The following is a 57,146-nucleotide window of genomic DNA, read 5'->3' as shown; positions in this document are numbered from 1 at the left end:
ACGCCGCCGCCGCGCGCGGCCGGAAGCTGGACGCCTTCGTCGTCCGCAAGGCGGGCAAGGCCCACGGCCTCCAGCGCCGGATCGAGGGACCGGACGTGGCGGGCCGCCGGGTGCTGGCGGTCGAGGACACCTCCACCACGGGCGGCTCGGTGCTCACGGCGGTCGAGGCGCTGCGGGAGGCCGGCGCGGAGGTCGTGGGCGTGGCGGTCATCGTCGAGCGCGGCGCGGCCCCGGCGATCGAGAAGGCCGGACTGCCGTACTACCAGGCGTACGGCCTGGAGGACCTGGGCCTGTCCTGATCCGGGCCCCGCGCAAACACCGGGGGCGACCGGGGAGGTCCGAGAGGGTCACTGTTTCACGTGAAACGGTGACCCTCCGTGGTCCGGTCGGCGGCGGGGGACACCCGGTCGCCCCGGTGTTCACGCGGCCCCGGGACGCGGGGGCGGAGCATCCGCGCACGTCTGGGAGGATGGGGGCGACGATGACGTCGTTCCGTTGACCCACACCAGAGCCGCAGAGCTTTCGCACACCATCAAGGAGCGGACAGATGCCCATCGCAACCCCCGAGGTCTACAACGAGATGCTCGACAGGGCGAAGGCAGGCAGGTTCGCCTACCCCGCCATCAACGTGACCTCGACGCAGACGCTGCACGCCGCGCTGCGCGGTTTCGCCGAGGCGGAGAGCGACGGCATCATCCAGATCTCCACCGGTGGCGCCGAGTTCCTGGGCGGTCAGTACAACAAGGACATGGTGACCGGTGCGGTCGCGCTGGCCGAGTTCGCGCACATCGTCGCCGACAAGTACCCGGTCAACGTCGCCCTGCACACCGACCACTGCCCCAAGGACAAGCTGGACGGCTACGTCCGCCCGCTGCTGGAGCTCTCCCGCAAGCGCGTCGAGGCGGGCCTGAACCCGCTCTTCCAGTCCCACATGTGGGACGGCTCGGCCGAGACCCTGGCCGACAACCTGGAGATCGCCCGGGAGCTGCTGGCCGTCGCCGCCGCCGCGAAGATCATCCTCGAGGTCGAGATCACCCCGACCGGTGGCGAGGAGGACGGCGTCAGCCACGAGATCAACGACGAGCTGTACACCACCGTCGACGACGCCATCCGCACCGCCGAGGCCCTGGGCCTGGGCGAGAAGGGCCGCTACCTGCTGGCCGCCTCCTTCGGCAACGTCCACGGCGTCTACAAGCCGGGCAACGTCGTGCTCCGCCCCGAGCTGCTGAAGGACCTCCAGGAGGGCGTGGCCGCCAAGTTCGGCAAGCAGAACCCGTTCGACTTCGTCTTCCACGGTGGTTCCGGCTCCACCGAGCAGGAGATCGCCACCGCGCTGGACAACGGCGTCGTGAAGATGAACCTCGACACCGACACCCAGTACGCGTTCACCCGCCCGGTCGCGGACCACATGTTCCGCAACTACGACGGCGTGCTGAAGGTGGACGGCGAGGTCGGCAACAAGAAGACCTACGACCCGCGCAGCTGGGGCAAGCTCGCCGAGAAGGGCATGTCCGAGCGTGTCGCCAAGGCGTGCGCCGACCTGCGCTCCACCGGTACCCGCCTGAAGTGACCCCGGTCCCCGCGCGGTTCCGGCCGGCGGGACGGAGGACGAGCGCGAGCCCGGCACCCGGTGATGGGTGCCGGGCTCGCCGCGCACCGGGGGCGACCGTGCAGACTGGGGCCATGGCCATTCACGAGAACCTGCTCGGGGGACCGCCCCCGACCCACCTTCCCGACGACCCCGAGCCGCGCGAGATGCTCGCCGCGGGCACCTCGCCCGCCGAGGTCGCCGCGAAGCACCCGACCTCCTCCCTGGCCTGGGCCCAGCTCGCGGACGACGCCTTCGCGGCCGGGCGCACGGTCGAGTCGTACGCGTACGCCCGCACCGGCTACCACCGCGGTCTGGACGCCCTGCGCCGCAACGGCTGGAAGGGGCACGGCCCGGTCCCGTTCGAGCACGAGCCGAACCGGGGCTTCCTGCGCGCCCTCCACGCCCTCGCCCGTGCCGCCAAGGCCATCGGCGAGCAGGAGGAGTACGAGCGCTGCACCACCTTCCTGAGGGAGAGCTCGCCCACCGCGGCGGCCACGCTCTCCTGACGCGGAGGATCCCTTCGACCAGCCCTTGCCGTCGCCGGGTCCCGAACCGATGATCTGCGGAGAAGGCCCGGCGACCCCGGGCGAGCGCGCAAGGAGAACAGACCATGGCCTCAGAGCCGTCAGGGCCGTCGCAGCCGGCCGAAGCACAGTCCGCGGCAGTCCCCGGGCAGGAGTCCGGGGACGGGAGCGGTCCGGAGAACCCGAACCTCGACTTCGCGGGCACCACGCCCTACGAGGACTACGTGAAGGCGGACGTCCTCACACACCTCCAGCACCCCCTCTCCGACGACCCCGGGGAGATGTCCTTCCTGGTGACCACTCAGGTCATGGAGCTGTGGTTCACCGTCATCGTCCACGAGTGGACGGTGGCCTCCCGGGCGCTGCGCGCGGACGACCCGCGCACCGCGCTGGAGGCCCTCAAGCGCTCGGTGTACGAGATGCTCTCGCTCAACGCCTCCTGGGAGCCGCTGGCCCACCTCACCCCGGCGCAGTTCAACGCCTACCGCGGCGCTTTGGGCGAGGGGTCCGGCTTCCAGTCCGCGATGTACCGGCGCATGGAGTTCATGCTCGGTGAGAAGTCCGCGTCCATGCTCGTCCCGCACCGCGGCGCGCCGCGCGTCCACGACGAGCTGGAGAAGGCGCTGCACGAGCCGAGCCTGTACGACGAGGTACTGCGCTACCTCGCCCGCCGCGGCGAGGACATCCCCGAGGAGGTCCTGAACCGGGACGTCTCCCAGCGGTACGAGCCCCACCCGGCGGTGGAGCGGGTCTGGGCGGGGATCTACTCCGGCGACCCCGGCGGCGACCTGCTGCGCCTGGGCGAGGCGCTCACCGAGGTCGCCGAACAGGTCTGGAGATGGCGCAACGACCACCTCGTGGCCACCCGCCGCGCGATGGGCTCCAAGCAGGGCACCGGCGGTTCCGCGGGTGTGGCCTGGCTGGAGAAGCGCGCCGGCAAGAACGTCTTCCCCGAGCTCTGGACGGCCCGCAGCCATGTCTGACACCACCGATACGCCCGGTGCCGCCGGGAACGCCGGTCTGCGCGAGGAGGCGGCGAAGCTCGACGCCGCCGACGGGCTGGCCGACCGGCGCGACGCCTTCGTCCTCGACGACGAGCGGGGCGAGCCCGTCGTCTACCTCGACGGCAACTCCCTCGGCGCGCTGCCCCGCTCCGTGCCCGCCCGCGTCGCGGACGTGGTGGAGCGCGAGTGGGGACGGCTGCGCATCCGCTCCTGGAGCGAGTCCGGCTGGTGGACCGCGCCCGAGCGGGTCGGCGACCTGATCGCCCCGCTGGTGGGCGCCGCGCCCGGCCAGATCGTGGCGGGCGACTCCACCAGCGTCAACGTCCTCAAGGCGGTGGTCGCCGCGATCCGGATGGCCCGCGAGGACAACCCGGCCCGCACCGACCTGCTGGTCGACGCCACCACCTTCCCCACCGACGGCTACATCGCCTCCTCCGCCGCCCGGCTGACCGGCGCCGCGGTCCGCGCGATCCCCGCCGAGGGCATCCCCGGCTCGGTGGGCCCGCGCACCGCCGCCGTGCTGGTCAACCACGTCGACTACCGCACCGGCGAACTGCACGACCTGCCCGGCATCACCGCCGCCGCCCACGACGCGGGGGCGTACGCGGTGTGGGACCTGTGCCACAGCGCGGGCGCCCTCCCGGTCGGGCTGGACGAGCACCGCGTGGACCTGGCGGTCGGCTGCACGTACAAGTACCTCAACGGCGGCCCCGGCGCCCCCGCGTACCTCTACGTCCGCCGCGACCTCCAGCCGCGCTTCGACTCGCCGCTGCCCGGCTGGAACTCGCACGCCGACCCGTTCGGCATGAGCCACGCGTACGAGCCGGCCGACGGCGCGCAGCGCGGCCGGGTCGGCACGCCGGACATCCTCTCGATGCTGGCGCTGGAGGAGGCGCTGAAGGTCTGGGACGGCGTGGACGTCGGGGCCGTGCGCGCCAAGAGCCTGGCCCTGACGGACTTCTTCCTGCGCTGCGTGGAGGCGTACGCGCCCGAGGGGCGCGTGGAGTCCGTGACCCCGGCCGAGCACGCCCGGCGCGGCAGCCAGGTCGCGCTGCGCTGCGCGGACGCCGGGGAGGTGATGGAGGAGCTGGTCGCACGCGGTGTGGTGGGCGACTTCCGCCGCCCGGACGTGCTGCGCTTCGGCTTCACCCCGCTGTACACGTCCTTCGCCGACGCCGAGCACGCCGCCCGCGTCCTCGGCGAGGTGCTGGCGGAACGCGCCTGACGGAGGTGTCCGCCGACGTGCCCGCCGACGAGCCCGCCGACCTGTCCGTCAACGACGCGGAGGAGGCGGCGCTGCTGGGCCTGGCCCCGGTGGCGCCGTCCGCCCGCGAGCGGTACGGTCCCCACCCCTCGCAGGTGATCGACCTGTACGGCCCGGACGGCGGGCCCCTGGTGGCCGTCCTGCACGGCGGCTTCTGGCGCGAGGCGTACGACCGCGTCCACCTCTCCCCGCTCGCCGCCGCGCTGGCGGACGGGTACGGGCTGCGGGTGGCGCTGGTGGAGTACCGGCGCGTCGGCGGGGGCGGCGGCTGGCCGGGCACCTTCGAGGACGTCGGGCTGGCCCTGGAACACCTCCGCGCGGCGGGGGAGCCCCGGGCGCTGGCCGGGCACTCGGCGGGCGGCCACCTCGCCCTGTGGGCGGCGTCCCGCGCCCTGGCGCGGTGCCCGGTGGCCGCCGTCTCGCCGGTCGCCGACCTCGCCCGCGCCCACGGGCTGGGGCTGAGCCGCGGCGCGGTGGCCGAGCTGCTGGGCGGCCCGGAGCACGTCGCGGCCCGGCTGCCGGAGGCCGACCCGATGCGGCTGCCGCCGCCGGACCCGGACACCGCCCCCGTGGTGCTCCTGCACGGCACCGAGGACGCCGACGTCCCCGTCGAGCTGTCCCGCCGCTACGCCGCCGCCACCGGCGCCCGGCTGACCGAGCTGCCGGGCACCGGCCACTACGCGCCCGTCACCCCGGGCACGGCGGCCTTCGCGCGGCTGGCGGAGGAGCTGGCGCGGGGCGCGTAGTACCTGAGGCGGACCCCGGAGGATGCGACCGCGGGCGGACGACCCGGACGCCCGCGGTCCCTAGGGTCGTCACCGTGACCGACACGACGAAGACCGCCGCGCCGGGCCTCCAGCAGCGCACCGAGCTGCGGATCGCCCGCGACGCCCTGCGCGGCCTGCGCGACGACCTGCTGACCGATGCCTTCCGGTTCCGCCCGCTGCCTCCCCTGCCGGAGGACCACCCCCGGCTGGCGAGGCTGCCCGAGGCCGTGCGAGGCCCCCTCCGGTGGCTGCCGCACGCGGTCCTCGTCGGTCTGACGCTCCTGCTGATGTCCGTCGAGGTGTCCACCATCCGCTACGACGGGGGGAGCGTCCTCGTACGGGCGCTGTTCCTCGGTCTGCCCCTGGTCATGGCGCTCTTCCGGCCGATCGGCGCCTTCTGGATGTCGATCGCGGGCTTCCTCCTGTCGGCCGTGTTCGTCGACTTCTCCTGGAACCCCTGGCCCTGGACGCCGGCGTCGTTCGTCGCGCACATCGTGCTGATGCTGGTCGTCGCCGCCCGCACCCGGCCCTGGACGGCTGCCCGCATGTGGCTGGTGACCGCCGTGGCCGGCATCGGCGTCACCCTGCTGAACCCCTCCGGAGGCGGGCCGAACGCCTTCGTCATGGCGGTGATCTCCGGGGCCGCCCTCGCCGTGCTGCTCTGCGTGCGCGGCTGGCGCGAGACGCGGCGGCAGGTCGTCGAGCAGGTGGCGGTGGTGGAGGAGGAGCGCTCCCGGCGCACCCTGCTGGAGGAGCGCACCACCATCGCCCGCGAACTGCACGACGTGGTCGCCCATCACATGTCGGTGGTCGCCATCCAGGCCGAGGCGGCCCCCTACCGGGTGGAGGACCCTCCCGAGGAGCTGGTGGCGGCCCTGGCCACCATCCGGGAGAACGCGGTGACGGCCCTGACCGAACTGCGCCGCGTCCTGGGCGTCGTCCGCGCCGACCTGCCCGGCGACCTGGACGACTGGGGCCCGGAGGCCCCGCAGCCCACCCTCGCCGACCTCGACGACCTGCTGGCCAACGTGCGCCGCGCCGGACTGGAGGTGGAGTCGGTGACCACCGGGAGCGTACGGCCGCTGCCGCAGGGCGTGGAGCTGTCCGCGTACCGCATCGTGCAGGAGGCGCTGAGCAACGCCCTGCGGTACGCGCCCGGGGCGAGCGCCCGTGTGGAGCTGGGCCACGTCCCGGTCGGGCTCGGCCTGCGGATCGTCAACGGCCCGCCGAAGGGCCCGGTGAAGGCGGGCCAGGGCGCCGGGCACGGGGTGCTGGGGATGCGGGAGCGCGCGGCGATGCTCGGCGGGGAGCTGACGGCGGAGGAGACCGGGGAGGGCGGCTTCGTGGTGGAGGCGTTCCTGCCGGTGGAGCCGGTCGCGCGGGACGCGGCGCAGGACGCGCCGTGATCCGGGTCGTGATCACCGACGACCAGATGATGGTCCGCGAGGGCTTCTCCGTCCTGCTGAACGCCCAGCCGGGGATGGAGGTCGTCGGCGAGGCGGTGAACGGGCGCGAGGCCGTGGAGAAGGTGGCCGGACTGGCCCCGGACGTGGTCCTGATGGACATCCGGATGCCCGTGCTCAACGGTCTGGAGGCCACCCGCGAGATCTGCGCGTCCGGCTCGGCCGCCAAGGTGCTGATCCTGACCACCTACGACCTGGACGAGTACGTCTACCAGGCGCTGCGCGCCGGGGCGAGCGGCTTCCTGCTCAAGGACGCCTCCGCCCGCCAACTGGCCGACGGGGTGCGGACGGTGGCGGCCGGCGAGGCGCTGCTCGCGCCGACGGTCACCCGGCGGCTGATCGCGGAGTTCTCCCGGCTCGCCTCGGCCGCCGGCCCCCGCGCCCCGCTCAGGGAGCGCGTCGCGGATCTGACCGAGCGTGAGACGCAGGTCCTCGCGCTCGTCGCCCAGGGCCTGTCCAACGGCGAGATCGCCGGACGGCTCGTCGTCGCCGAGTCCACCGTGAAGACCCACGTCAGCCGCGTGCTGGTCAAGTTGGGGCTGCGCGACCGCACCCAGGCGGCCGTCTTCGCGTACGAGTCGGGGCTCGTCACGCCCGGCGGCTGAGGCCGGGCGGGGTGGTGGGAAAAGCCGGGCGGGGGGCGGGAGGAATCGGGTGAGGTGGTGGGAAAGGGAGAGGGGAACCGGTCACGGATCGGTTGCCGTCGTCACCACCGTGCGTCCGCACCTCTATTCTCAACGCACGAGGTGAACGGGGAGGAGCCGCGCGCGATGGAGCCACTGGGGGACGGGGACCCGCGCTGGGTGGGCGCGTACAGACTGCTGGGCAGACTGGGCGCCGGGGGGATGGGCCGGGTCTACCTGGCCCGCTCCGAGCGGGGCCGCACGGTCGCGGTGAAGGTCGTCCAGGAGGAGCTGGCCCGCCAGCCGTCCTTCCGGGAGCGCTTCGCCAAGGAGGTCACCGCCGCACGGCGGGTCGGCGGGGAGTGGACGGCTCCGGTGCTGGACGCCGACACCGGCGCCGCGACCCCCTGGGTGGCCACCGGCTACATCGCCGGGCCGTCCCTCCAGGCGGTGGTGGACGAGGACTACGGCCCGCTGCCCGAGCACTCGGTGTACGCGCTGGCCGCCGGACTGGTCGAGGCGCTGCGCGCCATCCACGGAGCCGGGCTGGTGCACCGCGATCTGAAGCCGTCGAACGTGCTGGTCACCATCGACGGGCCGAAGGTGATCGACTTCGGCATCGCCCGCGCCCTGGACTCGGTCACCGAGAGCGGGCTGACCCAGACCGGCGCGGTCATCGGCTCGCCCGGCTTCATGTCGCCCGAGCAGGTCCGCGGCGAGCGGGTCACCCCGGCCAGCGACATCTTCTGCCTCGGCTCGGTGCTCGCCTACGCCGCGACCGGGCGGATGCCGTTCGGCACGGCCGACAGCGGTTTCCACGCGCTGCTGTTCCGCATCGCCGAGGAGGCGCCCGACCTGAGCGGGCTGTCCGGGCCGCTGCGCGGACTGGTGGAGGACTGCCTGGCCAAGGCCGCCGCCGAGCGGCCCACGCTCGACGACCTCGCCGCCCGCGTCGGGGCGCACGCGCCGGCGGGCGGCACCTGGCTGCCCGGCGAGGTGCTGGCCCAGCTCGGCCGCCACGCCGTGCAGCTCCTCGACAGCGAGGACCCGGACGCGGTGGCGGGCGCCCTCGCCCGGCCCTCGCTCGCGACGGGCCCCGGAGCGGGACCGGCCACGCCGCCGCCCCTGCCGCACACCGCCCCGAACACGCCCCACGGGAGCCCCGTGGGGGCCGTTCCGGGGTACGCGCCGACCGTCCCGCCCCAGCCCTCGTACCCGTCGGGGCCGGTCACCGGGCCGTACGCGCCGCAGACGCACCAGCAGGCCCCCCGGCCGTGGCACTCCACGCCCCCGCCCCCGGCCACCGCCCCCTATCCGGCGGTGAACGGCGTCGCGCGCCCCGGAGCCGCGCGGTCGGCGCGCACGCTGTCCCTCGCGCTGTGCGCCGGACTGAGCGCGCTGCTGCTGTGCACGCTGGTGCAGCTCGTGCTCGACTTCCGCCTCTACGACGAACTGGACGGGCTGCCGGACGGCACCCTGGTCCACGCGGACTTCGCCTACGACTCGCTGCGGACGACCACCGATGTGATGGCGGTCCTCAACCTGCTGTTCTCGCTGCCGGTGGTCGTGCTGTGGCTGGTGTGGTTCTGGCGGGTCCGGATGAACGCCGAGGCGTTCGCGCCCGGACAGATCCGGTACGCCCCGGGGTGGGCGATCGGCGCCTGGTTCGTGCCGGTGGCCTGGTTCTTCATGCCCAAGCAGATCATGAACGACATCTGCGACCACAGCGATCCCACCTCGACCCGGACCACCTGGTACGGCCCCCGCCAGAGCAGCAACCGCGGGCTGCTCAACGGCTGGTGGACGATGTGGCTGATCGGCATGGTCGGCGGTTTCCTCAACTTCGAGTACTGGTACGACGCCGGCACCGTCGAGGAGGCGGGGGGCACCGCGGCCCTCTCGGTCTTCCTCGACCTCCTGGCCGTCCCGTCGGCCGTGCTGGCGATCCTGGTCGTCCTGCGGCTGACCTCGCTCCAGGAGGACCGGGTCAAGGCCGGTCGCTGACCCGGCGGCGGCGGAGCCCGCCTCCTCCGCGGCGGCGCAGGAACACCGCGCCGACCGCCAGGCCGGCCAGGCCCGCCAGGGCGGCGGCGCCGCCGGCGGTCGGCGCGGCGGAGGACGGGCCGTCGCCGGGTCCCGCGGTGACGCCGGTGTGGACGAAGGACGCGGAGAGCAGCTCCCCGGTGCCGCAGACGGCGACCACGGGATAGCTGCCGCCGACGGCCAGCCCCGGCCGCAGGGCGGCGGTGGCGCGCCTCTCCGGCGAGGGGCGGTCGCCGCCGGCGCGCTCGAGCGCCACGGTCCGTTCGAAGGCGGGCGAGGAGACGACGCCGCCCGCGCCGCTGGCCTCGCACACGGCGCGTACGCCCACGGCGGCGCCCCCGCCGTCCCCGCCGTCCGCGGGGGTGAGGGTGAGTTCGCGGCCGGGGTCCCGCCCGGTGCCGTGGCCGCCCTCCGAGGCGGAGGCGGGGGCGGGGGTGGGGGCGGCCAGCGCCAGGGCGGCGGCCGTACCGGCGGCCAGGCGGCGGGCGCGGCGGGAGCGGCCGTGCCGGGGATGCGGAGACTGCATGGGAGGCGACCTCCTCGACGTTCGCGTGTACGCCGCCCCCATGCGAGCAGCGTCCCCGCCGCCCCGCATCCCCGAGTGCTGCGGCCGGACGACACGGCTGCCCCGTACGGCGGAACGGACCCGGGGGGCGCACCCGCGCCGCCCACCCGTCCCGTCCCGTCCGTCAGGCCCGCGCCCGCCCGTCCCGTCCCGGCTTGCCCGCCCGTCCCGTCCCGCTCAGCCGATGTCGCGGCGGCGGAACGCGGCGAGTCCGGCCGCCGTCAGCCCCGCCGCGGCCAGCAGCAGCCACAGGTACGGCGCCGCGGCCGGATCGCCGCCCGGCAGCTTGGGCAGGTGCGTGAACGGCGTGAGGTTCATCACCTGCTGCGGCAGGTCGAGCGCCGGGCCGATCCAGCCGATGACGAGCGCGCCGCCGACCAGCCCCCACGCCGCGGCGCTCGCCCCGGGCACGGCGCCCAGGAGCAGCACCGCCACCGCGGCGAGCGTCCACACCGCGGGCGCCTGCGCGAGGGCCGCGCCGGTCACCCGCCACACGGCGCCCGGCTCGCCGGCGGCCAGGCCGTAGCCCACCCCCATGGCGAGGCCGCAGGCGGCGAGCAGGACGGCCGACCCGGCGAAGGCGAAGAGCAGGTGGCCGGCCGCCCAGCGCAGCCGGGGCACCGCGCCGGCCAGGATCGGCTCGGCGCGCTCGGAGGTCTCCTCGCCGCGCATCCGCAGCACCGCGCTCGCCGCGTAGACCGCCGTGATCATGCCGAACAGCCCGGCCATGGCGGCGAGGAAGGCGTCGGTGATGCCCGCCGTGCCGCCCATCCGCTCGATCACCTCGCGGCTCTGCTCGTTGTCGCCGAGCAGGTCGCCCGCGCCCTCGGCCATCGCGCCGAAGACCAGGCCCGCCAGGGCCAGCCCGGTGCCCCAGCCCAGCAGCGAGCCGCGCTGGAGCCGCCAGGCCAGCCCGTAGGGGCCGTTGATCCGGCCGGTCGCCGGGCCGGGCCGGGTGGCCAGGAAGCTGGCGCCGATGTCGCGCCGCCCGGCCAGCTCGTACGCGGCGGCCGTCACCGCCGCCGCCAGGCCCAGCGTCAGCAGCAGGACCCACGGCCGCTCGTCGGCGAACGGCCGTACGTTGCGCGCCCAGCCCAGCGGGGAGAGCCAGGCCAGGACGGAGGAGCCGTCGGCCGTGCCGGAGTCCCCGGCGGCGCGCAGGACGAAGGCCGCGCCGAGCGCGGCGCCGGTCAGCCCCTTGGCGAGCCGGGCGCTCTCGGTGAGCTGCGCGGTCAGGGCGGCGACTGCGGCGAAGACCAGGCCGGTGCCGCCCAGGGCGAGCCCGGCGGCCAGCGAGCCGCCGGCGGGCAGCCCGACGCCCATGAGGCCGAGGGCGACGAGGGCGGCGACGGCCGCGTCGGCGATGCCCGCGGCCAGCAGCGCGGAGGTGAGCGGGGCGCGGCGGCCGACCATCGCGGCGGAGAGCAGCTCCTGGCGGCCGGTCTCCTCCTCCTCGCGGGTGTGCCGCACCACGATGACCATGCTCATGATGGCGGCCAGCACGCTGCCGAGGGTGAGCATCTCCCAGACGGCCAGGCCGCCGAGAGAACTGCTGAAGGCCGGGCCGTACACCGCGCGCATCGAGCCGTTGGCGTTCATCGACGCGACCAGCTCGGCGCGTTCGGCGGCGGTGGGGTAGAACTGCTCGACGGCGACGGCGTTCTGCACGGCGAGCGCGGTCAGCAGCAGCACCCACACCGGGATCAGCACGCGGTCGCGGCGCAGCGCGAGCCGCAGCAGCGTGCCGGTGCCCGCCAGGTCGCGGCGGGAGCCCCCGCGGCGGGCGGCGGCCGTCGGCTGGGCCACGGCGGTCATGACGCCACGACCTTTCCGCCCTCACCGGAGCCGTCCCCGGAGGCGCCCCCGGAGCCGTCCCCGGAGAAAGCCGGTGAGGCGTCCGCGGAGACGGCCGCCGCGGGGCCGGTCCCGTCCTGGTAGTGCCGCAGGAACAGCTCCTCCAGGGTGGGCGGGGTGCAGGTCAGGCTCCTCACCCCGGACTCGGCGAGCCGCCGCAGCACGCCGTCCAGCCTGTCGGTGTCCACCTGGAGCCGCACGCGGCGGCCCCGGACGGACAGGTCGTGGACGCCGGGCAGGCCGGAGAGCCCGTTCGGCTCGCTCGCCAGCTCGGCGCTGACGGAGGTGCGGGTCAGGTGCCGCAGGTCGGCGAGCGAGCCGCTCTCGACGGTGACGCCCCGGCGGATGATGCTGACCCGGTCGCACAGCGCCTCGACCTCGCTGAGGATGTGGCTGGACAGCAGCACCGTCCGGCCCCGGTCGCGCTCCTCGGCGACGCAGTCCCGGAAGACGCCCTCCATCAGCGGGTCGAGTCCGGAGGTCGGCTCGTCCAGGATCAGCAGCTCCACGTCGGAGGCGAAGGCGGCGACCAGGGCGACCTTCTGCCGGTTGCCCTTGGAGTACGTCCGCCCCTTCTTGGTCGGGTCGAGCTCGAAGCGCTCCAGCAGCTCGTCGCGGCGCCGTGCGTCGAGCCCGCCGCGCAGCCGCCCGTAGAGGTCGATGACCTCGCCGCCGGAGAGGTTGCGCCACAGGGTCACGTCGCCGGGCACGTAGGCGACGCGCCGGTGGAGCTCGACGGCGTCCCGCCAGGGGTCGCCGTCCAGCAGCCGGGCGGTGCCGGCGTCGGCGCGCAGCAGTCCCAGCAGGACGCGGATGGTGGTGGACTTCCCCGATCCGTTGGGCCCCAGGAAGCCGTGGACCTCGCCGGTCTCGACGCGCAGGTCGAGTCCGTCGAGCGCGTGGGTGCGGCCGAAGGTCTTCACGAGACCGGAGACCGAGATGGCGGTGGTTGCCTTGGTCATGATGATGAAGTTACGCTAATTTCAGAAATTTGTGAAGGCTCGGAATGCCGAGATGGTCCAAGCCCTCACGACCTGGAAGGATGGGGATCGTGGTGGTGAACGGACACTCGAACGAGTCGAACGAACCGGCCGACGGGCCACGGGCCCGGCCCTACGGCCCCGAGGTCGCCGAGTTCGTCGAGCGCTTCGCCGCGGAGCTGACCGAGGCGGGCATGCAGCGCATGGCCTCGCGGGTCTTCGCCTGCCTGCTGGCGGAGGACTCCGGCGTGCTCAGCTCCGCCGAGCTCTCCGAGCGCCTGCGGATCAGCCCGGCCGCCGTCTCCGGCGCCATCCGCTACCTCTCCCAGGTGCACCTGGTCACCCGCGAGCGCGAGCCGGGCTCGCGCCGGGAGCGCTACCGGGTGCACGCGGACGCCTGGTACGAGGCGATGACCGACCGCGACGCGCTGCTCGGACGCTGGAGCACCACCTTCGACCGGGGCATCGAGGCCGTCGGCCCCGACACCCCGGCGGGGCGCCGCATAGCCGAGACGGCGGAGTTCTTCGACTTCATGCGGCGGGAGCTGGCCATGATGATGGACCGCTGGCGGGCCCACCGCGAGATGGCCGCACACGGCGGGGCGGTCGCGTCCTCCACGCCTTCCTCACCCTCCGCGTCCTCCCCGGTCTCCCCGGCCTCCGCGTCTCACCACCCGTCCCGCCCGTCCTCCTCCTGACGCCCCGCCGGGCGGGGTCAGGCGGGGGAGGGCCGCTGGGGCGGAACGGCTGGCGAGGCGGCCGGCGGCACGGCCGGCGGTACGGTCAGGCGCAGCGCCGAGGGGTGCGCCGTCCAGGTGCGGGTGAGGACCGGGCCGGAGACCACCGCGTCGGCGCGGTAGCGGAAGTGCGGCCCGGAGACGGTGACCGTGCGCGCCCGCGCCCGCACCGGACCGTCCTCCGACCGCCGCCGCACCACCACGTCCACCAGGCCGCCGTTCGGTGTGAGCGAGACCCGCTCCACCAGGTGGTCGAGGTCGGTCAGCAGCACCCCGTCGGCCTCCACGCGCAGCCGCGCCGCCTCGGGGCCGGGCGAGGAGCGGGCCAGGGTGCGGACCAGGGAGCGGCAGCGGCCCAGCGCCCCGCGGGCCGGGCCGTCCCCGGCGCCGCGTCCGCCCGGGCCGTCCCGCTCACCGCGGAGCGGCGGAATGCGCAGGTCTCCCAGCACCACTCCGCCGCTGTCGTCTATCAGCAGGTCGAAGCGTCTCTCCGCGCCCTCCAGCACGGCCCGCGCCGCCCGCACCGCGTCCAGCGGCACCCCCAGCGTCCCGGCCAGCGACACCGATCCCGGCCGCCCCACCGGGACCACCGCCAGCGCGCACCGCGCCAGCTCGCGCTCCAGGTGCAGCAGCCGTACCGCCCGCAGCAGCGCCCGGTCGTCGCCGATCACCACCGGGCGGCGGCGGCCCCGGCGGGCCAGGGCCCGCGCCGCCTCCTCCGGGCCGTCGGGCAGGCACACCTTCACCCCGGGCGAACCCGCGGTCAGCACGTCCCTGGCGATCCGTACGGACTCCCCGTCCGTACGGCGGGCGTGGGGGTCGACGAGCACGAGGAGTGGATGCGGAACCGGCACCTCGGTCCTTCCTGTGGTGGCCTGTGGTCGCCGATGGGGGACGGCTGGTCCGGGCTGCTGCGGGCGGGGTTCGGCGGTGGTCGGCGCGGACGGCGGGAACGGCGGCGATGCGGCGGGGGACCGCCGCGTTCGCCTCCCGTCGGAGGAGTCCGGTAATCTCTCGGTGCAAGAGCCCCTGTCGCTGTTGCGGTCAGGGGCTTCGTCGATTCGGGGCACCGGTCCGACGGTTCTTGTCAGCGCGGCCGACACGCCGCCGACACGCACGTTGGACATGCCCCGACCGGAAGGGGTGTACGCCTGTGCCCGCACTCGTGCTGCTCGGCGCTCAGTGGGGTGATGAAGGCAAGGGAAAGGCCACCGATCTGCTCGGTGGCTCGGTGGACTACGTGGTGCGCTACCAGGGCGGCAACAACGCCGGCCACACGGTCGTCGTCGGCGACCAGAAGTACGCGCTGCACCTCCTCCCCTCCGGCATCCTCTCCCCGGGCTGTGTCCCGGTGATCGGTAACGGCGTCGTGGTGGACCCGGCGGTCCTGCTCTCCGAGCTGAGCGGGCTCCAGGAGCGCGGCGTCGACACGTCCAAGCTGCTGATCAGCGGCAACGCCCACCTGATCACGCCGTACCACACCACCATGGACAAGGTGACCGAGCGCTTCCTGGGCAAGCGCAAGATCGGCACCACCGGCCGCGGCATCGGCCCGACCTACGCCGACAAGATCAACCGCGTGGGCATCCGCGTCCAGGACCTGTTCGACGAGTCGATCCTGACGCAGAAGGCCGAGGCGGCGCTCGACCAGAAGAACCAGATCCTCGCCAAGCTCTACAACCGCCGCGCCATCGCCGTGGAGCAGGTGGTCGAGGAGCTGCTCGGCTACGCGGACGCGCTGCGCGGCTACGTCTGCGACACCACCCTGCTGCTCAACGACGCGCTCGACGAGGGCAAGGTCGTCCTCTTCGAGGGCGGCCAGGGCACGCTGCTGGACGTGGACCACGGCACGTACCCCTTCGTGACCTCCTCCAACCCGACCGCCGGCGGCGCCTGCACCGGCGCGGGGGTGGGCCCGACCAGGATCAACCGGGTCATCGGCATCCTCAAGGCGTACACCACGCGCGTGGGCGCCGGGCCGTTCCCCACCGAGCTGTTCGACGAGGACGGCGACAAGCTGCGCACCATCGGCGGCGAGCGCGGCGTCACCACCGGCCGCGACCGGCGCTGCGGCTGGTTCGACGCGGTGATCGCCCGGTACGCCACCCGCGTCAACGGGCTCACCGACTTCTTCCTCACCAAGCTCGACGTGCTCACCGGCTGGGAGCGCATCCCGGTCTGCACGGCGTACGAGATCGACGGCCGCAGGGTGGAGGAGCTGCCCTACAGCCAGACCGACTTCCACCACGCCAAGCCGGTCTACGAGATGCTGCCGGGCTGGTCCGAGGACATTTCGGGGGCCAAGGAGTTCTCCGACCTGCCGAAGAACGCGCAGGCCTACGTGAAGGCGCTGGAGGAGATGTCCGGCGCGCCGATCTCGGCCATCGGCGTCGGCCCGGGCCGCGACGAGACGATCCAGATCAACTCGTTCCTCTGAGCCGCGCCCGGCCGCACGCGATCGCACGCGGCCGACGCACCGGGGGGCCGCGCCGTCGTGTACGGAGCGGCCCCCCGGCGCACGCGCTCACACCCCCGGAGCGCCCGGCGTCCCCGGCGCCCCCAGGGTCTCCAGCGCCTTCGACAGCCGCTCCAGCGCGTCGCGCACCTCGGCGAAGCCCGCCTCGCCGCCCAGGGCCCCGCCCAGCCGCGCGGCGAACTCCGCGTGCCCCGGGGTGATCCGGTCCACCGCCGCGCGGCCCTCCTCGGTGGGGGTGAGCAGCTTGGCGCGGCGGTGCGCGGGGTTGGGCGCGTACGCCGCCAGGCCGCGCTCGACCAGCAGGTCGGCCACCCGCTGCACGCTCTGCCGGGTGACGCCCATGGTCCGGGCTATCCCGGCCACCGGCAGCGGCTCGCGCAGCACCGCGCCGAGCACCTGCCACCAGGCGGCGGTCAGCCCGGCGGGCCGGGCCAGCCGCTCGGCGACGGACAGGAACTGCCCGTTCAGCCGGAAGACGGCCAGCGCCGTGTCCGACAGCAGGCCGGGGGTGCTCACGCCGCCCCGCCCGCGCCCTCGTGGGCCGCCAGCACCTCGTACGCGCTCGCGTCCGAGTGCCGGAACAGCCGGAACCAGGCGTCCACCACCCGGGGCGGGTACGCCTCCAGCCTGGCGAGGATCTCGCGGGCGAACGCCACCGGCTCGGTGGGACCGGCGGTGATGAGGTCCCCGTCGGTGTACGCGTCGGCCTCGCGGTAGTGGTCGCCGCCCCGGTAGCCGGTGGCGGCCAGCACCTCGGCCGCGGCGCCGGTGTGGGGGCGGTCGTCGAGCAGCCCCTCCTTCGCCAGCCCGGTCACGGCCCCGCAGATGGCCGCGACCGGCACCCCCGCGCGGAGGAAGGAGCGGGCCGCGGTGGCGAAGGGCGGGACGACCTTCTCCCACGCGTCCGCCCCCGGCAGGATCAGCAGCGCGCTGTCGTCGGGCCGCAGGTCGGCGATCGACAGGTTGGGCACCACCTGCATGCCCCCCATGGTGATCACCGGTTCGCCGCTCTCCCCCACGTACGCCACGTGGTGGCCGGCGCCGGCCAGGGCGGTGGTCGCGTAGGGGATCTCCCAGTCGGCGAAGGTGTCGTAGACGGCGACGTGCACGGTCTTGCGTTCCATGGCTCCTCCTCGGAGCTGATCGCCCGGTCGGCTATGACAACATGCTGTCACTTGGACAGGATGCTGTCAAAGGGCGGGCGCTAGGCTGACCCCTGAGAAAAAGGGGCGCGGACGGGGAACGGCGTCGGCGCCCCGACGTTGCGAGCCGCGAGGAGGCGCCCGTGATCCAGCGCAGCACGCTGCGCGCGCAGATCGCGGACGCGCTGCGCGACGAGGTGCTCGCCGGGCGGCTCCCGGCGGGCCAGGGCTTCACGGTCAAGGAGATAGCCGAGCAGTACGGCGTCTCGGCCACCCCGGTGCGCGAGGCGCTCGTCGACCTGTCCGCGCAGGGCCTGCTCGACGTGGAGCAGCACCGCGGCTTCCGCGTCCACGTCTTCACGCCCGCCGACTACCGGGCCATGGTCGAGGCGCGCGCCCTGGTCGCCGAGGGCGTCTTCCGCAGACCCCCCGGCCTCTCCCCGTCGGCCCACGCCCCCGGCGGGGAGCGGCTGGCCTCCGTGCGCCGCCGCGCCGAGGCCGCCGAACGGGCCGCGCTCGCCGGGGACCTGGACGTGCTCATCGGCTACGACCTGCGCTTCTGGCGGGAGCTGGGCGATCTGGTGGGCAACCCCTACATAGCGGAGTTCCTGGACCGGCTGCGCGTGCAGTGCTGGGTCTTCGCCGTGCCGCACCTGCGCGAGCAGCCCGGTCTGCGGGGCTCGCTGTGGACGGACTACTGCGAGCTGGTCGCCGCGGTCGAGCGCGGCGACGACGCGGCGGCCGGACGCATCGTGGCGGCCTCCGACGAGCGCGCCCTCGCACTCGTGGAGAAGCTCGGGTGAACGACTACGCTGTTCCGGCCGAACTCCGTACCGCCTGCCGTATTGGAGCACCCGTTGGCCTGTGACCTCTGGCTGGTGCCGCTCGTCGACGTGCTGTGCCACAGCCCCGACAACCCCTTCGCCGAGGAGCTCGCGACCTACGACCGGGCCCTGAGCGCCGCCGGGCTGCCGCCGGTCCCCGTCCACGGGTACATGCCCGGACTGTCGGGCGACGTGGCGCCGGTCGCCGGCTTCGACTACGACGCGCTGCACTTCCTGCGCCGCGCCCACCTGCTCCAGCTCTGCGGCCTGGAGGTCACCCCGGTCGACGCGCTCGGCGGCGACTACGAGCAGCTGCTGGAGATGTTCGCCCCGACGGCGCAGCAGTCGCACCTGGTCTGGCACTACGACCACGCCGGCGCGTACGTCCCGGTGGACTTCGCCCACCCGCTCTCCGACGACGAACTCCTCGCGGGTGGCGGCCCGCTGGGCTCCAGCCACGGACTGCTGCGCGAGCTGGAGGCGGTGGCCCCGTACCTGGGCATCGACCCCGCCAACCCGCCCCCCGCCCCGGCGCCCCCGGCCCGGCCCACGGAGCTGGAGGAGCCCGCGGCCCCGGCCGTGTACGACGGCGGGCCCTTCGCGCGGGAGCGCCACGTCTGGCTGGGCCTGCACGCCGCGGCCACCCGGAGCCTGGCGCAGGGCTCCATGATCCTCTTCGGCTAGGGAACCGGAGCCGGAGCCGCCGTCAGCGCGGCCCCTCCGGGGGCCGCTGCCGCGGCATGCTCGGACGCACGCCCGGCGGCAGCGAGAAGCGGGCGGGCTGCGCCGCGGCGGCGGCCGCGGTGCGCGCGCTCCAGGCGGACGAGGTCAGCGACTGGGTGTGCAGCGGCGCCGGACCGGACCGGAACTCCACCATCCAGGCGGCGGTCTCGCCCCGCACCAGCTCGGTCACGTCCTCGGAGAACCGCCGCAGCACCCCCAGGCACCGCTCGGCGGCCTCGCTCGCCGTGCCCTCGGTGGGCCCGAGCACCTCCCGCACGCTCTCCGACGCCCAGTCGTACTGCAGCATCTCCAGCCGCCGCTGCACGGCCTGCGCCGTGGCGACGCTCCGCATCCAGCCCGAGGTCAGCCCGAACCAGCGGTCGCACCCGGCGCACACGGCGGCCAGCAGCAGCGCCGGGAACGCCCACAGGGCCGCGCCCCGGGCCCCGCCGGCCAGCTCCAGCAGGGGCAGCGCGCCCCCGGCGGCCAGTCCCGCGGCCGTCCCCGCCCGCAGGATCCTGGCCCACCGGCGCTTCCGCGCCCGGTCGGCCAGGTACCACTCCACGGTGCGCAGCGCCCCGGTCTCCACCCACCGGTACAGCTCGTCCAGCCGCTCGGCGGGCTCGCCCCAGTCCCCCAGCGGGAACGGCCGCCCGAGCAGGTCCCTGCGCTCGCTCCGGCCAGTGCCGCCGCCCGTTCCGGGGCGCATCTCCGGCTGACTCACCCGCCACTCCCAACAAAGCCCTCGCTCGGATCCACTCGCGGACGGACCTCCCGCGGACCGCTCGGTGCCCCTTCCTACCCCCAAAAGTGGGAGGCCTCTCGGCCTTCGCGGTATTTCCGCCCATACGTGGATCCCGATTGGGTATACAGGCCCCGCTTTCCTCACCTGATGGGGTGAGAACCGCGTTTCGGCTGCCGCCTCGTGCCCCTGACCACCCACGACGGCCCGCGGGCCCCCCGTCCGCTCCACCATCCGTCTCCCGCTCGTCCCACCGTCCACCTCCCGGGCGGACCCGCCGGGGCCGCGGGGAGGGCGGATAGGGTGCAGGGCGTGAAGGTCCTCGTCATCGGCGGCGGCGCCCGCGAACACGCCCTGTGCCGCTCCCTGTCCCTCGATCCCGACGTCACCTCGCTGCACTGCGCGCCCGGCAACGCCGGGATCGCCCAGGTGGCGACCCTGCACTCCGTCGACGCGCTCGACGGCCCGGCCGTCGCCGCACTGGCCGCGGAGCTGGGGGCCGACCTCGTCGTGGTCGGGCCGGAGGCCCCGCTCGTCGCCGGGGTGGCCGACGCCGTGCGCGAGCGCGGCATCGCCGTCTTCGGCCCGTCGGCCGAGGCCGCCCGGCTGGAGGGCTCCAAGGCGTTCGCCAAGGAGGTCATGGCCGCGGCCGGGGTGCCCACGGCGCGCTCCTACGTGTGCACCACCCCCGAGGAGGCCGACAGCGCGCTGGACGCCTTCGGCCCCCCGTACGTCGTCAAGGACGACGGGCTGGCGGCGGGCAAGGGCGTCGTCGTCACCCCCGACCTGGAGGCCGCCCGCGCGCACGCGCTCGCGTGCGACCGGGTGGTGATCGAGGAGTTCCTCGACGGCCCCGAGGTCTCCCTGTTCGCCGTGACCGACGGCGAGTGCGTCGTGCCGCTGCGGCCCGCCCAGGACTTCAAGCGCGCCCACGACGGCGACGAGGGCCCCAACACCGGCGGCATGGGCGCGTACTCGCCGCTGCCGTGGGCCGATCCCAAGCTGGCCGACGAGGTGCTCGCCACCGTCCTGCAGCCGACGGTGGACGAGATGCGCCGCCGCGGCACCCCCTTCTCCGGGCTGCTCTACGCGGGCCTCGCCATCACCTCGCGCGGCGTGCGCGTGGTCGAGTTCAACGCGCGCTTCGGCGACCCGGAGACCCAGGTCGTCCTGGCCCGGCTGAGGACCCCGCTGTCGGGCCTGCTGCACGCGGCGGCCACCGGGGGCCTGGCCGAGTTCCCGCCGCTGCGCTGGAGCGACGACGCGGCCGTCACCGTCGTCATCGCCTCCGAGGGCTACCCCGCCTCCCCCCGTACGGGGGATCCGATCGAGGGGCTGGACGAGGTGGCGGAGAAGGACGCCCCCACCGCGTACGTCCTCCACGCCGGCACCCGGCTGGACGAGGAGGGGCGGGTGGTCAGCGCGGGCGGCCGGGTCCTGTCCGTCACGGCCACCGGCGCCGACCTCGCCGAGGCCCGCGAGCACGCCTACCGCGCGGTGTCCCGCGTCCGGCTGGCCGGTTCGCACCACCGGAGCGACATCGCCGCCGGGGCCGCCGGGGAGGCGTGACCGGGCACCACCGGCGGGCGCCGTTCCGCACCCAGCTTTACCCAAAGCCATTCCATCGAGTGACCGCTTCCTCATCCGGCTGACGGTCCCGCGGGCGCCGACTAGGGTTCCCGCGGACGGCTCCGGCAAGTGGCCCACCGCACATTGCGGTGTCGGTTGCCGGTGCCACAGTGGGGAGTGACAGGCGCGGGGGGTCGGCAAGGGGGTGAGCGAACCCGTGGCAGTACCGGAGACGGGCACACGTTCGGCACGCGACCACGCGCTGGCCGTCCTGCGGGTGCGCGGCACCGCGCTGGGCGCCGCGCTGCTGCCCGCCGCCGCGGCCGCCGTCCTGCTCGCCGGAGGGGCCGCCGGCCACCTCCGCGGCGACGGCTGGGACGCACTGCGCTGGGCGGCCGTCGCCGTCGCCCTGCCGGTGCTCGCCGTGGCGGCTGGAGTGGCCGCCGTGATCGCCCGGGCGCGCCCGGCGGTCAGTCCCACCGTGCAGGTCGAGGAGCGGGCCGCCCCCGACCTGTACCGGCTGATACGCGACCTCGCCGACCGGCTGGACGTCCCCGCGCCCTCGGCCATAGCCCTGACGCCGGACTGCGACAGCTGGCTGGAGGACCGGGCGCACGCCACCCGCGGCCGGCGCCTCCCGCGCCTCGGCGGCGCGCGCGGGGCGGGCGCCCCCGTGCTCGTCATCGGCTCCCCCTTCATGTGGTGGATGCGGGTCGCCGAGCTGCGGGCGCTGCTCGCCCCGGTCGTCGCCGGGACCGGCCCGTCCGCGCACCCGGACATCGCCGCCGCGCGGCGCTTCGTGCGCGGTCTGGACGCCGCCGCCGCGGTCGCCGCCGCGGCCGGCGGACCGGCGCCGAGGCGGCTCGCGTACGCCTTCGTCGGCCGGGTCTCCCGGCTGCTGCTGCGCGCCGGGGCCTCCCACGCCGCCGAGATGGAGCGCATGGTCGCCGCCGCGGCCGCCGTACGGGCGCAGGCGGTCGACTACGGCCTGCGGGTCGTCGCCCAGGAGCAGGTGGGCCTGGCGTACGCCGGCTGGGACCGGCTGCTGACCCGGGTCGCGCTGCCGGCCTGGCGCACGGGGCGCTGGCCCGCGCGGCTGGACGCCGGCGTGGTCTCCGCCCTCACCGAGCTGTCCCGGCGCGACCGGCTGGCCGAGGGCTTCGCCACCCGGCTGGGCGAGCGTCCCGCCTGCGACCTGCTGGAGGAGCCCGGCGAGGTGGACCGCCAGGTCTCCCTGCTGGCCGCGCGCCTCTTCCACGGCGGCCCGGCCGAGCCCGGCCCCGACTGGGCCCCGGTGGACTGGCAGGAGTACCCGGAGGAGGTCGTGGACCGCATCTGGCGCTCCGAGGCCGCCCGCCTCTTCGCGGCGCTGCGGGCCGCCGAGAACCCGACGCTGGCCGAGCTGCTCGACCGGCTGGCCGGCCCGGCCGCCGGCCCCGGCGGCGGCACCGACGCGCTCGCCGCCCGGATCGGCGCCGACCTCGCCCGCGAGGACGCGGCCCGGCAGGAGGCCGCCCGCGAGGCCGGCGGGACACCCCTGCCCGTCCCCGGCGGGGACGGGGCGCTCCTCCCGCCCGGCGGAGGCTTCCCCCTCCAGCCGCCGCGCTCCGGCCGCGACCTGCTGGCCGAGCACATCACGGCCGCCGTGTGCTGCGCGGCCGTGGACACGGCCGGGGCGGCCCCCGGGCTCGACTGGCTGGACGGCCCCGCCCTGTTCGTCGACGGCGAGCGCCGCGCGGACCTGGCCCGCCCCGTCCTCGCCCTCGCCGAGGAGGCCGACCCCGGGCCGCTGCGCGACTGGCTGGCGGCCGTGGGGGTGCGGTCCGACAAGCCCATACGCCTGGTCTGAGCCGCGGGCCGCGACCGGCGCGGAGCCCCGCGACGGCGTCCCACCGCGTCTCACCGTGTCCCACCGTGTCCCACCGCTTTCCCGCACGTTCCGGCGCGTCACCGGCATCGGCACCGTCACAGGCCCGGCCCCGGCACGGCCCGCGCACCTCGCCCCCTCCCGGCCCGGCCCCGCGTTCGAAACGGTTCCGGCCTTTTCACGACAAGGGGTGACCGGGCGTTCGCTTTATGTGATGTGCTGGTGTCTGACAGCGCGGGAGCGGCGGACGCGGGAACGACGCGGGAACGACACGGGAACAGGGAGGGGAGAGCCAGGTGGGCACGGAGCAGATCCGGCGCTGGGAGTCGGGAGCTCTCGCGCACGCGGTCACCGATCCGTTCGGCCAGGGACCCCTGCCCTGGCTGCGGTGCAGCGAGCACTACTTCGACGACACCGGCCACGTCGTCCCCTGGTACCTCGACCACAGCAGCCTGGACGGCGACCGCGGCCCGTCCGGCGCCGGCGGCGGCCCGTGGGGGGTCGACGACGTGCGCTGCCAGATCAAGGGATTCACCTCGGAGAGCGCGGTCTCCCCCGGCCAGTCCATCGACTTCCGGATCACGGTCAACCCGCCCCAGCCCTTCGGCGTGGACGTCTACCGCATCGGCCACTACGGCGGCGAGGGCGCCACCAAGATCACCACCAGCCCGCGGCTGTCCGGCATCGTCCAGCCCGTGCCGCTCACCGCCGACCGCACCGTCTCCTGCCACCACTGGTGGCTGTCCTGGCGGCTCCAGATCCCGGACTACTGGAGCACCGGCGCCCACGTCGCCGTGCTGACCACCGCCGACGGCCACCGCTCCCACATCCCCTTCACCGTCCGCGACGAGCGCCCCGGCGACCTGCTGCTGGTCCTCCCCGACGTCACCTGGCAGGCGTACAACCTCTTCCCCGAGGACGGCCGCACCGGCGCCAGCCTCTACCACGCCTGGGACGAGGAGGGGCGGCTGCTGGGCGAGGAGGACGCGGCCGTCACCGTCTCCTTCGACCGGCCGTACGCGGGCGCGGGCCTGCCCCTGCACGTGGGCCACGCCTACGACTTCATCCGCTGGGCCGAGCGCTACGGCTACGACCTCGCCTACGCCGACACCCGCGATCTCCACGCGGGCCGCGTCGACCCCTCCCGCTACCGGGGGCTGGTCTTCGCCGGCCACGACGAGTACTGGTCGGTGCCGATGCGCCGGGCGGTGGAGAAGGCCCGCGACGGCGGCACCTCGCTGGTCTTCCTCTCCGCCAACACCATGTACTGGCAGGTGGAACTGGGCCCCTCGCCCTCAGGCGCCCCCGACCGGTTGCTGACCTGCCGCAAGCGGCGCGGTCCGGGCCGCTCGCTGCGCTGGCGCGACCAGGGCGAGGCCGAGCAGCAGGTGCTGGGCGTCCAGTACGCGGGCCAGGTCCCCCGGCCGCACCCGCTGGTCGTGCGGAACGCCGACCACTGGCTGTGGGAGGCCACCGGCGCGGCCGAGGGCGACGAACTGCCCGGCCTGGTGGCGGGCGAGGCCGACCGCTACTTCCCGCGCACCGCCCTGCCCCTGCACACCGACCGCGTCCTGCTCGCCCACTCGCCCTACGAGGACGCCTCCGGCGCCCGCCGCCACCAGGAGACCTCCCTGTACCGGACCCCGAGCGGCGCCCTGGTCTTCGCCTCCGGCACGTTCGCCTGGTCGCCGGCCCTGGACCGCCCCGGCCACACCGACCCGCGCGTCCAGCGCGCCACGGCCAACCTCCTGGACCGCATCTGCAAGCACCCCTAGCCGCCCCCGGCGGGCCCGGGCCGCCGCCCGGGCACGGCTCCGTCCGCGGGTCCGGCCCCACCCGTCCGCCCGACCCCGGCCGGTGGGGAGGGGAACCGTACGGGAGAATCGGAACTCCTGGACCAAGCCACAGGAGGAGCCGTGACCGGATTCGTCGAGAAGCCCGAACCCGTGCAGGTGCCGGGTCTGGTGCACGTGCACACGGGCAAGGTGCGGGACCTGTACCGGAACGACGCCGGCGACCTGGTGATGGTCGCCAGCGACCGGGTGTCCGCCTACGACTGGGTGCTGCCGACCGAGATCCCCGACAAGGGCCGCGTCCTCACCCAGCTCTCCCTGTGGTGGTTCGACCAGCTCGCCGACCTGGTGCCGGGCCACGTGCTCTCCACCGAACTGCCGCCCGGCGCCCCGGCCGACTGGGAGGGCCGCACGGTGGTCTGCCGCTCCCTGCGCATGGTCCCGGTCGAGTGCGTGGCCCGCGGCTACCTCACCGGCTCGGGCCTGGCCGAGTACCGGGAGACCCGCACGGTCTGCGGCCTCGCCCTGCCCGAGGGCCTGGAGGACGGCTCCGAGCTGCCCGCCCCGATCTTCACCCCGGCCACCAAGGCGGAGGTCGGCGAGCACGACGAGAACGTCCCCTACGAGGAGGTCGCCCGCCGGACCGGCGCCGACACCGCCGCCGAGCTGCGCCAGCTCACCCTGGCCGTCTACTCCCGGGGCCGCGACATCGCCCGGGAACGCGGCATCATCCTGGCCGACACCAAGTTCGAGTTCGGGTGGGGCCCCACCGAAAGCACGGAAGGCGCGGCGGGCTCGGCGGGCTCGGCGGAGGGTGGAGAGCGGCTGTTCCTCGCCGACGAGGTGCTCACCCCCGACTCCTCGCGCTTCTGGCCCCTCGACCAGTGGCAGCCGGGCCGCTCCCAGCCCTCGTTCGACAAGCAGATCGTCCGCGACTGGCTGACCTCCCCGGCCGCTGGCTGGGACCGCAACGGCGAGGTGCCGCCGCCCGAGCTGCCCTCCGAGATCGTCGAGCGCACCCGGGCCCGCTACGTCGAGGCGTACGAGCTGCTGACGGGCACCCGCTGGAGCTGACGGCACGGGCGGGCCGCGCGCACGGGCAGGCGCGGGGACGCGCGGCCCGCCGGCCCCGCGATCCCGCCGGCCCCGCGGCCCGCGTACGCGGAAGGCCCCGGTCCTGGGGACCGGGGCCTTCTCCCTGAGCGGACGACGAGGCTCGAACTCGCGACCTCAACCTTGGCAAGGTTGCGCTCTACCAACTGAGCTACGTCCGCGTGCTCCGTTCGGTGCGCTCCTACTATAGCCAACCCCGCTCGCGTGCGATGCGCACGGCCGCGTGGCGGTTCTCCGCCGACAGCTTCGCGGCGGCCGACGAGAGGTAGTTGCGGACCGTGCCCGGAGCCAGCGCGGCCCGCTCGGCGATCTCCGCGATCGGCGCGCCGTCGGCCGCCAGCTCCAGCAGCTCGGCCTCGCGGGCGGTCAGCGGGGAGTCCCCGGCGCTGATCGCGTCGGCCGCCAACTCCGGGTCGACGTAGCGGTTCCCGGCGTGCACCGTGCGGATGATCTCGGCCAGCCGCTGCGCCGAGACCGTCTTGGGCACGAAGCCGCGCACCCCCGCCGCCAGGGCCCGCTTCAGATGTCCGGGACGGCCGTGCCCGGTCACGATCATGGTGTTGCAGGCGGGGAGCTCGGCCCGCAGTTCCGTGGCGACCGTCACACCGTCCTTGCCCGGCATCTGGAGGTCCAGCACCGCCACGTCGGGCCGGTGCGCCCGGGCCATCGCCAGCGCCTCGGGGCCGGACGCGGCCTCGGCCACCACCAGCAGGTCGTCCTCCAGCGCCAGCAGCGCGGCCAGCGCGCCCCGGATCAGGTGCTCGTCGTCGGCCAGCAGCACCCGTACGGGACGCCTGCCGCCGCCGGTCCGCTCGTGGCCGGTCACCGCTTCCCCTCCCCGCGCTCCCCGCGGTTCCCACGACTCCCGTGGTCCCCGCGCTCCCCGCCGCCCGGCCGGGACGGCACCCGGGCCGTCAGCCGGAAGGCGCCGTCCGCGCCGCGTTCGGCGGCCAGCGTGCCGCCGAGCGCGGCCAGGCGCTCGCGGAGCCCGGCCAGCCCGGAACCGCTCCCCGCGGCGGCGGAACGCGGCGCTCCGTCGTTCTCCATCACCAGTTCGGCGACCGGTCCGCCGCCCCGCCCGGCCGTGCCGTCCCCCGGCACCACGCGCAGCCGCACCGTGCACCGCCGGGCGTCGGCGTGCCGCAGCACGTTGGTGGTGCCCTCGCGCACCACCCAGCCCAGGGCCGACTGGAGCGGCTCGGCCAGGGCGGCGCTGCCGCTGTCCTCGATCCGGCAGTCGATCCCGGCGGCCCTCAGCACCCCGCGCGCGCCGACCAGTTCGGTGTGCAGGTCGGCCTCCCGGTAACCGCGCACGACCTCCCGCATCTCCCGCTGCGACTCCCGCGCGATCCGCTGCACCTCGGTCATCTGGTCCACGGCCGAGGGCGAGCCGCGCTGCGCGAGCTGCACGGCCAGCTCGCTCTTGAGCGCGATGACCGACAGGTTGCGGCCCAGGACGTCGTGCAGGTCCCGGCCGAACCGCAGCCGCTCCTCGGCCACCGCCAGCCGGGCCTGGGTCTCCCGCGCGGCCTCCAGTTCGCTGACGACCCGCATCGTCCAGGCCGAGCAGCGGTACGAGACACCGAAGATGACGGCGCCGAAGACCGTGCCGACGACCGTCGCCACCGCCGCGTGGCCGGGCGCGCCCAGCATCCGCACCGTCAGCACCGAGACCGCCAGCAGCGCCGCCACCAGCGCGGCGCTCCGCCCGGCGGACAGCACCAGCGGCAGCGGACCTGCCAGGAACATCAGCAGCCAGGCGACGGGCGGCAGCGCCACGGACGGCTCCGGCTCGCCGCCACCGCCGCCGTACAGGGCCAGCACGACGGCGATCCCCGCGACGGTGAGGCCGGCGTACGCCCCGGCCTGCCGGACGGGCCGCGGCGCCGTACCCAGGTAGTACCGCAGCCCGGCCCGGGACAGCAGCAGATGGCAGACGGTGTGGGCGGTGAACAGCACGCCGAGCACGGCCATCGCCCACGCGGGCGGCCCGTCCGTCTGGGCGACCGTCCAGCCGAGCAGCGCCAGTCCCTCGAAGAGCGAGAAGCTGTAGATCGTGTACCGGGTGTACTGGTGGAAGCGCACCGGTCCGCTGGACCGCCGTATGCGCTCCACCCAGCCCAGCGCGCTCCCCTCGACCGCCACCGTCACACCCGTTCCCCGTTCCCGGTTCTCTGTTTCCTGCTCTCCGCCCCGCGCCCCCGCGGCCTCGCGGCCCTCAGCGACGCGGTTCCCAGCGGAACCACCGGCGTACAGCAAACACCGAGGCCGCCGCCCATGCCACCGCGACCACCACCGCGCGCAGCACGTCGCCGGACTCCCCGCCGCCGAGCCAGCCGTACCGCACCAGGTCGACCACCGGGGTCATCGGCAGCACCCGCAGGACGTCGGCCACCCCGTCCGGCATGGCCTCCAGCGGGACGAACATCCCGGAGCCGATGAACGAGACCATCACCAGTGGCAGCGCGGTGATCTGCGCGCTCTCCGCGGTCCGGGTGAACACGGCCGTCGCGGCGGCCGTCAGGACCATCAGGACGACGCCCAGCAGCACGCCCAGGACCAGCAGGTCGGGCCGGTCCGGCGGCGTCATCTCCAGCAGGGCCGCCCCCGCCGCGACCAGCACCGCGCACTGCGCCACCGCCACGGCGACCACCGGCAGCGCGGCGCCGGCCAGGATCTCGCCGTCCCGCAGCTCCCCGGTCCGCAGCCGCTTGAGGACCAATTCCTCGCGGCGGGAGACGTAGGTGGGGATGAGGTTGCTGTAGACGACGAAGATCAGCACCATCGGGAGGCCGCTGGTCATCACCAGGTCGGTGGTGCTCAGACCGGTTTCCTCCAGCGGCATCTGCTCGACCGTGGAGCGCATGAACAGCACCATGGCGAGCGGCATCAGCAGGGCGGTGAACATCGCGGTGCGGTTGCGGACGAGCAGTGTCAGCTCGGCCCGCGCCAGCGCCCGCATCCTCCCCAAGGAGGCCGTGGTCCCCCCGGCCGCCGGGGTCCCGGTGTCCGCCCCGGTGCCGGCCCCGGTGCCCGCCCTGGTGTCCGTCGCGCTCATCGTGCTCCCGCCTTTGCCAGTCGTGCCGTGCCGTCGTCCGCCGTGCCGTCCTCGGCCGTGTCCCCGCCGCTGTGGGCGATCTCCAGGAAGGCCTCCTCCAGGGAGGCCGAGCGGGCGTCCAGTCCTTCCAGCGCCACGTCCTCCCGCCGCGCCCACAGCAGGAGTTCGGTCAGCGCCTCCTGCAACCGCTCGGTGCGGATCTCCACCCGCCGCTCGTCCTCCGGCCTCCGGCAGGGGGAGTCCCAGGCGGCCTTCAGCGACAGCGGGAGCCGCGCCGCCGGCACCCCCTCGGGCAGCGTGAAGCGGATCCGGGACGGGCGCGAGGCGGTGACCTCGGCGGGCGTGCCGGAGACGACGATCCGCCCCGCCCGCATGATCGCGAGCCGGTCGGCCAGCTCCTCGGCCTCCTCCAGGTAGTGCGTGGTCAGCACCACGGTCGTACCGCCCTCCCGCAACTCCCGCACCAGCCGCCAGGTCTCCCGCCGCCCCTCGGCGTCCAGCCCGGTCGTCGGCTCGTCCAGGAAGAGCACCTCGGGCCGGCCGAGCAGCGCCATCGCCAGGTCCAGCCGCCGCCGTTCGCCGCCGGAGAGCTGCTTGACGCGGACGTCCGCGCGGGGGGCCAGGCCCACCATCTCCAGCGCCTCGGCCGTCGGCCGGGCCCCGCTGGTGCAACCGGCCCACATCCGCGCGGTCTCGGCGACGGTCAGGTCGGACGGGAAGCCGCCCTCCTGGAGCATCATCCCGATCCGCGACCGCACCCGGTCCCGTTCGCGGTACGGGTCGTGCCCGAGTACGCGCACCTCGCCGCCGCTGGGCTCGGCCAGCCCCTCCAGCAGTTCGACCGTGGAGGTCTTGCCCGCCCCGTTCGTCCCCAGCAGCGCGAACAGTTCGCCGCGCGCCACGGAGAACGAGACCCCCCGCACGGCCTCGAACCCGCCGTCCCCCTTCGCCGGGCCGTAGCGCCGCCGCAGCCCGCTCACTTCGATGACCTGCTCCCCGATGTCCATGGCACCAGGGTCGCGCGGGACCGGGGGCGCGGGCAGTGCGGGCTGTCATGACCGTGCATGACAAATGTCAACGGGCCGTCCGCGTACGGGCGTACGGGGGGAGGTGCGGCGGGAACGTGACGGATCGCACACGAGGAAGGCCCCGGTCCTGGAGGACCGGGGCCTTTTCCCTGAGCGGACGACGAGGCTCGAACTCGCGACCTCAACCTTGGCAAGGTTGCGCTCTACCAACTGAGCTACGTCCGCGTGCAACCTCCCGGCTCTCACCGAGCGGCGCGCCTTCACTCTACCCGATCCCTGAGGTCCGGTGGAGCGAATCGAGCGGGTGACAGGAATCGCACACTGCGCCTCCCTCTTGGAAAGAGGGCGCTCTACTACTGAGCTACACCCGCACGACCACCCGGGCCCCGGCCGTTTCCGGCCGCCCCCGGCGGTGTGCTCCAGACTCTAGCCGATCAACCGGGGTGGCTGGCAAGTCGGGCCAACGGGGGGCTCAGAGCGACTCGTTGGAAGCCGTGTCATGGGTGTCGTGGGTGTCATGGGCCTCGCCGAACGCCTCGTAGACCTTCTTGGGGATGCGCCCGCGCGGCGGCACCTCGAAGCCGTGCGACCGGGCCCACGCCCGCACCGCGGACGGGTCCGGCGCCACGGCGGTGTGCTGGAAGGTCTTCCCCGACCTGGCCCGCTTGCGGCCGGCCCGCACATAGGGGGCGAGGCTCATGCGCAGTTTCTTTGCGTTCTCACGGCTGAGATCGATCTCGTACGACTTGCCGTCGAGGCCGAAGGTGACCGTTTCCGATGCTTCCCCGCCGTCGATGTCGTCGGAGAGTGTGACCACTACACGCTGTGCCACGGATATCGGTCCTTTCGGGAGGATCGCGCTCGGGAACACCGTGGAATCACTGCCTGACATGCGGTGATGCCGGGGTCCCGGGCGATCGGGGTCAATGCCTTTTCCTTTGTACAGCGGCAGGCATTGTCTGGCGAAGGGGTTGAATTCCCGTCCGCGTGTCATGCTGCGGCTCGGACTTTACTTTTCCGCCCCCGAATCGTGCAGTACTTTTCGGTGTTTTTCGGGGCGCTGATACCCGACCGTGACCGAACCCGCCCTTATCTACGCGAGTAGAATCTTCCGCCGGGTACGCTGAAGCGGCAGCCTCCAGCACCAACACCCACCGGGAGTACCAGTGGCTCGCGTCGTAGTCGACGTCATGCTCAAGCCGGAGATCCTCGACCCCCAGGGCCAGGCGGTTCAGCGTGCGCTGCCCCGACTGGGCTACGAGGGCATCTCGGACGTCCGCCAGGGCAAGCGCTTCGAGCTCGAGGTGGAGGGGCCCGTCGACGACGACGCGCTCGCCCGCATCCACCAGCTCGCCGAGACCTTCCTCGCCAACACCGTGATCGAGGACTTCACCGTCAGCGTCGAGACGGCCCAGACGGCCCAGACGGCCCGGGAGCACGAAGAGGTGACCCCGGCATGACGACCCGGATCGGAGTCGTCACCTTCCCCGGCTCCCTCGACGACGTGGACGCCCAGCGCGCCATCCGCCTCGCGGGCGCCGAGCCGGTGGCCCTGTGGCACCGCGACAAGGACCTCCACCAGGTGGACGCCGTCGTCCTGCCCGGCGGCTTCTCCTACGGCGACTACCTGCGCTGCGGCGCCATCGCCCGCTTCTCGCCCGTGATGGACACGATCATCGACCAGGCCCGGGCGGGCCTGCCGGTGCTCGGCATCTGCAACGGCTTCCAGGTGCTGTGCGAGTCGCACCTGCTGCCCGGCGCGCTCACCCGCAACGACCACCTGCACTTCGTCTGCCGCGACCAGCGGCTGCGGGTGGAGAACGCCGGCACCGCCTGGACCTCCGACTACGCCGAGGGCCAGGAGATCACCGTCCCGCTCAAGAACGGCGAGGGCGGCTACGTCGCCGACGAGCGCACCCTGGACGAGCTGGAGGCGACCGGCCGGGTGGTCTTCCGCTACCTGGACGTCAACCCCAACGGCTCCCGCCGCGACATCGCGGGCATCTGCAACGAGGCCGGCAACGTCGTCGGCCTCATGCCCCACCCCGAGCACGCCGTCGAGGCCCTGACCGGCCCGACCACCGACGGGCTGGGATTCTTCACCTCGGTACTGAAGAAGCTGGTCACCGCATGAGCGACGCACGCACGACCCCCCGGCCCCAGAAGGCCCCGACGCCCGCGCCTCTGCGCCGAGCGGGCGGAGAAGCGCACGAGAGGGACGCGGCATGACTCTCGACACCGTCAAGCACGCGAACGACACCCCGGACGTCGAGCAGCCCTGGGCCGAGCTCGGCCTCAAGCGCGACGAGTACGACCGCATCCGCGAGATCCTCGGCCGCCGCCCGACCGGCGCCGAGCTGGCCATGTACTCCGTGATGTGGTCCGAGCACTGCTCCTACAAGTCCAGCAAGGTCCACCTGAAGCAGTTCGGCGAGAAGGCCCCCGAGTCCGACGCCCTGCTGGTGGGCATCGGCGAGAACGCCGGCGTCGTGGACGTCGGCCAGGGCTACGCCGTCACCTTCAAGGTCGAGTCGCACAACCACCCGTCGTACATCGAGCCCTACCAGGGCGCGGCCACCGGCATCGGCGGCATCGTCCGCGACATCCTCGCCATGGGCGCCCGCCCGGTCGCCGTCATGGACCCGCTGCGCTTCGGCGCCGCCGACCACCCCGACACCCGCCGCGTCCTGCCCGGCGTCGTCGCCGGCATCGGCGGCTACGGCAACTGCCTGGGCCTGCCCAACATCGGCGGCGAGGTCGTCTTCGACCCCTGCTACCAGGGCAACCCGCTGGTCAACGCCCTGTGCGTGGGCGTGATGCGGCACGAGGACATCCATCTGGCCAAGGCGTCGGGCACCGGCAACAAGGTCATCCTCTACGGCGCCCGCACCGGCGGCGACGGCATCGGCGGCGTCTCGGTGCTCGCCTCCGAGACCTTCGACGAGACCGGCCCGGCCAAGCGCCCGGCCGTCCAGGTCGGCGACCCCTTCCAGGAGAAGCTCCTCATCGAGTGCACCCTGGAGGTCTTCAAGGAGGACCTGGTCGTCGGCATCCAGGACCTCGGCGGCGCGGGCCTGTCCTGCGCCACCTCCGAGCTGGCCAGCGCCGGCTCGGGCGGCATGCGCGTCGAGCTGGACGCCGTCCCGCTGCGCGACTCCACGCTCTCGCCCGAGGAGATCCTCATGAGCGAGTCGCAGGAGCGCATGTGCGCCATCGTCGAGCCCGGCAAGGTCGACCGCTTCCTCGAGATCTGCGAGAAGTGGGACGTCATCGCCACCGTCATCGGCGAGGTCACCGACGGCGACCGGCTGGAGATCTACTGGCACGGCGAGCAGATCGTGGACGTGCCGCCGCGCACGGTCGCCCACGAGGGCCCGGTCTACCACCGCCCCTACGCCCGCCCCGAGTGGCAGGACGCCCTCCAGGCCGACGACGCGAACGCCCTGCCCCGCCCGGCCGGCGGCGAGGAGCTGCGCGAGCAGGTCCTGAAGCTGGTCGGCTCCCCGAACCAGGCGTCCAAGGAGTGGATCACCGCCCAGTACGACCGCTACGTGCTCGGCAACACCGTCCTGGCCCAGCCCGAGGACAGCGGCATGATCCGCATCGACGAGGAGACGGGCCTGGGCGTCGCCGTCGCCACCGACGGCAACGGCCGCTACGCCAAGCTCGACCCGTACACCGGCGCGCAGCTCGCGCTGGCCGAGTCGTACCGCAACGTCGCCGCCACCGGCGCGAAGCCGCTGGCCGTCACCGACTGCCTCAACTTCGGCTCGCCGGAGGACCCGGGCGCGATGTGGCAGTTCGCCGAGGCGTGCCGCGGGCTCGCCGACGCCTGCCAGGCGCTGGGCACCCCGGTGACCGGCGGCAACGTCTCGCTGTACAACCAGACCGGCGACACCGCCATCCACCCGACCCCGGTGGTCGGCGTGCTCGGCGTGATCGACGACGTCGAGCGCCGCACCCCGATGGCGTTCTCCGAGGAGGGCCAGCTCGTCTACCTCCTCGGCGACACCCGCGAGGAGCTGGGCGGCTCGGCCTGGTCCCAGGTGATCCACGGGCACCTGGGCGGTATGCCGCCGAAGGTGGACCTGGAGCGGGAGCGGCTGCTCGCCGAGATCCTGGTCTCCGCCTCGCGCGACGGCATGATCGACGCCGCGCACGACCTGAGCGACGGCGGTCTGGTCCAGGCGCTGGTCGAGTCCTGCCTCAAGGGCGGCAGGGGCGCCCGGCTGATCGTCCCCGACGGTCTGGACCCGTTCGTCTTCCTCTTCTCGGAGTCGGCCGGGCGCGCGATCGTCTCGGTCCCGCGGAGCGAGGAGCTGCGCTTCACCGACATGTGCGGCGTGCGGGGCCTGCCCGCCACCCGCATCGGCGTGGTGGACGGGGACGCCGTCGAGGTCCAGGGCCAGTTCTCGGTCTCCCTGGCCGAGCTGCGCGAGGTCCACGAGGCCACGATCCCGGCGCTGCTCGCCTGACGCCGTACGGCGGGCACCCGGCGGACATCCGGCGGACCCGTCACGACGGCGCTGGTAGGTTCGCCGTCGGACGGACGGGGGAGCCGTACGGATCGGGGGAGCCGGGATGGACCGCGAGCGGCGGCGGACGGCGTTCAACCGGCTGATGTGCGCCGTGGCGGTCCTCGCCATCGGCTTCAGCGGCTGGACGCTGTGGGAGTGGTGGGACCGGCGGCACACCGTGGACGAGGCGTGCGGCGGCCTGGTCCCGGTCGGCGAGGTGCTGGCCCTGTCCGGGAGCGGCGGGGAGATCACCCCCGCCCGGAACCTCGCGGACGGGATCCGGCTGGACGACGGCGCCCCGCTGCCGCAGAGCTGCGTCCTGCGCAGCGAGCAGACCGGCCGGCTGCGGGGACTCGGGGAGCCGGGCGCGTTCTTCAGCGCCCAGGTCGCCACCGAGCCCACCGGGTGGACGTACGAACCGGTCGACGACGGCTTCGAGGACGCGCTCGACCCCACCAACCCCTACGTCGACGTCCCCCGCGTGCACCAGCCGGTCGGCGGGGGCGTACCCGGGCACGTCACCGACAGGGGCGTCTCCGTCCGGCTCCCCTGCCCGGGGGTGGAGCACGGGGGCGAGGGGATCACCGCGGTACGGGCGTCCGCCGCGCTGGAGGCGGCCGGGCGGCCGGAGTTCTCCGACGGCGGCCAGCTCACCCAGGAGGACCGCGACCGGCTGGCCCGCATCGCGGTCTCCACCGCCAACGGACTCGCCGCGGAACTGGGCTGCCCCGACCGCCTCCCCGAGCCGCCGGACGGCATACCGGCGCTGAACACCGAGCCCGTCGCCCCGCGGGAGGCGGAGGGCACCTGCGCCTGGTACGCCCGCGCCGTGGCGGGCGACTCCTCCGGCTGGCTGCCGGACCGGGTGCTGGAGGCCCGCACCGGCGACCGGATGTGGGAGGAGCGCTGCCTGCTGGCCGTCAGCCCGCGGGCCCGGGGCGAGGCGTACGAGCGGTACGCGGACGACCCGGCGTACCGGCGGTTCGGGCGGAGCTCCTCCATGGACGACAAGACCTGGTGGATGAGCGCCGAGAGCTTCTTCGGGGACGCCGCCGAACGCGTCTCGACCGATCCCGTCGGCGACGACCGGACGGCCGTGGCCGGCCGGGGCGGCTACGACCCCGACGGGAAGGTCCTGTGGGCCACCTCCGTGTGCGGCGGGGAGCCGGCCGTGCACACCCTCACCGTCGCCTGGCCGTACGTCCAGGGGGCCGGCCGCCACCTGGAGCCGGTCTTCAGGGCCTACGTGGAGGACGTGGCCGAGCGGCGCGGCTGCACCGGCGCCGCCCTGCCCGCGGAGGACGACTACCGGTCGGCGAGCTGATCCCCGCCGCCACCCGACCGGCGGGTAACCGTCTTTTCCGGCCACCCGGCGTTCTACGCTGACGCCATGCCTCCCGCGAAGCGCAAGCCCAGGACGTACGACCCGGCCCTGGTGCGGGCCGGGCTCATCGGGCAGGTGGAGGCCGTGCGCAACGCCGTGCACGGCCTCACGCCCGACCAGCTGGCCCGGCCCTCCGGGCTGCCCGGCTGGGACGTGCACCACCTGGTGGTCCACATCGCCGGGCAGATCGAGGCGGTGCCCCGGCTGCTCGCCGAGCCCCCGCCCCGGGCCACCGCGCCGGAGACGGACCTGAACACCTGGGCGGTGTCCAACGCGGGGCTGGCCGACCGGATCGACGAGGCGACCCGCAAGCACGCGGAGGCCCACCGGAGCGCGGCACAGGCGGTCGACGACGCCGTCGAGGAGCTGGAGCCGGTCCTGGAGCAGGCCGTGCGCCCCGACGTGCTGCTGCCGCACGCCTTCGGCGCCATGCGCGCCCTGGACTTCACCGTGACCCGCCTGGTCGAGCTGGTGGTGCACAGCGACGACCTCGCCCGGGCCACCGGCGTCCGCGTCCCGCCGGCCCGCCAGGCCCTGGCGACGGCCGTGCGGCTGCTGGCGGACGCGCTGGCCGCCAAGGCGCCCGGCGGATCGGTGGAGGTGCGGATCCCGCCCTTCGCGGTCGTCCAGTGCGTCGAGGGCCCGCGGCACACCCGCGGCACCCCGCCCAACGTCGTGGAGACCGACCCGCTGACCTGGATCCGCCTCGCCACCGGCCGCACCGGCTGGGACGAGGAGCTGGATGCGGCGCATCTCACAGCGAGCGGCGAACGCGCCGATCTGCGCGACCACCTCCCTGTACTGGGATGACGCCCCGGTGAGCGCGGGCCGGGGGACCCCGTCCCGCTGCGGTCCCGGGTACTGACCACCGCGGGACCTGTCCTAGACTCGATGGCGTGCCACGTGGTGACGGACGACTCAACCACGACCTGCTCCCCGGTGAGAAGGGCCCCCAGGACGCTTGCGGCGTCTTCGGAGTCTGGGCCCCGGGGGAAGAGGTCGCCAAGCTCACCTATTTCGGGCTGTACGCGCTACAGCACCGGGGACAGGAGTCCGCGGGCATCGCGGTGAGCAACGGCTCCCAGATCCTCGTCTTCAAGGACATGGGCCTGGTCTCCCAGGTCTTCGACGAAACCTCCCTCGGCTCCCTCAGGGGCCACATCGCGGTCGGCCACGCGCGCTACTCGACGACCGGCGCCTCGGTGTGGGAGAACGCCCAGCCCACCTTCCGGGCGACCGCGCGGGGCTCGATCGCGCTCGGCCACAACGGCAACCTCGTCAACACCGCCGAGCTGGCGGAGATGGTCGCCGCGCTGCCCAGCACGGGCGGCCGGGCCACCCAGGTCGCCGCCACCAACGACACCGACCTGGTCACCGCCCTGCTGGCGGGCCAGGTGGACGAGGAGGGCCGGCCGCTCACCGTGGAGCAGGCCGCCTCCGAGGTCCTGCCGAAGGTCCAGGGCGCGTTCAGCCTGGTCTTCATGGACGAGCACACCCTCTACGCCGCCCGCGACCCGCAGGGCATACGCCCGCTGGTGCTCGGCCGGCTGGAGCGCGGCTGGGTGGTGGCCTCCGAGACCGCGGCCCTGGACATCGTCGGCGCCTCCTTCATCCGGGAGATCGAGCCCGGCGAGATGATCGCCGTGGACGAGAACGGACTGCGCACCCAGCGCTTCGCGGAAGCGAAGCCGAAGGGCTGTGTCTTCGAGTACGTCTACCTCGCGCGCCCCGACACCGACATCGCGGGCCGCAACGTCTACCTCTCCCGCGTGGAGATGGGCCGCCGGCTGGCCGCCGAGGCCCCGGCCGAGGCGGACCTGGTCATAGCGACGCCGGAGTCCGGCACCCCGGCCGCGATCGGCTACGCCGAGGCCAGCGGCATCCCGTACGGCAGCGGCCTGGTCAAGAACTCCTACGTGGGCCGGACGTTCATCCAGCCCTCGCAGACCATCCGCCAGCTCGGCATCCGCCTCAAGCTCAACCCGCTCAAGGAGGTCATCCGCGGCAAGCGCCTGGTGGTCGTCGACGACTCCATCGTCCGCGGCAACACCCAGCGCGCCCTGGTGCGGATGCTGCGCGAGGCGGGCGCGGCCGAGGTGCACGTGCGGATCAGCTCGCCGCCCATCAAGTGGCCGTGCTTCTTCGGCATCGACTTCGCCACCCGCGCCGAGCTGATCGCCAACGGCCTGTCGGTCGAGGAGATCGGCACCTCGCTGGGGGCGGACTCCCTGGCGTACATCTCGCTGGAGGGCATGGTCGAGGCGACCACCATCGCCAAGCCGAACCTGTGCCGGGCCTGCTTCGACGGCGAGTACCCGATGGAGCTGCCGGACCCGGGCCTGCTGGGCAAGCACCTGCTGGAGCCCGAGGCGGCCGAGGCCGCCGGCGCCGACCCCGACGGTGTCCGGAGCATGCTCACCGGCCCCGGCGCGGCCGACGCGCTGCGCAGGCCCTGACCCCGTCGGCCCGCCGCGGAGCCGACGGGCAGCCGACCGATCCGGTGGGTCACCGAGCCACCGTCCGTCCCAGAGGAAGACCATGACCTCCACGAACCCGACCCCGGCCGGCCAGGGCGCGAGCTACGCCGCCGCCGGAGTGGACATCGAGGCGGGCGACCGCGCCGTCGAGCTGATGAAGGACTGGGTGAAGAAGGCCCGCCGGCCCGAGAGCATCGGAGCGCTCGGCGGCTTCGCCGGCCTCTTCGACGCCTCCGCCCTGAAGGGCTACCGGCGTCCGCTGCTGGCCTCGGCCACCGACGGCGTGGGCACCAAGGTCGCCGTCGCGCAGCGGATGGACGTCCACGACACCATCGGCCACGACCTGGTGGCGATGGTCGTGGACGACCTGGTGGTCTGCGGTGCCGAGCCGCTGTTCATGACCGACTACATCAGCGTGGGCAAGGTCGTCCCCGAGCGGGTCGCGGCGATCGTCAAGGGCATCGCCGAGGGCTGCGTCCTGGCGGGCTGCGCCCTGGTCGGCGGCGAGACGGCCGAGCACCCGGGTCTGATGGGCCCGGACGAGTACGACGTGGCGGGCGCCGGCACGGGCGTCGTGGAGGCCGACGAGGTCCTGGGCGCCGATCGCATCCGTACGGGTGACGTGGTCGTCGCGATGGGCGCCTCCGGGCTTCACTCCAACGGGTACTCGCTGGTGCGGCACGTGTTCTTCGACCGGGCGGGCTGGTCGCTGGAGCGCCACGTCGAGGAGTTCGGGCGGACGCTGGGCGAGGAGCTGCTGGAGCCCACCAAGATCTACTCGCTGGACTGCCTGGCCGTGACCAGGGCCGCCGAGGTGCACGCCTTCTCGCACATCACCGGCGGCGGGCTGGCCAACAACCTCGCCCGCGTCGTGCCCGACGGGCTGCACGCCACCGTGGACCGCTCCACCTGGACCCCGGGCGCGGTGTTCGGCACGGTCGGGGAGCTGGGCGGGGTCGAGCGCGCGGAGCTGGAGAGGACCCTCAACATGGGCGTGGGCATGATCGCCGTCGTCCCGCCGGAGTCGGTCGACGCGGCGCTCGCCACCCTGGGCGAGCGCGGTGTGGACGCCTGGGTCGCGGGCGGGATCACCGAGCGCGGCGACCGCGGCGAGGCCGTCACCCTCACCGGGGACTACGCGGGCTGAGCGGGGGGCCGGGAAGGACCAAAACCCGGTCCGGCGGTGGCCGGACCGGGTGATGATCGGTATCGGTTGTGAGACCGCTGTGTTCCGTGGACGACGGCGTTCTCAGGCGCGGCGTCGGTGGTTCGACGGTGACGAGGACCCGCGGGAGTCGACCGACCGGTCGTCGCCCTCCGCGTCGTCGTCATCGTCGTTGTACAGATCCGCGTACCGTGCGTACGGGTCGTCCAGCTCATCGTCCTCGAACCGCTCGCCGTTCGGCGGCTGACTCGATGTCGATGCGCCCAGCTCCTCAGCCAGGCGTGCAAGATCAGTCCCACCGCTGTTGTACTTCAGCTGGCGGGCGACCTTTGTCTGCTTGGCCTTGGCCCGGCCGCGCCCCATGGCTCGACCCCCTCAACGACGGGGCTCAACGGCCCCAGAGTCTTGACACGCGTTCACGATACGGAGCGGACTCCCGATGTCGATCGAGAGACCGTCCGTGGAGCTTCAACGGTACCTGCTTCCGTGGCCGTACGGTACGCCGCCCGCACGACACGGCCGGTGCCCGCCCCGCCTGGTGACCATTCCTGCGCTGGTCAGTGACGATTTTACCTTCTGTCCGTCCGGTCACCCGCCCAGGGGTGGTGAGGGATGTCTCCCCCACCACCCGCCACTGTGCGTGACGGCCCGGTGGACGCTGGGTCAGCGGGCGCCGCCGGCCCTGCGCGCTTCGGCCATCCGCTGCTCGGCGATGCGGTCGGCCGCCACGGCGGGCGGCACCCCGTCGGCCGCGGCGCGCTCGAAGATCGAGACCGTGGTGTCGTAGATCTTCTCGGCCTTTGCCTTCGCACGAGCGAAGTCGAAGCCGTGGAGCTCGTCCGCCACCTGGATCACGCCGCCGGAGTTCACCACGTAGTCGGGCGCGTAGAGGACGCCCCGGCCGGCGAGGTCCTTCTCGACGCCCGGGTGGGCGAGCTGGTTGTTGGCCGCGCCGCAGACCACCTTCGCGGTCAGGACGGGGACGGTCTCGTCGTTCAGGGCGCCGCCGAGCGCGCAGGGCGCGTACACGTCCAGGCCCTCGGTGCGGATCAGCGCGTCGGTGTCGGCGACCGCGGTCACCTCCGGGTGCGCGGCCACGACGCGCTCGACCGCCTCGGCGCGCACGTCCGTGACCACGACCTCGGCGCCCTCCTCCAGCAGGTGCCCCACCAGGTGGTGGCCGACCTTGCCGACGCCCGCGACGCCGACCTTCCGGCCGCGCAGCGAGGGGTCGCCCCACAGGTGCTTCGCGCTGGCGCGCATGCCCTGGTAGACGCCGAAGGCGGTGAGGACCGAGGAGTCGCCGGCGCCGCCGTTCTCGGGGGAGCGGCCGGTCACCCAGCGGCAGGTGCGCGAGACCACGTCCATGTCCCGCACGTAGGTGCCGACGTCGCAGGCGGTGACGTAGCGGCCGCCGAGGGAGGCGACGAAGCGGCCGTAGGCCTCCAGCAGCGCCTCGCTCTTGAGCTGCTCGGGGTCGCCGATGATCACGGCCTTGCCGCCGCCGTGGTCCAGCCCGGCGAGCGCGTTCTTGTACGACATGCCGCGGGCGAGGTTGAGCGCGTCCAGGACGGCGGCCTCCTCGGGGTTCCCCTCGGAGGCGTACGCGTGGAAGCGGGTGCCGCCCAGGGCGGGACCCAGGGCGGTGGAGTGGATGGCGATGACGGCCTTCAGGCCGGTCTCGCGGTCCTGGCAGAGCACGACCTGCTCGTGGCCGCCCTGGTCCGAGTGGAACAGGGTGTGCAGGACTCCGCCGGTGGCGCGCTCCGCGCTCACGGTGGTCTCTGTGCCGTCGGGCTGCCCGTCGACGCTGACGGCGGGACGTACGTCAGTCACGGTGGTGACTCCTGTATGTCGCGGAAGGGTGCCCTTCCAGCATCCTCCCGCTTGTGGCGGGGGAGGCGGGGCGGGCCGGTTGGCATGAGGGTAAGGCCTGAGGGCCCCCGGGAGTACAGGGCTGCGGTCGCGGTGCCACGATCAGGGTATTGAACTGCTGTCGTCCGCCCCCTCGGCCGGCTGCTCCGGGAGGAATAAACCCTTGGCCCTCACTACTCCGGTGGTCGTCCCGTACGCGTCCTACCTGCGGGTCTACGAGCCGCTGGCCGCCTTCCCCGAGCCGGAGCGTTCCCACTGGGCCCGCTACGCCCGGCGCGGGGACCTGCCCGGGGCGCAGGACGAGCTGCGCCGGTCCCTGGCGGACCTGGTGCCGGTGCCGCCGGTCGTGGTGCCGGTGCGCGAGAGCGCCGACGCCTTCGTGGCGGAGGTGGACGGCGTGGTGTGCGTCTGCCCCTGGCGGACGCGGCTGCGGGGCTGGCAGGCGCTGGCCGGGCTCGGCGACGAACTGCCGGCGCCGGTGCTGGACGCGGCGGTGCCGCCGGTGGTGCGGCGCGAGGCCGCGGCGGACTACGACGGCTGGCGGGAGCGCAACCCGGACGCCCGGCCGTGGATCCGCTCGGCGACCTGGCACGTGCCGGTGCGCTGGTTCGTCCTCTTCTCCGACGAGGAGCGCGAGTACGGCAAGGGGGCGGACGCCGACGGGGAGCGGGAGGGGCCCGTCCTGCGCTACCGCACCCCGATGGTGCAGGCGCGGCGGCGGGTGGCGCGCGCGCTGAAGGTGCTGCGCGAGGAGCTGGAGGACAGTCCGCTGGTCGACGGGCTGGTGGACGTGGGGCGGTGGCTGGAGGAGTTCCACCCGCGTTCGATGGTGGAACTGGACTACGGCGGACTGGTGTATACCATCTCCGAGGACCAGCTGGCCTCCGACCACTCCGCGGCCGACACCGCGGAGGGCCTGGCGGCGCTGCGGGAGGGCGACGGCGAGCGCGCGAGCGCCGCCTACGAGCGGCTGACCGAGCGCTGGCGGGCGGTACGGCAGCGGGGACTGGCCAGTTGAGGCGTACCGAGTGGACGGACTCCCGGGCGTGCGCGCCCCGCGCGCTGTGAACCGGGTGGATCCGGTTCGTTCCGGGCTTTTGCTCCAAGCGTGATGGACCGCACGTACCCGGGTCTTGCCCTGAAGGACATCTCTCGTGTCAAAATAGGACAAGGAGTCTGGAGGGGGCTTCATCCGTCCAACTATGGTCGGATCCATCGGTATTGCGCTTCTCCTCAGGGGGACTGAGGAGCTCTGCTCACGTTGTAACCGATCGTCACGAGGGTGTGACCGTCCGTTATGACACGGTCCATCGGCTTCCGTCGAGGTTGGACACCTGAGAGGGCAATTCCGTCGGTTTGGCCGACGTGGCTGGACAGATGGTGTAGTTGTAGTGCCGAGGACAAGCCGTTCGTCCTATAACCGACTCGGCCCGCGTCCGCCATTTCGGGCAACGCGGGTCAAGGTGCAGAATTTAGAGGAAAGAACCGTGATGGTTCGGTTCTCCCGAGGAGGCCGCTCATGACCGCTCGCACCCCTGATGCCGAGCCGCTGCTGACCCCGGCTGAGGTTGCCACCATGTTCCGTGTGGACCCGAAGACGGTCACGCGCTGGGCCAAGGCAGGCAAGCTCACGTCCATCCGCACGCTCGGAGGGCACCGCCGCTACCGCGAGGCGGAGGTGCGCGCCCTGCTCGCGGGCATCCCGCAGCAGCGCAGCGAGGGCTGAACAACCCCATGAATCGGGCGTAGCGGGACCCCCATCCCGCGTCGTCGCCCGACTCGGCACCATCTGTCGGGCCGGTGTCCCCCACGCGGCCTGGACTTCGATCACGCTGGGCTCCGCCGGGTCCAGCGCGATCCCTGTGCACCCCTTCGCGTCATCGAGGCCCCCCGGCCGGAACCGCCGTTCCGGCCGGGGGGCCTCGTGCGTCAACTGGGCTGCCGGCGTGCCCTGTTCGGGTGGCGCGGAGGGCGGAGGGCCGGCCGGGAGGGGTGTTCGGGGCGGCCGGGGACGGCCCGTACGGGGGGCGCGCGGGAGCGTTGGACGGGGTGCTCAGGTGCAGTGCAATTGCACATATTAAATTTACTCGGTGCAGGAAGGGGGTAAATTCCCCCACCTGATCAACCGATTCGGTGACTCCCGTCACATCGCGCGGGTATTGCCTGCCCCAACTACCGTACGGTAATGGGAAATAAGCGTACGACGCCCCGCAATCGACACCCGGTCCGGGCGTCGGCGCGGAATCCGGTCACCGGCCGGTCGCGGCGGCGGCCCGCCCGCCGTCCGGCTCCCGCTCGGGCTCCGGCTCCAGTGATGGCCGCTCCGGCGCCGGAGCGGCCGTACGGGCCTGCGAGGGCGGCTCCGCGGCCGGTTCCGAGGCCGGTTCCGCGGCCGGCCCGGGAAGCGCCTGTACGGGCGGCTCCGGGCGCGGGGCGGACGAGGGCTCCGGTGCCGGCTCCACCGCCGGGCCCGCCCCCGGAACCGTCCCGGGGTCCGCCTCCGGGACCAGGGGGGCCTCCGCGGGCTCCATGGCCAGCCGCTGCAACCGGTGGCAGACCGGGCAGTTCCGGGTGGCGTGGCCGTAGCGCGTCGCGGCGGACAGATGGGCTCTCAGCAGGGCCCGCGTCTCGTGCCGCGGATGCTCCGGAGTCGTCGGCATCGCGCCCACCTCCCAGTAGCAGAGGTACTCGCGGTCCGACGGGCCGTCAAGACGGCCCGGCCACCCGGGACGGCCCGGACGGGCGCCGAACGCCCAACGGCCCGGATCCACAGGGGGATCCGGGCCGTTCGATGCGGTCCTGACGGGATTTGAACCCGCGGCCTCCACCTTGACAGGGTGGCGAGCACTCCAAACTGCTCCACAGGACCTGGAAGCCGCAGCCTGGACGCCGTCCGAGCTGCGAGAAGGACTCTACAGCAGCTCAGGGGCGCAAAGCGAACTCACCCACGGTGCCCGTACGGCTACGGCGCCGCCGCGTCGACCGCCTTCACGATGCGCTTGTCCGAGATCGGGTACGCCGTGCCCAGGGAGTGCGCGAAGTAGCTGACCCGCAACTCCTCCAGCATCCAGCGGATCTCCCTCGCCTCGCGCGGCACCGGCCGTCCCGGCGGGAACTGCTCCAGCAGCCACTCGTACTCGTCCCGCATCTCCTTCACCTTCGCCGTCCGGGCGCGGTCCCGCTCGGCGTTGGAGGGGAGCTGCTGGAGGCGGCGGTCCACGGCCGTCAGGTAGCGCAGCAGGTCCGGCAGGCGCCGGGCGCCGTGGGCGGTCACGAAGCCCGGGTGGACCAGTTCCGAGAGCTGCTGCCGCACGTCCGCCAGACTCGCCGCCAGCACCTGGCTGTTCGACAGCGGCGGCGACTTCAGCCGGCGCTCGCACGCCTGCCAGGCGGCGAGCACCTCGCGCACCTGCCGCACCGTCGTCACCGTCGCGTCGACGATGTCGGCGCGCACCGCGTCGAAGAGCTTGCGGAAGCCCTCCTCGTCCCAGGCGGGGCCGCCGTGCGCCGCGATCAGCCGGTCGGCGGCGGCCGTCACGCAGTCGTCGAACAGCGCCTGCACGCTGCCGTGCGGGGAGGCGGCGAGCGCCAGCTTGGCCTGGTTGGTGAGCTTGGACTGGGCGAACTTGGCCGGACTGGAGGGCAGGTTCAGCAGGACGAGGCGGCGCGTGCCGCGCCACATCGCCTCCCGCTGCTCGTCCTCGGTGTCGAAGAGCTTCACGGACACCGAGGCGCCGTCGTCCACCAGCGCCGGGTACGCCTTGACCGGCTGGCCGGCCCGCCGCGTCTCGAAGGTGCGCGGGAGGGTGCCGACGGTCCAGGAGGTCAGCCCGGTGCGCTGCTCCAGGCCGCCGCCCGTGCCGCCGCCCTCGCGGGCGGAGTCGAACGCCTCGGACAGCGCGGCCCGGGTGCGGGGGCGCAGGGCGGTCCTCAGCTCCTCCAGGTCCTTGCTCTCGGCGTTCCCGGAGATCTTGCGGCGGCGTTCGTCCACCACCCGGAAGGTGATCTTCAGATGGTCCGGGACCTTGGACAGGTCGAAGTCCTGCGGGGCCACGCGCACGCCCGTCATCCGCGTCAGCTCCCGCGCCAGAACGGCCGTCAGCGGCTCGCCCAGGGTGGCTTCCGGGATGTCGCCGCCCTGCCCGGCGACGGCCTCCAAGAAGCGCTGGGCGAAGTTGGGCGCCGGGACGTAGTTGCGGCGGATCGGCTTGGGCAGCGAGCGGATCAGCTCGGTGACCAGGTCCGCGCGCAGACCCGGGATCTGCCAGTCGAAGCCCTCGGGGGTGACCTGGTTGAGCACCTGGAGGGGGACGTGGACGGTGACGCCGTCGGCGTCGGCCCCCGGCTCGAACTGGTACGTCACCCGGAACCTGAGCCGGCCCTGGCGCCAGGAGTCGGGGTAGTCGTCCTTGGTGATCTGCCCGGCACGCTCGTTGATGAGCATGGACTTCTCGAAGTTGAGCAGGTCCGGCTCCTCGTGGCGCTTCCGCTTCCACCAGGAGTCGAAGTGCGCGCCGGAGACCACGTGCTCGGGGACGCGCTGGTCGTAGAAGTCGAACAGCGTCTCGTCGTCGACGAGGATGTCGCGGCGGCGGGCGCGGTGCTCCAGCTCCTCGACCTCGCCCAGCAGCCTGCGGTTGTCGTGGAAGAACTGGTGGTGGGTGCGCCAGTCGCCCTCCACCAGGGCGTTGCGGATGAACAGGTCGCGGCAGGTCTCCGGGTCGATGCGCCCGTAGTTCACCTTGCGCTGCGCGACGATGGGGACGCCGTAGAGCGTCACCTTCTCGTACGCCATCACCGCCGCCTGCTTCTGCTCCCAGTGCGGCTCGCTGTAGGTGCGCTTGACCAGGTGCTGGGCGAGCGGCTCGATCCAGTCCGGGTCGATCCTGGCGTTGACCCGCGCCCACAGCCGCGAGGTCTCCACCAGCTCGGCCGACATGATCCAGCGCGGCGGCTTCCTGAACAGCGCCGAGCCGGGGAAGACGGCGAACTTGGCGTTGCGCGCGCCCAGGTACTCGTTGTTCTTCGCGCCCTCCCTCCCGGTGCTCTTCCCGCCCTCCTTCGCGGTGCCCTTCCCGCTCTCCGTCCCGGTGTCCCGGAGCCCGATGTGCGACAGCAGGCCCGCCAGCAGCGACTGGTGGACGCGGTCGGCGTCGGCGTCCTGGTCGTTCATCCGGACGCCCATGGACTTGGCCACCTGGCGGAGCTGGACGTAGATGTCCTGCCACTCGCGTATGCGCAGGTAGTTGAGGAACTCGGTCTTGCACATGCGGCGGAAGGCCGAGGAGGACAGCGTCTTCTGCTGCTCGCGCACGTACCGCCACAGGTTGAGCAGGGTGAGGAAGTCGCTGTTCTCGTCCCGGAAGCGGGCGTGCTGCTGGTCGGCCTGCTGCTGCTTGTCGGCGGGGCGCTCGCGCGGGTCCTGGATGGACAGCGCGGCGGCGATCACCATGACCTCGCGGACGCAGCCGTTGCGGTCGGCCTCCAGCACCATCCGGGCCAGACGCGGGTCCACGGGGAACTGAGCCAGCTTCCGGCCGGTCTCCGTCAGCCGCTTGCGCGGGTCCTTCTGCGCGGTGTCGAGGGCGTGCAGCTCCTCCAGGAGCTGTACGCCGGCCTTGATGCTGCGGTGGTCCGGCGGGTCGATGAACGGGAAGCGCTCGATGTCGCCCAGCCCGGCGGCGGTCATCTGGAGGATGACGGAGGCCAGGTTCGTCCGCAGGATCTCGGGGTCGGTGAACTCCGGGCGGGAGAGGAAGTCCTCCTCGGAGTAGAGCCGGACGCAGATGCCGTCCGAGGTACGGCCGCAGCGGCCCTTGCGCTGGTTGGCGCTGGCCTGGGAGATCCGCTCGATCGGCAGCCGCTGGACCTTGGTGCGGTGGCTGTAGCGGGAGATGCGGGCGGTGCCGGTGTCGATGACGTACTTGATGCCGGGGACGGTCAGCGAGGTCTCGGCGACGTTGGTGGCCAGCACGATCCGCCGGGTCGCCTGCCCCTGCCGGGTGCTCCGCTGGAAGACGCGGTGCTGCTCGGCGTGCGACAGCCGCGCGTACAGCGGCAGCACCTCCGTGAAGCGCAGGTTCCGCTTGTTCAGCGCGTCGGCGGTGTCGCGGATCTCCCGCTCGCCGGAGAGGAAGACCAGGATGTCGCCCGGCCCCTCGGCCTGGAGCTCGTCGACCGCGTCGCAGACCGCGGTGACCTGGTCCCGGTCCGGGTTGTCGCCGTCCTCCTCCAGCAGCGGCCGGTAGCGGACCTCCACCGGGTACGTGCGCCCGGACACCTCGACGATCGGGGCGTCGCCGAAGTGGCGGGAGAAGCGCTCGGGGTCGATCGTCGCGGAGGTGATGACGACCTTGAGGTCCGGGCGGCGGGGGAGGAGCTGGGCGAGGTAGCCCAGCAGGAAGTCGATGTTGAGGCTGCGCTCGTGCGCCTCGTCGATGATGATCGTGTCGTAGCGGCGCAGCTCGCGGTCGGTCTGGATCTCGGCCAGCAGGATGCCGTCCGTCATCAGCTTGACCAGGGTGTCCTCGCCCACCTGGTCGGTGAAGCGGACCTTCCAGCCCACCGCCTCGCCCAGCGGGGTGCGCAGCTCCTCGGCGACGCGCTCGGCGACGGTGCGGGCCGCGATCCGGCGCGGCTGGGTGTGCCCGATCAGCCCCTTCACCCCGCGCCCGAGCTCCAGGCAGATCTTGGGGATCTGGGTGGTCTTGCCGGAGCCGGTCTCGCCCGCGACGATCACGACCTGGTTGTCCCGGATCGCCTCGAGGATCTCGTCCTTCTTCTGGCTGACCGGGAGCTGCTCCGGGTAGTCGATCGCGGGTACGGCGTCCCGCCGCGCGGCCACGCGCAGCTCGGCGCGCTCGACCTCGGCGGCGATCTCGGCGAGTACGGCCTGCCGCGCCTCCGGCTTGCGGATGCGGCGGACGCCCTCCAGGCGGCGGCCGAGTCGCTGCTGGTCGCGCAGCATCAGCTCGGGCAGTCGCTCCAGGACGGCGGGGAGGGTGGGGTCAGACAGAGTGGACATACGGACTCCAGGATCGCACCCGCGCCGAGTGCCGTGCGAATCATTTCAACGGGGCTTGTGGGCGTTATGCGGTCTTGTGGGCGGAATGGCTGACTAGGGTGACGCACATGAGCGACCAGAGTCACCCCCTCCCGCACGGCTCGCGCGACGCGCACGGCTCTCATGATGCCCGTGGTGGGGACAGGGCTGGGGAGGACGGGGCAGGGGAGGGTGGGGAGGACAGGGCTTGGGAGGGTGGGGAGGACGGGGCAGGGAAGGCCGGCGGGGGCGGGGCGGGAGGAGCCGCGGCCGGGTGGTGGCGTCGCTTCAGGGGATCGCCCTTCCTGCCCGCCACCGTGCTGACACTGCTCATCGCCGCCGCGGCCGGGCTCTTCGCGGGCTCGTACACCTACGCCATGGCGGATCCCACACCGCACCGCATCCCCGTCGCGGTCGTCGGCGCCGAGGCCGCCGCCGCGCGCGGGGAGCGCGCCGACGCCTTCGCCGACGCCATGAGCGAGGACCTGCGCTCCTCCCTGGAACTGCGCCGGTACCCCGACGACGCGGCGGCCCAGGACGCCCTGGAGTCCCAGAAGGTGTTCGCCGTGCTGCACGTCCCCGCCGACCCCGGCCGGGAGCGGCTGGATCTGGACGTCTCCAGCGCCTCGGGCGCCTCCGTCGCCGAACTGCTGACCCAGGCCGCCCGGACGGTCGGCGAGGAGACCGGGCTGCGGGTGGCGGTGCGGGACGCCAAACCGCTGGACCCGGGCGATCCGCGCGGCCTGGCCCTGTTCTACGTCACCCTCGCGGCGGTGGTCACCGGCTTCATCGGGGCCATCCAGATGAGCGTCCACGCCAAGGACCTGAAACCGTTCGAGAGGATCGCCTTCACGGCCGCCTACTCGCTGCTCGGCGGCTTCGCCGTCACCGCGGCCGTGGACTGGCTGCTGAACGCGGTCGACTTCCCCTTCGTCCACTCCTGGATGATCCTCGCCCTGACCATGTTCACCTCGGGCATGGTCTTCACGATGTTCCAGGCCCTGATCGGCCGCTGGGCCATGCTCCCCACCTGGGGTCTGATGGTCCTCATCGGCAACCCCTCCTCCGGGGGAGCGGTCTCCTGGCCGCTGCTGCCCTCGCCGCTGGGCGTCGTGGGCCGCTGGCTTCCGCCGGGCGCCTCCGTCAACGCCCAGCACACGGCCGTCTACTTCCCCGGCCACCTGCACCCGCAGCCCTATCTGGTGCTGGCCGCCTGGGCGGTCGCCTCCAGCGCCGTCTTCTGGATCTGGCGCCACCGCCACCCGGGCGGCCGGAACGGCGGCTCCTGAGCCCGGCTGCCTCGGCGGCCCCCGGTCGGTGGCGAACCCCGGTCAGGGACGCCAGTACCGGCCGCTCTCGCGCTTCAGCAGGCACTCGTCGACCAGATGGCGCCGCACCGTCACATGGTCGGTGCCCCCGCCCTCGCACCACACGCGCAGCAGGTCGTCGACCTCGCGCTCGCCGTAGACGCGCCCGGTCCCGAAGGAGCGCTCCACCACGTGCTCCAGGACCGGGAGCCGCCTGCCCCTGCGGGCGGGCAGGCGGACGATCCGTCCGTCGCGCACGAACCGGTGGAGCGGGTCCCCGGCGGGGGTCTCCGGCTCCCCGGCCCCCGCGCGGGCGAGCTCCCGGAACCGCTCGGTCTCGACGCGCAGCCCGCCGTCCCCACCGTCCCCGCCGCCGATCACTCCGCCGTTCCGCAGCCGCCGCACGGCGACCGCGGCCTCGCGGACGGTCAGCCCGGCGGCCGACGCCACCTCCGGCACGTTTCCGGCTCCCAGCGCCAGCGCGGCGAACGCGCGCAGCCGGTGCGGCTCGGCGAGCAACCCGGCGAGATCTCCTGACGTCATGGCCCCACCCTGCCACCGGTCCGTCCCGTACCGCCCGCGGTTTTCCGGCGGCGGACGCCCGCCGTCCCCGGCCGCGGTCGCGCTCCGGACACGGAGAAGCCCCCGGGCGAGTCTCCTCGCCCGGGGGCTTCTCCTGCGGTGGCTGGGGCCGGGGTCGAACCGGCGACCTTCCGCTTTTCAGGCGGACGCTCGTACCAACTGAGCTACCCAGCCGCAGCGGTCCTGACGGGATTTGAACCCGCGGCCTCCACCTTGACAGGGTGGCGAGCACTCCAAACTGCTCCACAGGACCAAGCAACGTACGAGCACTAGTCTCGCACAGGGTGGTGCGTGCCCCCAACGGGATTCGAACCCGTGCTACCGCCTTGAAAGGGCGGCGTCCTGGGCCACTAGACGATGAGGGCTGATGGCCCACCTGGGCGCTTCTCAGCGCGTCGGGGACGTGAGAAGCATATGGGATGGCGGGACGGATCGCCAAAACGGATTTCCGGCGGTGTCCGGGCGGGCTAGCCGGACCGTGACGGGGCGGGGGCCGCGGGGGACGCCGGGGGAGGAGTCGAGGGAGACGCCGAGGGGGATGGTGAGGAGGGCGAGGGGAGCGGCGAGCCGCCCGGTTCCACCTCCTCCGGCAGATGGCGGCTGACCTCGGCCGTCGTCAGGCCCAGACCGCCCAGGGTGATCTCGTCCCACGCCTGGAGCCGCTTGGTGTCCTGGTCCAGGTAGAGCACCGAGGCCATCACCTTCTGCGGCTCGTCGCCCTCCACGGCCCGCAGGCCGCCGCCGCCCGTGGAGCCCTCGATCATCAGACGGGTGCCCTCCTCCATCACCCGGTTCTCCCGGCGGTGGACGTGGCCGGCCAGGACCAGCGGCACGTCGCCGTCCGTCTGCTGGGCCGCCACCGGGTTGTGCGCGACGGCGATGTGTACCGGCTTCCCCGCCGCCGCGCTCTCGCGCAGCGCGGCGGCCAGCCTGCCGCCCGCCGCGCGCTCGGCCGGGTCGCCCTGGGCGACCACCGAGCGGTCCGGGGTGAACTGGGGGTCGCCGATCCCCGCGATCCGCAGGCCGCCCACGGTCACGGGCTCGCCGTCGTCCAGGACGTGGGTGTTGTCCAGCTTCTCGACGTACTCCTGGGTGGCGCGCGAGTCGTGGTTGCCGCGCACCCACACGTAGGGCGCGCCGAGGTCCTCGACGGGATCGAGGAAGCCGTTCTCGGCGGCGGTGCCGTGGTCCATCGTGTCGCCCGAGTCGATGATCACGTCGATGTCGTACTGCTCGACCAGCGACCTGACGATGTGCCACGCGGCCGGGTTGAGGTGGATGTCGGAGACGTGCAGCACGCGGACGGTGTTCGGGTCCGGCTGGTAGGCCGGGAGCGTGGAGGCGGCGTCGTAGAGCTTGGTGACGTTGGTGACCAGCCGCGCCAGCTCCTGCTGGTAGACGTCGAACTCGGTGACGATGCTGCGCGCGCTGCCGACCACGCTCGGCGCGCTGGCCAGCAGTCCGGAGAACTTCGGCTCCAGCAGCGACTTCGGGTTCCACGTCGCGTACGCGCTCGCGCCGGAGGCGGCCAGCAGCGCGAGCGCGAGGCCGCCCGCCGCGAGCGCGCGCCGCGGGCGCCGGTAGACGGCCAGGCCGAGCGCCGTGGCGCCGGTGACGGCCGCGACGGAGGCCCGCACGGCCAGGTCCCGCGCGCCGGACTGCACGTCCCGGGTGATCTCCCCCTCCAGGCCGCTGATCCGCTCCGGGCGGTCGACCAGGGCCTGGGCCCGCTCGGGGTTGAGCTGGTCGATATCGACATCGAGCGCGAGCGGGGCGAGGTGGCTGTCCAGCTCCAGCGCGCCGAGCGGCGACACGCTGATCTCCGTCCCCCCGGTCGGCGAGGGGCGCAGCGACATCCGGGTGTCCACCGGCCCCACGGGGGCCTTCACGCTGCCCGCGACGAGCAGCCCCAGCCAGGCGCCCAGCAGCGTGACGGCGGCCAGCGCCAGCGCGCGGGCGTACGGGTGCGGGGTGCGGCTCAGGGAGGGGCCCGGTGCGGGCCGGTGCGCCCGGAAGCGGCGCCGGAGAGCACGGGGAACGGCTGCGGCCCGGCGGACGGGAGCCCGGTGCGGCCGGAGTGGTTCTCGGCTCATGCCGTGCCATATGCCCGGCCGGATGGCGACTATGCGACGGCCGTGCCGTGCACCGGCTCGTGCGCCGTCCGCGCGCCGTGGCGGACAATGGGCCCGTGCTGGAGATGACGCGCGAGGAGTTCGAGGAACTGGTGGCCGAGGCGCTCGACCGGATCCCGCCGGAGCTGACGCGGCTCATGGACAACGTGGCGGTGTTCGTGGAGGACGAGCCGCCGGCCGAGGACCCCGAGCTGCTCGGGCTGTACGAGGGCACTCCGCTGACCGAGCGCGGCGAGTGGTACGCCGGGGTCCTGCCGGACCGCATCACGATCTACCGGGGTCCGACCCTGCGGATGTGCGAGCGCGACGGCGGCGACCGCGGGATGGTCGTCGAGGAGGTGGAGATCACCGTGGTGCACGAGATCGCCCACCACTTCGGCATCGACGACGAGCGGCTGCACGACCTGGGATACGCGTGAGCCGAGGCGCGGCGGAGGGGCGGGCGGAGGGGGAGGAGCCGCAGCGGGAGGGGCCGCAGCGGGAGGAGCCGGGGGGCGGACCGGACGCGGTGATCGACCCCGACGTCGATCTGCACGTCCCCGCCCACCGCGCCGAGACCGCCGGGCCCCGCGCGGCGGCCGTCCTCGCCGCCGTCGCCGCGGGCGGGGCGCTGGGCGCCTGCGCCCGCCACGGCCTCACGTCGGCCTGGCCCGCCGCGCCCGGCGGCCTCTCCTGGGCGGTCCTCGCCGCCAACACCGCCGGCTGCGCGCTGATCGGCGTGCTGATGGTGCTGGTGGGGGAGCGCGGCCCCGGCCGAGGGGGCCTCCGCCATCCGCTGGCGCGCCCCTTCCTGGGCACGGGCGTGCTGGGCGGCTTCACCACCTACTCGGCGTACGCGCTCGACACCGTGCGGCTGCTGGAGGAGGGCGCCGCGGGCACCGCGCTGCTGTACCTGTCCGCCACCCTGGCTGCCGCCCTCGGCGCCGTGTGGGCGGCGGCCGGCGCGACCCGGGCGGTGGCGGCGCGGTGAGCTGGGCCCTGGTGGCGCTCGGCGGGGCGGCGGGCGCGTGCCTGCGGTACGTGGTGGACCGCGCGGTGCAGTCGCGGCACGAGTCGGTCTTCCCCTGGGGCACCCTCGCCGTCAACGCCGCCGGCAGCCTGCTGCTGGGCCTGGTGACCGGGGCCGTCGAGGGGGGCGCGATGGGCGCGCGGGCCGCCGCGCTGCTCGGCACGGGGCTGTGCGGCGCGCTGACGACGTACTCCACCTTCTCCTACGAGACGCTGCGGCTGGCCGAACGCGGTTACGGGCGGCTGGCGTTGGCGAACGCGGCCGCCACGCCGCCGGTCGCCCTGGGGGCGGTGTGGGCGGGTCTGGCGCTGGCGCGTGACCTGCCGGGCTGACGGGAGTTGGGCAGGGGGAGCCCGCCCGACCCCCGACTCCCGCCTCCCGGAGGTGCCGCCCGTGCGCCGGTCCCGTTCCGTCCCCCGTGAACCAGCTCCCCGTGAACCAGCCCCCCGCGAACCAGCCCCCCGCGGGCCGGCTCGTGCGGCCGCCCGCACGAGCCTCCGTACGACCGCCGGCGCCCTGCTGCTGGCCGCCCTCGGCGGCTGCATGACGGTCGGCTCCCCCGGCGAGGGGGAGGACGCCGGGCGGCAGCCGGCCGGGCACCAGGCATCCAGGGACGCCGACGGCCCGCGGCCGGGCAGCGCGGTGGCGCCGCGCGGCGGGGGCGAGGAGAGGGGCGGGGGAGGGGGGCGAGCGGTGAAGGGGAAGGACCGGGACGGCGCCGAGCGCACGCCCTCGGGCCGGCCGTCCGGCCCGTCCGCCTCCCCCTCGCCGTCCTCCGCCGCCCCGCGCCCGACGAGGCCCTCGCCGTCGGCGAGTTCGGGGAAGGGCGGGGGGACGCCCGCACCGGCCCCCTCGAGGCCCTCGCGCCCCTCGAACCCCTCGCGCACGGCCGCCCCGCCGCCCCCCGACCCCACGACCCCGCCCGCCGAGCCGTCCCCGCCGCAGGGGGACGGCGGGGGCGGTGACGGCGGCGGTGACGGTGGGGGCAGCGGCCCCGGGGACGGCCCGGAGGACGGCTCGGACGGCGAGACCGAGGATCTCGCCGGATTTCCGGTGCGGTACGGAATGAACGGCCGCACCCACGGTGTTCACTCCTCGTACGACTCCCACGGCTCCGGCGGCCCGCATGACTCAGGCGGACGATTCGGCTCCGTGGACCGGTAGACTTCCCCCAGGCGGTCGTCACCGCCGTCCCTCCCACCCCACCGGCAGCGCGAAGACGAGATTTGCGCTCGGGGGGCGGAGGTCGTATGGTGGCAGATCGTTTGCTCCCATTTGCCCGGCGCCGTGAATCAGTAGCGCGCCGTGTGGCGCGTTCCTCACCTGAGCCGTGGCTGACCGCATCGAGGCGGTCTTATGCGAAAACACGGAGTTGCGGGCGCGTGCCATGTGACTCCGAGAGGTTTGTTTCCGCATGTCTGTCACCACTCCTGACGTCGTCCTGCCCGAGGACGAGCCGACGATCACGTTCGCCGACCTCGGTCTGCCCGGCGAGATCGTCCGCAAGCTCGCGCACAACGGCGTCACCGTCCCCTTCCCGATCCAGGCCGCGACCATCCCGGACGCGCTGGCGGGCAAGGACGTCCTCGGCCGCGGCCGCACCGGCTCCGGCAAGACGCTCAGCTTCGGCCTGCCGCTGCTGGCCCGGCTGGCGGGCGGGCGCACCGAGCGCAAGCGCCCCCGCGGCGTCATCCTCACCCCCACCCGCGAGCTGGCCATGCAGGTCAGCGACGCGCTCCAGCCGTACGGCGACGTCCTCGGCCTGAAGCTGAAGGTCGTCTGCGGCGGCACCTCGATGGGCAACCAGATCAGCGCCCTGGAGCGCGGCGTCGACGTCCTCGTCGCCACCCCGGGCCGCCTGCGCGACCTGATCAGCCGCGGCTCCTGCTCGCTGGACGACGTGGAGACCGCGATCCTGGACGAGGCCGACCAGATGGCCGACCTGGGCTTCATGCCCGAGGTCACCGAGCTGCTCGACCTGGTGCCGGCGGGCGGCCAGCGGATGCTGTTCTCCGCCACGCTGGAGAACGAGATCGACACCCTCGTCAAGCGCTACCTGGTCGACCCCGTCAGCCACGAGGTGGACGCCGCCCAGGGCGCGGTCACCACGATGAGCCACCACGTGCTGATCGTGAAGCCGCGCGACAAGGCGCCGGTCACCGCCGCCATCGCCGCGCGCAAGGGCCGCACCATCGTCTTCGTCCGCACCCAGCTCGGCGCCGACCGCGTCGCCGAGCAGCTGCGCGACGCGGGCGTGCGGGCCGACGCGCTGCACGGCGGCATGACGCAGGGCCTGCGCACCCGGACGCTGGCCGACTTCAAGGACGGCCGCGTCAACGTGCTGGTCGCCACCGACGTCGCCGCGCGCGGCATCCACGTCGACGACATCGACCTGGTGCTGAACGTGGACCCGGCCGGCGACCACAAGGACTACCTGCACCGCTCCGGCCGCACCGCCCGCGCGGGCCGCTCCGGCACGGTCGTCTCGCTGGCGCTGCCGCACCAGCGGCGGCAGATCTTCCGGCTGATGGAGGACGCGGGCGTGGACGCCTCGCGCCACATCATCGGCCGCGGCGACGCCTTCGACGAGGACGTGGTGGAGATCACCGGCGCCCGGTCGCTGACCGAGGTGCAGGCCGAGTCGGCGCTGAACGCCGCCAAGCAGGCCGAGCGCGAGGTGGCGGAGATCACCCGCCGCCTGGAGCACGCCCAGCGGCGCGCGGCCGAGCTGCGCGAGGAGGCCGACAAGCTCTCCGCGCGTGCCGCCCGCGAGCGGGGCGAGGACCCCGAGGCCGCGGTGGCCGCGGTCGCCGAGGCGACCGGTGCGGTGGCCGCCGAGTTCGCCGCCGAGGCCGACGCCGCGGAGGCCGAGGCCGAGGCGCGCCGGGCACGCGAGGAGCGGTCCTACGAGCGCCGCGACGAGCGGGGCAACTTCCGCCGCGACAACGACCGTCGCGACCGCGACGACCGCCGTCCGTACGGCCGCGACCGCGACCGTGACCGTGACCGCGACGACCGGCGCCCGTTCAACCGGGACCGCCGTGACGAGCGGGGCGGCGACCGTCCGTTCAACCGCGACCGGCGCGACGACCGCGGCGGCTTCCGCCGCGACAACGACCGTCGCGAGTTCGGCCACCGCGGTGGCGGCGACCGTCCGTTCAACCGCGACCGCGACGACCGGCGCCCGTTCAACCGGGACCGTGACCGCGACGACCGCCGTCCGTACGGCCGCCGCGACGACCGCAGCGGTGGCTACCAGGGCGGCGGCTACCAGGGCGGCGGCTACCAGGGCGGTGGCCACCAGAGTGGCGGTCACCAGGGCGGCGGCGACCACCGCAGCGGCCGCTCGTTCGACCGCCGTGCGGACAAGCCGCGCTGGAAGCGCAACGGCTGACGCCTGACGGCCTGACGACCCGGGGCCCGTTCCGAAGCACCGCTTCGGGGCGGGCCCCGGGCGTTCCCGCCCGCGGGGCCGGGCGCGGCCGACGCGTCCGGGGGAGAAGCGGGCGGTGCGGGTCCGCCACGGGGCCGGGAACCGGGGACGGTTGGCGCGGGCTGCCCCTCGCGGACTCCGGACGGGCCCCGGAAGGACTCCGGGAGGACTCCGGGAGGGGGCGCCGAACGGCCGGGGCCGGCGCCGGTGCCTTCGGCGGGCGGCCGGACCCGTGGGCGCGGACGCGACACAACCGCTCGCCGTACCGTGCCAATGCCTTCGAATCATGGCCTGCCTCCGGGCTATGCTTCGTGGGCGGGCCGTTAGCTCAATTGGCAGAGCAGTGGACTTTTAATCCATTGGTTGTGGGTTCGAGTCCCACACGGCCTACCGCAGAAGCCCAGTTCAGACGGTGTCTGGACTGGGCTTCTTGGCGTTTCGGCGCCGTTGAAGATCGTTAGCTGGCCCGATGC

The 57,146-nt window shown here is 74.0% G+C and carries 48 protein-coding genes, 8 tRNA genes and 1 pseudogene (1 of these 57 running past the window's edge); 32 read left to right on the top strand and 25 right to left on the bottom strand.

Going from position 1 to position 57,146, the window contains the following annotated elements:
• The 9 genes from pyrE to QC029_RS09335 all read left to right on the top strand — a co-directional run.
• Window positions 1–299, top strand: the 3' portion of a protein-coding gene (gene pyrE / locus QC029_RS09375; RefSeq protein WP_279555043.1) for an orotate phosphoribosyltransferase. It extends 241 nt beyond the left edge of the window; 299 of the gene's 540 nt are visible here — the last part of the coding sequence; its start codon lies off the left edge, out of view; its stop codon occupies window positions 297–299.
• 248 nt (window positions 300–547) lie between these two features.
• Entirely contained in the window at window positions 548–1,570 is a 1,023-nt protein-coding gene (gene fbaA, locus QC029_RS09370; protein WP_279555042.1) for a class II fructose-bisphosphate aldolase, read from the top strand.
• Between the two features lie 113 nt (window positions 1,571–1,683).
• Entirely contained in the window at window positions 1,684–2,097 is a 414-nt protein-coding gene (locus QC029_RS09365) for a DUF3151 domain-containing protein (protein WP_279555040.1), read from the top strand.
• A 104-nt stretch (window positions 2,098–2,201) separates the two neighbouring features.
• Window positions 2,202–3,098 carry a tryptophan 2,3-dioxygenase family protein gene (locus QC029_RS09360; RefSeq protein WP_279555039.1) on the top strand — a complete coding sequence of 299 codons (897 nt, stop codon included), beginning with the start codon at window positions 2,202–2,204 and terminating at the stop codon, window positions 3,096–3,098.
• On the top strand, window positions 3,091–4,344 hold the full coding sequence (gene kynU, locus QC029_RS09355; protein WP_279555038.1) for a kynureninase: 1,254 nt from the start codon (window positions 3,091–3,093) through the stop codon (window positions 4,342–4,344). Before QC029_RS09360 ends, kynU begins: the two co-directional genes overlap by 8 nt.
• 41 nt (window positions 4,345–4,385) lie before the next feature.
• On the top strand, window positions 4,386–5,129 hold the full coding sequence (locus tag QC029_RS09350; protein WP_279555106.1) for an alpha/beta hydrolase: 744 nt from the start codon (window positions 4,386–4,388) through the stop codon (window positions 5,127–5,129).
• 74 nt (window positions 5,130–5,203) lie between these two features.
• Window positions 5,204–6,556, top strand: a complete 1,353-nt coding sequence (locus tag QC029_RS09345) for a sensor histidine kinase (RefSeq protein WP_279555037.1) — start codon at window positions 5,204–5,206, stop codon at window positions 6,554–6,556.
• Entirely contained in the window at window positions 6,553–7,218 is a 666-nt protein-coding gene (locus tag QC029_RS09340; RefSeq protein WP_279555036.1) for a response regulator transcription factor, read from the top strand. Before QC029_RS09345 ends, QC029_RS09340 begins: the two co-directional genes overlap by 4 nt.
• 165 nt (window positions 7,219–7,383) lie before the next feature.
• A complete protein-coding gene (locus QC029_RS09335) occupies window positions 7,384–9,240 on the top strand; it encodes a DUF4328 domain-containing protein (RefSeq protein WP_279555035.1) in 1,857 nt (618 codons plus the stop codon).
• Here the strand turns inward: QC029_RS09335 and QC029_RS09330 are convergent.
• The 3 genes from QC029_RS09330 to QC029_RS09320 form a co-directional block, all read right to left on the bottom strand.
• A complete protein-coding gene (locus QC029_RS09330) occupies window positions 9,224–9,805 on the bottom strand; it encodes a hypothetical protein (protein WP_279555034.1) in 582 nt (193 codons plus the stop codon). The two genes, QC029_RS09335 and QC029_RS09330, sit on opposite strands and share 17 nt — an antisense overlap.
• Window positions 9,806–10,021: 216 nt before the next feature.
• Window positions 10,022–11,659, bottom strand: a complete 1,638-nt coding sequence (locus tag QC029_RS09325) for an ABC transporter permease (protein WP_279555033.1) — start codon at window positions 11,657–11,659, stop codon at window positions 10,022–10,024.
• On the bottom strand, window positions 11,656–12,660 hold the full coding sequence (locus QC029_RS09320) for an ABC transporter ATP-binding protein (RefSeq protein WP_279555032.1): 1,005 nt from the start codon (window positions 12,658–12,660) through the stop codon (window positions 11,656–11,658). Before QC029_RS09320 ends, QC029_RS09325 begins: the two co-directional genes overlap by 4 nt.
• A 212-nt stretch (window positions 12,661–12,872) precedes the next feature.
• Between QC029_RS09320 and QC029_RS09315 the strand changes: the two genes are divergently transcribed.
• Window positions 12,873–13,376 carry a GbsR/MarR family transcriptional regulator gene (locus QC029_RS09315; RefSeq protein ID WP_279555105.1) on the top strand — a complete coding sequence of 168 codons (504 nt, stop codon included), beginning with the start codon at window positions 12,873–12,875 and terminating at the stop codon, window positions 13,374–13,376.
• A 17-nt stretch (window positions 13,377–13,393) separates the two neighbouring features.
• Here QC029_RS09315 and QC029_RS09310 read toward each other — a convergent pair whose 3' ends face one another.
• On the bottom strand, window positions 13,394–14,245 hold the full coding sequence (locus tag QC029_RS09310) for a diacylglycerol kinase (protein WP_279555031.1): 852 nt from the start codon (window positions 14,243–14,245) through the stop codon (window positions 13,394–13,396).
• A gap of 323 nt (window positions 14,246–14,568) precedes the next feature.
• On the opposite strand from QC029_RS09310, the gene QC029_RS09305 reads away from it, so the two are divergent.
• Window positions 14,569–15,852, top strand: a complete 1,284-nt coding sequence (locus QC029_RS09305; protein WP_279555030.1) for an adenylosuccinate synthase — start codon at window positions 14,569–14,571, stop codon at window positions 15,850–15,852.
• 87 nt (window positions 15,853–15,939) lie between these two features.
• Here QC029_RS09305 and QC029_RS09300 read toward each other — a convergent pair whose 3' ends face one another.
• Both QC029_RS09300 and QC029_RS09295 read right to left on the bottom strand, forming a co-directional pair.
• Complete coding sequence (locus tag QC029_RS09300; RefSeq protein ID WP_279555029.1) at window positions 15,940–16,407, bottom strand: MarR family winged helix-turn-helix transcriptional regulator; 468 nt, start codon at window positions 16,405–16,407, stop codon at window positions 15,940–15,942.
• Window positions 16,404–17,015 carry a DJ-1/PfpI family protein gene (locus tag QC029_RS09295; RefSeq protein ID WP_279555028.1) on the bottom strand — a complete coding sequence of 204 codons (612 nt, stop codon included), beginning with the start codon at window positions 17,013–17,015 and terminating at the stop codon, window positions 16,404–16,406. Before QC029_RS09295 ends, QC029_RS09300 begins: the two co-directional genes overlap by 4 nt.
• Before the next feature lie 161 nt (window positions 17,016–17,176).
• On the opposite strand from QC029_RS09295, the gene QC029_RS09290 reads away from it, so the two are divergent.
• Together QC029_RS09290 and QC029_RS09285 are read left to right on the top strand one after the other, a co-directional pair.
• The gene (locus QC029_RS09290; protein WP_279555027.1) at window positions 17,177–17,836 is read left to right on the top strand and encodes a GntR family transcriptional regulator; all 660 of its coding nucleotides are present in this window, start codon (window positions 17,177–17,179) and stop codon (window positions 17,834–17,836) included.
• Between the two features lie 54 nt (window positions 17,837–17,890).
• The gene (locus QC029_RS09285; protein ID WP_279555026.1) at window positions 17,891–18,541 is read left to right on the top strand and encodes a hypothetical protein; all 651 of its coding nucleotides are present in this window, start codon (window positions 17,891–17,893) and stop codon (window positions 18,539–18,541) included.
• Window positions 18,542–18,563: 22 nt separating this feature from the next.
• Here the strand turns inward: QC029_RS09285 and QC029_RS09280 are convergent, their stop codons facing one another.
• Entirely contained in the window at window positions 18,564–19,289 is a 726-nt protein-coding gene (locus QC029_RS09280) for an SLATT domain-containing protein (protein WP_279555104.1), read from the bottom strand.
• Between the two features lie 345 nt (window positions 19,290–19,634).
• Between QC029_RS09280 and purD the strand changes: the two genes are divergently transcribed.
• From purD to QC029_RS09260, 4 genes are all read left to right on the top strand, one after another.
• The gene (gene purD / locus QC029_RS09275) at window positions 19,635–20,891 is read left to right on the top strand and encodes a phosphoribosylamine--glycine ligase (protein WP_279555025.1); all 1,257 of its coding nucleotides are present in this window, start codon (window positions 19,635–19,637) and stop codon (window positions 20,889–20,891) included.
• A 217-nt stretch (window positions 20,892–21,108) separates the two neighbouring features.
• A complete protein-coding gene (locus QC029_RS09270) occupies window positions 21,109–22,740 on the top strand; it encodes a hypothetical protein (protein ID WP_279555024.1) in 1,632 nt (543 codons plus the stop codon).
• 314 nt (window positions 22,741–23,054) lie between these two features.
• Window positions 23,055–24,533 (top strand): N,N-dimethylformamidase beta subunit family domain-containing protein, encoded by a 1,479-nt coding sequence (locus QC029_RS09265; protein WP_279555023.1) that lies wholly within the window; start codon window positions 23,055–23,057, stop codon window positions 24,531–24,533.
• A gap of 141 nt (window positions 24,534–24,674) precedes the next feature.
• Window positions 24,675–25,625: a phosphoribosylaminoimidazolesuccinocarboxamide synthase gene (locus QC029_RS09260; protein WP_279555022.1), complete on the top strand. Its 951-nt coding sequence runs from the start codon at window positions 24,675–24,677 to the stop codon at window positions 25,623–25,625.
• Between the two features lie 127 nt (window positions 25,626–25,752).
• Here the strand turns inward: QC029_RS09260 and QC029_RS09255 are convergent.
• The 8 genes from QC029_RS09255 to QC029_RS09220 all read right to left on the bottom strand — a co-directional run bounded on the left by QC029_RS09255 (window position 25,753) and on the right by QC029_RS09220 (window position 30,582).
• Window positions 25,753–25,825: transfer RNA gene (locus QC029_RS09255), tRNA-Gly, on the bottom strand.
• A 23-nt stretch (window positions 25,826–25,848) separates the two neighbouring features.
• On the bottom strand, window positions 25,849–26,445 hold the full coding sequence (locus tag QC029_RS09250; protein ID WP_279555103.1) for a response regulator transcription factor: 597 nt from the start codon (window positions 26,443–26,445) through the stop codon (window positions 25,849–25,851).
• A gap of 41 nt (window positions 26,446–26,486) precedes the next feature.
• Window positions 26,487–27,815 (bottom strand): sensor histidine kinase, encoded by a 1,329-nt coding sequence (locus QC029_RS09245; RefSeq protein ID WP_279555021.1) that lies wholly within the window; start codon window positions 27,813–27,815, stop codon window positions 26,487–26,489.
• 67 nt (window positions 27,816–27,882) lie between these two features.
• Complete coding sequence (locus QC029_RS09240) at window positions 27,883–28,722, bottom strand: ABC transporter permease (protein WP_279555020.1); 840 nt, start codon at window positions 28,720–28,722, stop codon at window positions 27,883–27,885.
• The gene (locus QC029_RS09235; protein WP_279555019.1) at window positions 28,719–29,729 is read right to left on the bottom strand and encodes an ABC transporter ATP-binding protein; all 1,011 of its coding nucleotides are present in this window, start codon (window positions 29,727–29,729) and stop codon (window positions 28,719–28,721) included. Before QC029_RS09235 ends, QC029_RS09240 begins: the two co-directional genes overlap by 4 nt.
• A 173-nt stretch (window positions 29,730–29,902) precedes the next feature.
• A tRNA-Gly gene (locus QC029_RS09230) sits at window positions 29,903–29,975 on the bottom strand.
• 74 nt (window positions 29,976–30,049) lie between these two features.
• A tRNA-Gly gene (locus tag QC029_RS09225) sits at window positions 30,050–30,121 on the bottom strand.
• Window positions 30,122–30,222: 101 nt separating this feature from the next.
• On the bottom strand, window positions 30,223–30,582 hold the full coding sequence (locus QC029_RS09220; RefSeq protein ID WP_279555018.1) for an Lsr2 family protein: 360 nt from the start codon (window positions 30,580–30,582) through the stop codon (window positions 30,223–30,225).
• A gap of 334 nt (window positions 30,583–30,916) precedes the next feature.
• Between QC029_RS09220 and purS the strand changes: the two genes are divergently transcribed.
• The 7 genes from purS (at window position 30,917) to purM (ending at window position 39,275) form a co-directional block, all read left to right on the top strand.
• Entirely contained in the window at window positions 30,917–31,210 is a 294-nt protein-coding gene (purS, locus tag QC029_RS09215) for a phosphoribosylformylglycinamidine synthase subunit PurS (RefSeq protein ID WP_279555017.1), read from the top strand.
• Window positions 31,207–31,884, top strand: coding sequence for a phosphoribosylformylglycinamidine synthase subunit PurQ (gene purQ / locus QC029_RS09210; RefSeq protein ID WP_279555016.1), 678 nt, complete (start codon window positions 31,207–31,209; stop codon window positions 31,882–31,884). Before purS ends, purQ begins: the two co-directional genes overlap by 4 nt.
• Before the next feature lie 91 nt (window positions 31,885–31,975).
• Complete coding sequence (purL, locus tag QC029_RS09205) at window positions 31,976–34,225, top strand: phosphoribosylformylglycinamidine synthase subunit PurL (protein ID WP_279555015.1); 2,250 nt, start codon at window positions 31,976–31,978, stop codon at window positions 34,223–34,225.
• Window positions 34,226–34,331: 106 nt separating this feature from the next.
• Window positions 34,332–35,591 (top strand): hypothetical protein, encoded by a 1,260-nt coding sequence (locus QC029_RS09200; RefSeq protein ID WP_279555014.1) that lies wholly within the window; start codon window positions 34,332–34,334, stop codon window positions 35,589–35,591.
• A gap of 66 nt (window positions 35,592–35,657) precedes the next feature.
• Window positions 35,658–36,461 carry a maleylpyruvate isomerase family mycothiol-dependent enzyme gene (locus QC029_RS09195; RefSeq protein ID WP_279555013.1) on the top strand — a complete coding sequence of 268 codons (804 nt, stop codon included), beginning with the start codon at window positions 35,658–35,660 and terminating at the stop codon, window positions 36,459–36,461.
• Window positions 36,462–36,547: 86 nt separating this feature from the next.
• A complete protein-coding gene (purF, locus tag QC029_RS09190; RefSeq protein WP_279555012.1) occupies window positions 36,548–38,107 on the top strand; it encodes an amidophosphoribosyltransferase in 1,560 nt (519 codons plus the stop codon).
• An 82-nt stretch (window positions 38,108–38,189) separates the two neighbouring features.
• Entirely contained in the window at window positions 38,190–39,275 is a 1,086-nt protein-coding gene (gene purM, locus QC029_RS09185; protein WP_279555011.1) for a phosphoribosylformylglycinamidine cyclo-ligase, read from the top strand.
• A gap of 102 nt (window positions 39,276–39,377) precedes the next feature.
• On the opposite strand, the gene QC029_RS09180 is transcribed toward purM, so the two are convergent.
• Window positions 39,378–39,656 (bottom strand): DUF3073 domain-containing protein, encoded by a 279-nt coding sequence (locus QC029_RS09180; RefSeq protein WP_279555010.1) that lies wholly within the window; start codon window positions 39,654–39,656, stop codon window positions 39,378–39,380.
• A 300-nt stretch (window positions 39,657–39,956) separates the two neighbouring features.
• Window positions 39,957–41,069, bottom strand: coding sequence for a Glu/Leu/Phe/Val dehydrogenase dimerization domain-containing protein (locus QC029_RS09175; RefSeq protein WP_279555101.1), 1,113 nt, complete (start codon window positions 41,067–41,069; stop codon window positions 39,957–39,959).
• A gap of 262 nt (window positions 41,070–41,331) precedes the next feature.
• On the opposite strand from QC029_RS09175, the gene QC029_RS09170 reads away from it, so the two are divergent.
• Together QC029_RS09170 and bldC are read left to right on the top strand one after the other, a co-directional pair.
• Window positions 41,332–42,186, top strand: a complete 855-nt coding sequence (locus tag QC029_RS09170) for a hypothetical protein (protein WP_279555009.1) — start codon at window positions 41,332–41,334, stop codon at window positions 42,184–42,186.
• A 501-nt stretch (window positions 42,187–42,687) separates the two neighbouring features.
• Window positions 42,688–42,894, top strand: coding sequence for a developmental transcriptional regulator BldC (gene bldC / locus QC029_RS09165; protein WP_020869672.1), 207 nt, complete (start codon window positions 42,688–42,690; stop codon window positions 42,892–42,894).
• A gap of 523 nt (window positions 42,895–43,417) precedes the next feature.
• Here the strand turns inward: bldC and QC029_RS09160 are convergent.
• The 3 genes from QC029_RS09160 to hrpA all read right to left on the bottom strand — a co-directional run bounded on the left by QC029_RS09160 (window position 43,418) and on the right by hrpA (window position 48,192).
• Window positions 43,418–43,828, bottom strand: coding sequence for a DUF6274 family protein (locus QC029_RS09160; protein ID WP_279555005.1), 411 nt, complete (start codon window positions 43,826–43,828; stop codon window positions 43,418–43,420).
• A gap of 134 nt (window positions 43,829–43,962) precedes the next feature.
• A tRNA-Asp gene (locus QC029_RS09155) sits at window positions 43,963–44,037 on the bottom strand.
• Between the two features lie 93 nt (window positions 44,038–44,130).
• Complete coding sequence (gene hrpA / locus QC029_RS09150; RefSeq protein WP_279555003.1) at window positions 44,131–48,192, bottom strand: ATP-dependent RNA helicase HrpA; 4,062 nt, start codon at window positions 48,190–48,192, stop codon at window positions 44,131–44,133.
• A gap of 305 nt (window positions 48,193–48,497) precedes the next feature.
• Here hrpA and QC029_RS09145 point away from each other — a divergent pair.
• Window positions 48,498–49,499: pseudogene (locus QC029_RS09145) on the top strand (ABC transporter permease); the annotation flags it as partial.
• 42 nt (window positions 49,500–49,541) lie between these two features.
• On the opposite strand, the gene QC029_RS09140 reads toward QC029_RS09145, so the two are convergent.
• From QC029_RS09140 to QC029_RS09120, 5 genes are all read right to left on the bottom strand, one after another.
• Window positions 49,542–50,060: a DUF2087 domain-containing protein gene (locus tag QC029_RS09140; protein WP_279555002.1), complete on the bottom strand. Its 519-nt coding sequence runs from the start codon at window positions 50,058–50,060 to the stop codon at window positions 49,542–49,544.
• Window positions 50,061–50,199: 139 nt separating this feature from the next.
• Window positions 50,200–50,273, bottom strand: a tRNA-Phe gene (locus tag QC029_RS09135).
• Window positions 50,274–50,277: 4 nt separating this feature from the next.
• Window positions 50,278–50,352 (bottom strand) — tRNA-Asp (locus QC029_RS09130).
• Between the two features lie 39 nt (window positions 50,353–50,391).
• Window positions 50,392–50,464: transfer RNA gene (locus tag QC029_RS09125), tRNA-Glu, on the bottom strand.
• Window positions 50,465–50,566: 102 nt separating this feature from the next.
• Window positions 50,567–52,192 (bottom strand): metallophosphoesterase, encoded by a 1,626-nt coding sequence (locus tag QC029_RS09120; protein ID WP_279555001.1) that lies wholly within the window; start codon window positions 52,190–52,192, stop codon window positions 50,567–50,569.
• 95 nt (window positions 52,193–52,287) lie between these two features.
• Here QC029_RS09120 and QC029_RS09115 point away from each other — a divergent pair, with 95 nt between their 5' ends.
• The 5 genes from QC029_RS09115 to QC029_RS09095 all read left to right on the top strand — a co-directional run bounded on the left by QC029_RS09115 (window position 52,288) and on the right by QC029_RS09095 (window position 57,063).
• Complete coding sequence (locus tag QC029_RS09115) at window positions 52,288–52,650, top strand: metallopeptidase family protein (protein ID WP_279554999.1); 363 nt, start codon at window positions 52,288–52,290, stop codon at window positions 52,648–52,650.
• Window positions 52,651–52,739: 89 nt separating this feature from the next.
• Window positions 52,740–53,201 (top strand): CrcB family protein, encoded by a 462-nt coding sequence (locus QC029_RS09110; protein ID WP_279555099.1) that lies wholly within the window; start codon window positions 52,740–52,742, stop codon window positions 53,199–53,201.
• Window positions 53,198–53,572, top strand: coding sequence for a fluoride efflux transporter CrcB (crcB, locus tag QC029_RS09105; RefSeq protein WP_279554998.1), 375 nt, complete (start codon window positions 53,198–53,200; stop codon window positions 53,570–53,572). Before QC029_RS09110 ends, crcB begins: the two co-directional genes overlap by 4 nt.
• 1,082 nt (window positions 53,573–54,654) lie before the next feature.
• Window positions 54,655–56,634 (top strand): DEAD/DEAH box helicase, encoded by a 1,980-nt coding sequence (locus QC029_RS09100; protein WP_279554997.1) that lies wholly within the window; start codon window positions 54,655–54,657, stop codon window positions 56,632–56,634.
• A 356-nt stretch (window positions 56,635–56,990) separates the two neighbouring features.
• Window positions 56,991–57,063 (top strand) — tRNA-Lys (locus tag QC029_RS09095).
• Window positions 57,064–57,146 lie beyond the last annotated feature (83 nt).

The sequence above is a fragment of the Streptomyces sp. DH37 genome, assembly GCF_029813835.1.
Taxonomy (GTDB): Bacteria; Actinomycetota; Actinomycetes; order Streptomycetales; family Streptomycetaceae; genus Streptomyces.
Note: the sequence above shows the minus strand (reverse complement) of the source record. Positions and strands in the feature narration are given on the sequence as shown.

Bases quoted from the DNA above. Each gene is read 5' to 3' on its own strand.
- fbaA (WP_279555042.1), top strand. From the start codon at position 548: ATGCCCATCGCAACCCCCGAGGTCTACAACGAGATGCTCGACAGGGCG.
- QC029_RS09365 (WP_279555040.1), top strand. From the start codon at position 1,684: ATGGCCATTCACGAGAACCTGCTCGGGGGACCGCCCCCGACCCACCTT.
- QC029_RS09360 (WP_279555039.1), top strand. From the start codon at position 2,202: ATGGCCTCAGAGCCGTCAGGGCCGTCGCAGCCGGCCGAAGCACAGTCC.
- kynU (WP_279555038.1), top strand. From the start codon at position 3,091: ATGTCTGACACCACCGATACGCCCGGTGCCGCCGGGAACGCCGGTCTG.
- QC029_RS09335 (WP_279555035.1), top strand. From the start codon at position 7,384: ATGGAGCCACTGGGGGACGGGGACCCGCGCTGGGTGGGCGCGTACAGA.
- QC029_RS09330 (WP_279555034.1), bottom strand. From the start codon at position 9,805: ATGCAGTCTCCGCATCCCCGGCACGGCCGCTCCCGCCGCGCCCGCCGC.
- QC029_RS09325 (WP_279555033.1), bottom strand. From the start codon at position 11,659: ATGACCGCCGTGGCCCAGCCGACGGCCGCCGCCCGCCGCGGGGGCTCC.
- QC029_RS09320 (WP_279555032.1), bottom strand. From the start codon at position 12,660: ATGACCAAGGCAACCACCGCCATCTCGGTCTCCGGTCTCGTGAAGACC.
- QC029_RS09315 (WP_279555105.1), top strand. From the start codon at position 12,873: ATGCAGCGCATGGCCTCGCGGGTCTTCGCCTGCCTGCTGGCGGAGGAC.
- QC029_RS09295 (WP_279555028.1), bottom strand. From the start codon at position 17,015: ATGGAACGCAAGACCGTGCACGTCGCCGTCTACGACACCTTCGCCGAC.
- QC029_RS09280 (WP_279555104.1), bottom strand. From the start codon at position 19,289: ATGCGCCCCGGAACGGGCGGCGGCACTGGCCGGAGCGAGCGCAGGGAC.
- QC029_RS09240 (WP_279555020.1), bottom strand. From the start codon at position 28,722: ATGAGCGCGACGGACACCAGGGCGGGCACCGGGGCCGGCACCGGGGCG.
- QC029_RS09235 (WP_279555019.1), bottom strand. From the start codon at position 29,729: ATGGACATCGGGGAGCAGGTCATCGAAGTGAGCGGGCTGCGGCGGCGC.
- purQ (WP_279555016.1), top strand. From the start codon at position 31,207: ATGACGACCCGGATCGGAGTCGTCACCTTCCCCGGCTCCCTCGACGAC.
- purL (WP_279555015.1), top strand. From the start codon at position 31,976: ATGACTCTCGACACCGTCAAGCACGCGAACGACACCCCGGACGTCGAG.
- QC029_RS09200 (WP_279555014.1), top strand. From the start codon at position 34,332: ATGGACCGCGAGCGGCGGCGGACGGCGTTCAACCGGCTGATGTGCGCC.
- QC029_RS09195 (WP_279555013.1), top strand. From the start codon at position 35,658: ATGCCTCCCGCGAAGCGCAAGCCCAGGACGTACGACCCGGCCCTGGTG.
- purM (WP_279555011.1), top strand. From the start codon at position 38,190: ATGACCTCCACGAACCCGACCCCGGCCGGCCAGGGCGCGAGCTACGCC.
- QC029_RS09180 (WP_279555010.1), bottom strand. From the start codon at position 39,656: ATGGGGCGCGGCCGGGCCAAGGCCAAGCAGACAAAGGTCGCCCGCCAG.
- bldC (WP_020869672.1), top strand. From the start codon at position 42,688: ATGACCGCTCGCACCCCTGATGCCGAGCCGCTGCTGACCCCGGCTGAG.
- QC029_RS09160 (WP_279555005.1), bottom strand. From the start codon at position 43,828: ATGCCGACGACTCCGGAGCATCCGCGGCACGAGACGCGGGCCCTGCTG.
- hrpA (WP_279555003.1), bottom strand. From the start codon at position 48,192: ATGTCCACTCTGTCTGACCCCACCCTCCCCGCCGTCCTGGAGCGACTG.
- QC029_RS09140 (WP_279555002.1), bottom strand. From the start codon at position 50,060: ATGACGTCAGGAGATCTCGCCGGGTTGCTCGCCGAGCCGCACCGGCTG.
- QC029_RS09120 (WP_279555001.1), bottom strand. From the start codon at position 52,192: ATGAGCCGAGAACCACTCCGGCCGCACCGGGCTCCCGTCCGCCGGGCC.
- QC029_RS09100 (WP_279554997.1), top strand. From the start codon at position 54,655: ATGTCTGTCACCACTCCTGACGTCGTCCTGCCCGAGGACGAGCCGACG.